This window comes from Micromonospora sp. CNZ322 (assembly GCF_007827755.1).
This window is the reverse complement of sequence record NZ_VITD01000002.1, coordinates 447697-504301: the sequence shown is the minus strand read 5'-3', so window position 1 is coordinate 504301 and position 56605 is coordinate 447697. Positions and strand designations below refer to the sequence as shown.

At 72.6% G+C, this 56605-nt stretch carries 52 protein-coding genes (2 of these 52 running past the window's edge); 33 read left to right on the top strand and 19 right to left on the bottom strand.

Annotated elements, in window-relative coordinates:
• Positions 1-3175, bottom strand: partial view of a BTAD domain-containing putative transcriptional regulator gene (locus tag FB453_RS07380; protein ID WP_222431326.1) — the 5' portion only. The gene continues 110 nt to the left of window position 1, outside the view; the window shows 3175 of its 3285 coding nt (coding positions 1-3175); its start codon is at positions 3173-3175; its stop codon lies off the left edge, out of view.
• 230 nt (positions 3176-3405) lie between these two features.
• On the opposite strand from FB453_RS07380, the gene FB453_RS07375 reads away from it, so the two are divergent.
• Entirely contained in the window at positions 3406-3951 is a 546-nt protein-coding gene (locus FB453_RS07375) for a YciI family protein (RefSeq protein WP_145788556.1), read from the top strand.
• 64 nt (positions 3952-4015) lie between these two features.
• On the opposite strand, the gene FB453_RS07370 is transcribed toward FB453_RS07375, so the two are convergent.
• Positions 4016-6259 (bottom strand): AAA family ATPase, encoded by a 2244-nt coding sequence (locus FB453_RS07370; RefSeq protein WP_145788555.1) that lies wholly within the window; start codon positions 6257-6259, stop codon positions 4016-4018.
• 194 nt (positions 6260-6453) lie between these two features.
• On the opposite strand from FB453_RS07370, the gene FB453_RS07365 reads away from it, so the two are divergent.
• The 5 genes from FB453_RS07365 (at position 6454) to FB453_RS07345 (ending at position 14905) form a co-directional block, all read left to right on the top strand.
• A complete protein-coding gene (locus FB453_RS07365; RefSeq protein ID WP_112601062.1) occupies positions 6454-9351 on the top strand; it encodes a helix-turn-helix transcriptional regulator in 2898 nt (965 codons plus the stop codon).
• Between the two features lie 145 nt (positions 9352-9496).
• Entirely contained in the window at positions 9497-10267 is a 771-nt protein-coding gene (locus FB453_RS07360; RefSeq protein ID WP_091398349.1) for a DUF5995 family protein, read from the top strand.
• A gap of 375 nt (positions 10268-10642) precedes the next feature.
• Positions 10643-11044 (top strand): hypothetical protein, encoded by a 402-nt coding sequence (locus FB453_RS07355; RefSeq protein WP_145788553.1) that lies wholly within the window; start codon positions 10643-10645, stop codon positions 11042-11044.
• Between the two features lie 87 nt (positions 11045-11131).
• On the top strand, positions 11132-13228 hold the full coding sequence (locus FB453_RS07350; protein WP_222431325.1) for an amino acid transporter: 2097 nt from the start codon (positions 11132-11134) through the stop codon (positions 13226-13228).
• Between the two features lie 174 nt (positions 13229-13402).
• Positions 13403-14905, top strand: coding sequence for a hypothetical protein (locus FB453_RS07345; protein WP_145788552.1), 1503 nt, complete (start codon positions 13403-13405; stop codon positions 14903-14905).
• Positions 14906-15070: 165 nt separating this feature from the next.
• On the opposite strand, the gene FB453_RS07340 is transcribed toward FB453_RS07345, so the two are convergent.
• Together FB453_RS07340 and FB453_RS07335 are read right to left on the bottom strand one after the other, a co-directional pair.
• The gene (locus FB453_RS07340) at positions 15071-16030 is read right to left on the bottom strand and encodes a TIGR03557 family F420-dependent LLM class oxidoreductase (protein ID WP_112734519.1); all 960 of its coding nucleotides are present in this window, start codon (positions 16028-16030) and stop codon (positions 15071-15073) included.
• Between the two features lie 278 nt (positions 16031-16308).
• Positions 16309-16515: a hypothetical protein gene (locus FB453_RS07335; protein WP_007460667.1), complete on the bottom strand. Its 207-nt coding sequence runs from the start codon at positions 16513-16515 to the stop codon at positions 16309-16311.
• Between the two features lie 253 nt (positions 16516-16768).
• Here FB453_RS07335 and FB453_RS07330 point away from each other — a divergent pair, with 253 nt between their 5' ends.
• Complete coding sequence (locus tag FB453_RS07330) at positions 16769-17596, top strand: hypothetical protein (protein WP_145788550.1); 828 nt, start codon at positions 16769-16771, stop codon at positions 17594-17596.
• The gene (locus FB453_RS07325; protein WP_145788549.1) at positions 17593-18351 is read left to right on the top strand and encodes an aspartate racemase/maleate isomerase family protein; all 759 of its coding nucleotides are present in this window, start codon (positions 17593-17595) and stop codon (positions 18349-18351) included. The genes FB453_RS07330 and FB453_RS07325 overlap by 4 nt, the downstream gene beginning before the upstream one ends.
• 14 nt (positions 18352-18365) lie before the next feature.
• Here the strand turns inward: FB453_RS07325 and FB453_RS07320 are convergent, their stop codons facing one another.
• From FB453_RS07320 to FB453_RS07310, 3 genes are all read right to left on the bottom strand, one after another.
• Positions 18366-19523 (bottom strand): low temperature requirement protein A, encoded by a 1158-nt coding sequence (locus FB453_RS07320; RefSeq protein WP_486480192.1) that lies wholly within the window; start codon positions 19521-19523, stop codon positions 18366-18368.
• A 180-nt stretch (positions 19524-19703) separates the two neighbouring features.
• Positions 19704-20660 carry a 5'-3' exonuclease gene (locus tag FB453_RS07315; RefSeq protein ID WP_145788544.1) on the bottom strand — a complete coding sequence of 319 codons (957 nt, stop codon included), beginning with the start codon at positions 20658-20660 and terminating at the stop codon, positions 19704-19706.
• 58 nt (positions 20661-20718) lie between these two features.
• Positions 20719-20946: a hypothetical protein gene (locus tag FB453_RS07310; RefSeq protein WP_145788542.1), complete on the bottom strand. Its 228-nt coding sequence runs from the start codon at positions 20944-20946 to the stop codon at positions 20719-20721.
• A 166-nt stretch (positions 20947-21112) separates the two neighbouring features.
• Here FB453_RS07310 and FB453_RS07305 point away from each other — a divergent pair, with 166 nt between their 5' ends.
• The gene (locus FB453_RS07305; RefSeq protein ID WP_145788539.1) at positions 21113-22000 is read left to right on the top strand and encodes a winged helix-turn-helix transcriptional regulator; all 888 of its coding nucleotides are present in this window, start codon (positions 21113-21115) and stop codon (positions 21998-22000) included.
• 62 nt (positions 22001-22062) lie between these two features.
• On the opposite strand, the gene FB453_RS07300 is transcribed toward FB453_RS07305, so the two are convergent.
• Positions 22063-23430, bottom strand: a complete 1368-nt coding sequence (locus FB453_RS07300) for a glycosyl hydrolase family 18 protein (RefSeq protein ID WP_145788537.1) — start codon at positions 23428-23430, stop codon at positions 22063-22065.
• 203 nt (positions 23431-23633) lie between these two features.
• On the opposite strand from FB453_RS07300, the gene FB453_RS07295 reads away from it, so the two are divergent.
• The 3 genes from FB453_RS07295 (at position 23634) to FB453_RS07285 (ending at position 26499) form a co-directional block, all read left to right on the top strand.
• Positions 23634-24749, top strand: a complete 1116-nt coding sequence (locus FB453_RS07295; protein ID WP_145788536.1) for a M24 family metallopeptidase — start codon at positions 23634-23636, stop codon at positions 24747-24749.
• Positions 24746-25888, top strand: coding sequence for an acyl-CoA dehydrogenase family protein (locus FB453_RS07290; protein ID WP_145788533.1), 1143 nt, complete (start codon positions 24746-24748; stop codon positions 25886-25888). Before FB453_RS07295 ends, FB453_RS07290 begins: the two co-directional genes overlap by 4 nt.
• Positions 25889-25992: 104 nt before the next feature.
• Entirely contained in the window at positions 25993-26499 is a 507-nt protein-coding gene (locus tag FB453_RS07285) for an Lrp/AsnC family transcriptional regulator (RefSeq protein WP_091398289.1), read from the top strand.
• On the opposite strand, the gene FB453_RS07280 is transcribed toward FB453_RS07285, so the two are convergent.
• Positions 26429-27040, bottom strand: a complete 612-nt coding sequence (locus tag FB453_RS07280; RefSeq protein WP_145788530.1) for a histidine phosphatase family protein — start codon at positions 27038-27040, stop codon at positions 26429-26431. The two genes, FB453_RS07285 and FB453_RS07280, sit on opposite strands and share 71 nt — an antisense overlap.
• 157 nt (positions 27041-27197) lie before the next feature.
• Here FB453_RS07280 and FB453_RS07275 point away from each other — a divergent pair, with 157 nt between their 5' ends.
• On the top strand, positions 27198-27392 hold the full coding sequence (locus FB453_RS07275) for a CsbD family protein (protein WP_112588007.1): 195 nt from the start codon (positions 27198-27200) through the stop codon (positions 27390-27392).
• Positions 27393-28035: 643 nt separating this feature from the next.
• On the top strand, positions 28036-28698 hold the full coding sequence (locus FB453_RS07270; RefSeq protein WP_145788528.1) for a polysaccharide deacetylase family protein: 663 nt from the start codon (positions 28036-28038) through the stop codon (positions 28696-28698).
• A 3-nt stretch (positions 28699-28701) separates the two neighbouring features.
• On the opposite strand, the gene FB453_RS07265 is transcribed toward FB453_RS07270, so the two are convergent.
• Positions 28702-29646: an NADP-dependent oxidoreductase gene (locus tag FB453_RS07265; protein WP_145788526.1), complete on the bottom strand. Its 945-nt coding sequence runs from the start codon at positions 29644-29646 to the stop codon at positions 28702-28704.
• Between the two features lie 112 nt (positions 29647-29758).
• On the opposite strand from FB453_RS07265, the gene FB453_RS07260 reads away from it, so the two are divergent.
• Genes FB453_RS07260 through FB453_RS07250 form a run of 3 tightly spaced genes read left to right on the top strand, consistent with a single transcriptional unit; the run spans position 29759 to position 31976 of the window.
• The gene (locus FB453_RS07260) at positions 29759-30307 is read left to right on the top strand and encodes a TetR/AcrR family transcriptional regulator (RefSeq protein ID WP_145788524.1); all 549 of its coding nucleotides are present in this window, start codon (positions 29759-29761) and stop codon (positions 30305-30307) included.
• Positions 30308-30354: 47 nt separating this feature from the next.
• Positions 30355-30918 carry an RNA polymerase sigma factor gene (locus tag FB453_RS07255; RefSeq protein WP_091398272.1) on the top strand — a complete coding sequence of 188 codons (564 nt, stop codon included), beginning with the start codon at positions 30355-30357 and terminating at the stop codon, positions 30916-30918.
• On the top strand, positions 30918-31976 hold the full coding sequence (locus FB453_RS07250) for a hypothetical protein (protein WP_145788522.1): 1059 nt from the start codon (positions 30918-30920) through the stop codon (positions 31974-31976). Before FB453_RS07255 ends, FB453_RS07250 begins: the two co-directional genes overlap by 1 nt.
• 58 nt (positions 31977-32034) lie before the next feature.
• On the opposite strand, the gene FB453_RS07245 is transcribed toward FB453_RS07250, so the two are convergent.
• The gene (locus tag FB453_RS07245) at positions 32035-33441 is read right to left on the bottom strand and encodes a lysine 2,3-aminomutase (RefSeq protein ID WP_145788520.1); all 1407 of its coding nucleotides are present in this window, start codon (positions 33439-33441) and stop codon (positions 32035-32037) included.
• Positions 33442-33582: 141 nt separating this feature from the next.
• Between FB453_RS07245 and kdd the strand changes: the two genes are divergently transcribed.
• The 9 genes from kdd to FB453_RS07200 all read left to right on the top strand — a co-directional run bounded on the left by kdd (position 33583) and on the right by FB453_RS07200 (position 43918).
• Complete coding sequence (gene kdd, locus FB453_RS07240) at positions 33583-34644, top strand: L-erythro-3,5-diaminohexanoate dehydrogenase (RefSeq protein ID WP_145788517.1); 1062 nt, start codon at positions 33583-33585, stop codon at positions 34642-34644.
• A 4-nt stretch (positions 34645-34648) separates the two neighbouring features.
• On the top strand, positions 34649-36214 hold the full coding sequence (locus FB453_RS07235) for an amidohydrolase (RefSeq protein ID WP_145788516.1): 1566 nt from the start codon (positions 34649-34651) through the stop codon (positions 36212-36214).
• Positions 36211-37770, top strand: coding sequence for a lysine 5,6-aminomutase subunit alpha (kamD, locus tag FB453_RS07230; RefSeq protein WP_145788514.1), 1560 nt, complete (start codon positions 36211-36213; stop codon positions 37768-37770). Before FB453_RS07235 ends, kamD begins: the two co-directional genes overlap by 4 nt.
• Positions 37767-38522, top strand: coding sequence for a lysine 5,6-aminomutase subunit beta (gene kamE, locus FB453_RS07225; protein WP_112587992.1), 756 nt, complete (start codon positions 37767-37769; stop codon positions 38520-38522). Before kamD ends, kamE begins: the two co-directional genes overlap by 4 nt.
• Positions 38519-38926 (top strand): 3-aminobutyryl-CoA ammonia lyase, encoded by a 408-nt coding sequence (gene kal, locus FB453_RS07220; protein ID WP_145788513.1) that lies wholly within the window; start codon positions 38519-38521, stop codon positions 38924-38926. The genes kamE and kal overlap by 4 nt, the downstream gene beginning before the upstream one ends.
• Before the next feature lie 40 nt (positions 38927-38966).
• On the top strand, positions 38967-40304 hold the full coding sequence (locus FB453_RS07215; protein WP_145788511.1) for a glutamate mutase L: 1338 nt from the start codon (positions 38967-38969) through the stop codon (positions 40302-40304).
• A gap of 479 nt (positions 40305-40783) precedes the next feature.
• Positions 40784-42487 (top strand): apolipoprotein N-acyltransferase, encoded by a 1704-nt coding sequence (gene lnt / locus FB453_RS07210; protein ID WP_145788509.1) that lies wholly within the window; start codon positions 40784-40786, stop codon positions 42485-42487.
• 34 nt (positions 42488-42521) lie between these two features.
• Positions 42522-43331 (top strand): polyprenol monophosphomannose synthase, encoded by an 810-nt coding sequence (locus FB453_RS07205; RefSeq protein ID WP_486480191.1) that lies wholly within the window; start codon positions 42522-42524, stop codon positions 43329-43331.
• Between the two features lie 68 nt (positions 43332-43399).
• Positions 43400-43918: an FxsA family protein gene (locus FB453_RS07200; RefSeq protein ID WP_112700646.1), complete on the top strand. Its 519-nt coding sequence runs from the start codon at positions 43400-43402 to the stop codon at positions 43916-43918.
• Positions 43919-44006: 88 nt separating this feature from the next.
• Here the strand turns inward: FB453_RS07200 and FB453_RS07195 are convergent, their stop codons facing one another.
• The 3 genes from FB453_RS07195 to FB453_RS07185 all read right to left on the bottom strand — a co-directional run bounded on the left by FB453_RS07195 (position 44007) and on the right by FB453_RS07185 (position 47119).
• Positions 44007-44348: an RNA polymerase-binding protein RbpA gene (locus tag FB453_RS07195; protein ID WP_091398247.1), complete on the bottom strand. Its 342-nt coding sequence runs from the start codon at positions 44346-44348 to the stop codon at positions 44007-44009.
• A 231-nt stretch (positions 44349-44579) separates the two neighbouring features.
• On the bottom strand, positions 44580-45734 hold the full coding sequence (locus FB453_RS07190) for a coiled-coil domain-containing protein (protein WP_145788506.1): 1155 nt from the start codon (positions 45732-45734) through the stop codon (positions 44580-44582).
• Between the two features lie 26 nt (positions 45735-45760).
• Positions 45761-47119: an MFS transporter gene (locus FB453_RS07185; RefSeq protein WP_145788504.1), complete on the bottom strand. Its 1359-nt coding sequence runs from the start codon at positions 47117-47119 to the stop codon at positions 45761-45763.
• A 57-nt stretch (positions 47120-47176) separates the two neighbouring features.
• Here FB453_RS07185 and FB453_RS07180 point away from each other — a divergent pair, with 57 nt between their 5' ends.
• From FB453_RS07180 to FB453_RS07170, 3 genes are read left to right on the top strand one after another with little or no spacing between them, the layout of a single operon-like run.
• A complete protein-coding gene (locus tag FB453_RS07180) occupies positions 47177-47824 on the top strand; it encodes a TetR/AcrR family transcriptional regulator (RefSeq protein WP_486480190.1) in 648 nt (215 codons plus the stop codon).
• 55 nt (positions 47825-47879) lie between these two features.
• Positions 47880-49220, top strand: a complete 1341-nt coding sequence (locus FB453_RS07175; protein WP_145788502.1) for an NAD(P)-binding domain-containing protein — start codon at positions 47880-47882, stop codon at positions 49218-49220.
• Positions 49217-50041: an SDR family NAD(P)-dependent oxidoreductase gene (locus tag FB453_RS07170; protein WP_145788501.1), complete on the top strand. Its 825-nt coding sequence runs from the start codon at positions 49217-49219 to the stop codon at positions 50039-50041. Before FB453_RS07175 ends, FB453_RS07170 begins: the two co-directional genes overlap by 4 nt.
• A 9-nt stretch (positions 50042-50050) precedes the next feature.
• Here FB453_RS07170 and FB453_RS07165 read toward each other — a convergent pair whose 3' ends face one another.
• Entirely contained in the window at positions 50051-50701 is a 651-nt protein-coding gene (locus tag FB453_RS07165; RefSeq protein ID WP_145788499.1) for a LysE family translocator, read from the bottom strand.
• Between the two features lie 230 nt (positions 50702-50931).
• Between FB453_RS07165 and FB453_RS07160 the strand changes: the two genes are divergently transcribed.
• On the top strand, positions 50932-51420 hold the full coding sequence (locus FB453_RS07160) for a DnaJ family domain-containing protein (RefSeq protein ID WP_145788498.1): 489 nt from the start codon (positions 50932-50934) through the stop codon (positions 51418-51420).
• A 32-nt stretch (positions 51421-51452) separates the two neighbouring features.
• Complete coding sequence (locus FB453_RS07155) at positions 51453-51995, top strand: GNAT family N-acetyltransferase (RefSeq protein WP_145788496.1); 543 nt, start codon at positions 51453-51455, stop codon at positions 51993-51995.
• A 59-nt stretch (positions 51996-52054) separates the two neighbouring features.
• On the opposite strand, the gene FB453_RS07150 is transcribed toward FB453_RS07155, so the two are convergent.
• The gene (locus tag FB453_RS07150) at positions 52055-52630 is read right to left on the bottom strand and encodes a maleylpyruvate isomerase N-terminal domain-containing protein (RefSeq protein ID WP_186718101.1); all 576 of its coding nucleotides are present in this window, start codon (positions 52628-52630) and stop codon (positions 52055-52057) included.
• Positions 52631-52733: 103 nt separating this feature from the next.
• Here FB453_RS07150 and FB453_RS34080 point away from each other — a divergent pair, with 103 nt between their 5' ends.
• Positions 52734-52925: a hypothetical protein gene (locus FB453_RS34080; RefSeq protein WP_186718099.1), complete on the top strand. Its 192-nt coding sequence runs from the start codon at positions 52734-52736 to the stop codon at positions 52923-52925.
• Between the two features lie 137 nt (positions 52926-53062).
• Positions 53063-53647: a helix-turn-helix domain-containing protein gene (locus tag FB453_RS34075; RefSeq protein WP_186718097.1), complete on the top strand. Its 585-nt coding sequence runs from the start codon at positions 53063-53065 to the stop codon at positions 53645-53647.
• A gap of 16 nt (positions 53648-53663) precedes the next feature.
• Here the strand turns inward: FB453_RS34075 and FB453_RS07140 are convergent, their stop codons facing one another.
• From FB453_RS07140 to FB453_RS07130, 3 genes are all read right to left on the bottom strand, one after another.
• A complete protein-coding gene (locus FB453_RS07140; protein ID WP_145788493.1) occupies positions 53664-54140 on the bottom strand; it encodes a hypothetical protein in 477 nt (158 codons plus the stop codon).
• Between the two features lie 61 nt (positions 54141-54201).
• Positions 54202-56001, bottom strand: coding sequence for a serine hydrolase (locus FB453_RS07135; protein WP_145788491.1), 1800 nt, complete (start codon positions 55999-56001; stop codon positions 54202-54204).
• An 11-nt stretch (positions 56002-56012) separates the two neighbouring features.
• Positions 56013-56605: the final stretch of a DUF1343 domain-containing protein gene (locus tag FB453_RS07130; RefSeq protein WP_145788489.1), read on the bottom strand. The gene runs 697 nt beyond the window's last position; the window shows 593 of its 1290 coding nt (coding positions 698-1290); its start codon lies off the right edge, out of view; its stop codon occupies positions 56013-56015.

Here is a 56605-nt window from a genome sequence, read left to right as displayed (position 1 = left end):
GCAGCCGGAACAGCTCACCGAGCGTCAGCGCGACCGGCCGCACCACGGCCGCGGTGGTGGAGAAACCGGCCAGTTGGTCGCGTACCGGGAGCAGCGCGTCGATCACGGGTTGGGCCAGGTCCCGTCGACCCAGCGCCACGACGACCATTCCCCGTACGCTGAGCAGCGCCGACTCGAAGTAGTCCGGGCGGTAGGTGTGCCGCCCGATCGGCATGGCCCGCGCCTCGTCCAGGCGCCCGGTCCCGATCAGCGCCAGCGCCAGCAGGTCGTCCACGATCGGGCCCAACGACCCCCGTATCCGCCGGGTCGCCTCCAGGTGCTCACCGAACCGCCCCTGGCTGATCAGCAGGGTGCCGGTGGAGAAGTAGTGGAAGGCCTCGGCGTGCAGCGAACCCTGCCGCCGCATCTGCACGGCGACCTGGTCGTAGTGCCGCCGTGCGGCCGCGAAGTCGCCGGCGACGTGCGCGAGGGCGCCCAGCGAGCACAGGTTGATCGTCTGCGCCTCGTTCAGCTGGTACGCCTCGGCCAGCCACCCCTGCCGGGCAACGCTGAGGCGCAGTTCGTCCGGCTCGTTGAGCGCGGCAGCGCAGTGGCCCAGCGCCTGCTCGGCGACCGAACGGTAGGTCACCAGCGCGTGCTCGTCGGCGAGGTCACGCAGCTCAAGGGCGAAGGTCCGACGGTCGGGCGCCTCCCGCTCGTAGCTCATGGTGCGCAACCGTGCGGCCAGCCCGAGGGCGCGCAGCTCGGGGTCGTCCAGCCGCTGCGAGAGGGCCAGCGCCTCCCGTCCGGCCGCCACGCCTCGCGGATCGGACTCGCCGTCCAACTCCGTGGCCAGCGCCTCCAGCAGCCGGCAGCGGGCGACCGGGTCCAGGTCGTCGGCGCGCAGCAGCCGGGTGAGCAGCTCGACGACCCGGTGGTCCACCACGCCGTACTCGTGGGTCAGCCACGGGGTGGGGACGGTCCACGCGGTGAACGCCGCGACCAGCAGGTCGTCGCGGCCGGACGCCGCGGCGACGTCGATCGCCCGAGCGCGGGTCTGCCGGGCGGCCGCCACCGCCCCGGCCCGCGCCTGCGCGCGCAGCAGCCGCCCGAGCAGGTCGACCCGGAGCGCGTCGCGGTCCCCGACGACCGTGGCAGCGGCCTCGACAGCATTGCTGAGCAGCTCGATAGCGGCGTCGTACGCGTACCGCCGCTCGGCCAGCTCGGCGGCCCGGATGGCGTAGTCGACGGCGAGCGGCGCGGTGTCGGCCGACGCGGCGCGGGCGTACTGGTGGGCCAGGGCGGGGTAGTCGTCGGGCCGCAGCCGGCGGGTGGCGTCGGCGATCCGCGCGTGCAGGCGGGTGCGGCGCAGCTGCGGCAGGTCGGTGTAGATGGTGTCGCAGACCAGGCCGTGCACGAACCGCACCCGCCCGGGTGCAGGTTCGGTGAGCAGCCCGGCGGTCAGCCCGGCCTCCAGTGCCCGCAGGACGGTGCCCTCGTCGGTGCCGGCGGCGTCGACGAGTGTTCGCACCTCGGCCTCCCGCCCCACGGCCGAGGCGAGACGCAGCACCGAGACGGCTGTCGACGGGAGGCGGGAGAGTCGTCGGCGCAGCACGTCGCGTACGCCCTCGGGCACGTCGGAGGTGGCCACGAGCGTGCCCTCCGCGGCGAGCAGTTGCGCCGACTCCCGGACGTAGAACGGGTTGCCGCCGGTCCGCTCGGCCAACGCGGCGACCGTGTCCGGGTCGACGGTGGTCCGGGCCAGCGCGCCGAGCAGCCGTTCGACCTCGGACGTGGTCAGACCGCCCAGCGGGATCCGCTGCGGTGACCGGCGGGCCAGGACGGCCATCGTGTCGGCGAGCCGCTCGGTGTTGTCGGCGGGCCGCAGCGCCGCGACGAACAGGACGGTGCCGGTGGTCATCTCGGTGACGCTCTGCAACAGCAGCAACGTCTCGGCGTCGGCGGCGTGCAGGTCGTCGAGGATCACGGTGACCGGTCTGCGGGCCGCAGCGGCGTCCAACCAGGCGCCGACGGCGCGGTGCAGCCGGAACCGGCCCGCGGTGACGTCGCCGCCGGGGTCGCCGTCGCCCCCACCGAGCAGCGGGGCGAGCGCCGGTGCGAGGTCACCCGGGGGTGCCTGCTCGGCGAGTTGCCGCAGCGCCTCGACCCAGGCCCAGGCCGGCGGGGCGCCCTCGACCTCGGGGCAGCGGCCGACGGCGACCAGCCAGCCCTGAGCGGTGAGCTCGTCCCGAAAGCGGGTGAGCAGGCTCGTCTTGCCGGCCCCGGCCTCACCGCTGAGCAGAGCGACTCGCGGCCCGCTCGCCACCGCCTCGGCGGCCGCCTGCCGAAGCGCCTCCAGCTCCGCCTCCCGACCGACGAAGACCTCCTCCGACACCTGTCGCTGGCCGCGTACCGCTGTCGCCGCCACCGGTGGCAGCAGGTCGAGCCGCTGGCCCAGGATGGCGGACTCCACCTCGACCAGCGCCGGGCCCGGATCCAGTCCGAGCTGGTCGGCCAGGGTCGCCCGGGCCCGGCGCAGCGCGGCGAGCGCATCGCCCTGCCGACCGGTACGCCACAACGCCAGCGCCAGCAGCCGCCAGCTCTCCTCCCGCAGCGGCGCCTGCCGGGTCAACAGCTCCGCCTCCGGCACCGCCTCGGCCGCGTCGCCGCAGCGCACTGTCACGTCGAGCAGCAGCTCGCGGGCGCCGAGCCGCAGTTCCTCCAGCCGCAGCACCTCCGGCTGCGCCCACGGCTCACCGGCGAATTCGGCGTACGCCCGACCGCGCCACAGATCGAGCCCGACGCTCAGCAACCGACGTGCCCGGCCCGGGTCGGCGGGGCCGACCGCACGCGCCTCGGCGAGCAGCGTCTCGAACCGACCGGCGTCGACGGCGTCGGCGGGCAGCCGCAGCGCGTAGCCCGGTGGCGCGGTGACCAGGACCCGGGCCGGCGCCCGGCGCTCGCGGGCCGGCTCCAGAAGGCGGCGCAGATGCGAGACGTACGCCTGGAGGGAGGCGATCGCCCGCGGCGGCGCGTCACCCCGCCACAGATCCTCGATCATCTGCCCGACGGAGACGACCTCGCCGCGGGCGGCGAGCAGCAGCGCGAGCACGGCGCGTTGGCGGGGGCCGCCGAGGTCGACCGGCCCGCCTGTGTCGACCTCGACCTCAAGCGGCCCGAGCACCCGTAGCAGCATGACGGACCAATCCTAGTCACGCTGGTGAGCGGCTCACCCCCTCCCACGGGACACCGGGCAGCCAGCTCACGGCAGACGCGGGCGGCTGCCCAGCCGCGCGCGGGGCACCAGCGAATGCGCCTCGTTCGATATCGTGACACCACCATCAAGATCCGCCTCGGCGTCCGTGCCGTAGCGGCCACGGCGGCACCCGGCCCGCCTTCGATCCGGGCACCCGGGGAGAATGCGGCGTGGAGTTTCTCTGTTACCACAGTGACCGGCCCGGCTCGGTGGCGTTGCGCGACGAGTTGTTGCCCGAGCACTGGTCCTACATGGACCGGTACGCGGCGGGAATGATCGCCCGTGGCCCGACCTTCGTCGGCGACACGCCCACCGGCAGCCTGCACATCGTCGACGTGCCCGACCCGGCCGCCGCGCGGGCATTCGCGTTCGAGGAACCGAACTACCAGGCCGGCGTGTACCGGGACGTGCTGCTGCGCCGGTGGCGCAACACGCTGGGCCGCACCATGTGGGACTTCCCTGGCGGCCGGACCGGCGGCAACCGCTATCTGGTGCTCGGCCTCGGTACCGGGCAGGCCGCCGACCTGGCCGTGCCACCCGACCCGGACGAACTGATCGCGTACGGGCCGCTGCTGGCCGACGACGGCGTCACCTGGCTCGGCACCGCCGCGCTGCTCCGGGCGCCGAATCCGGAAGCGGCGCGCGCCATCCTGACGGTCGACCGGTACGCCGACATTGAGGTGCACAACTGGCAGTTCGGCGGGCGTCCGTCCTGACCCGCAGTGCTGACCAGTCGTCGAGGGGTCGGTTCGGCTGCCGGGCATCAAGTGATCCTCGGGGTCAGGCGGAGGCGGGCAGGCCCTCCAGTGGGCGGACCAACGGTGGGCGGGGTATTGCCCGCACCACGCCCCGTGGAGTGCCGGCGTCGGCGAGTGTCCAGTGCCCAGTCGAACTCGCTGGCGTGGGGCGGATCGGCGCTGCGGGCCGTTTGAGGTCCCGGAACGGGTTACCGCCCGCACCGAGCGCAGGTCGGGACACCGCTGCGGCCGGCGTCGGCGGTACGTCGCCCGCCGAGGCGACGGCTCGGAGCCGGCGTGGGCCCGCCGTACGGTCGGCGGCGGGACCCGACGCGGCGGGACGGGTGGCCATCGTCGGGCTGGGACTGCCTCGTCTCAGCGCGGTCGGGCCGGTGGCACCGCCCGGCCCTGCCGGGGCCAGCGCCGCGAAGACGGCGTCGAGGCGGCCGGTCCGAGCGCCGACGGTGTCGAGGCGCACGATCTCCGCACTCCTCGCCGCCGAACCGTTGACCGCACCAGCGGCCGGGTCGGTCTCCCGGTGCACGGTGTCGAGGTGCGTCGCGCCGGCAGCGCGGCGCTGGAAGACGGCCCGCAGGGCGCGGGGCAACCGCTCGGCGGCGACCTGGCGCAGCGCCGGAGCGGCGAACGCGTACCCGTCGATGTGGTGGGGGAGCAGCAGCCCGGCGGCGACCAGCTTGCGGAGCGCGGGTGCGGACCGGCCGGGCGTCCAGCCGAGTGCCCGGTCCACGGCCGCCCCGGAGATCAGGCCGCCGAGGGTGCCGGCGGCCATCAGCACCGCCCGCCGCTCACCGTCGAGGTGATCCAGCTCCGCGCCGACGGCCCGCCGTACCGCCTCGGGCAGCGGGAGCGCCGCCGGATCGGCGCCGTCCACCAGCGACGTGACGTACGCCGTCGCGTGCCCGGGGCGGCCTCCCACCAGCGGCAGCAGCCGGTCGACCAGGGCCACCGGCTGCCCGGCCCGGGTGAGCAGGTGGCGCAGCAGCCGTCCGGACTGCACCGTGGCCAGTGGTCCGATCGTCATCTGGCGGGCCGGACCGGGGCGGGTGTCGGCCCACTGCGGCTGGTGCACGGTGAGCAGGGCCAGCGGCAGCCCGCGCTCCGTAGCCGCGCCGAACAGCGCGTGCAGGAAGCGGCTCACCGCGGGCGCGGCCCGGTCCAGGTCGTCGACGGCCACGATCAGCGGCCGGTGGGCGGCCAGCCGCAGCAGGACCTCGCGGCAGATCGCCGCGCCGGCGAGCGCGGCGGCCGAGCCGTCCGGGGTGGTCAGCATCCGCTGGAGCGCCGGGACCGCGGTGGCCACCCGGGTCGGCGGAAACAGCGGCGTCAGGGTGGCGACGAGCCGGTCGTGGACCGCCGCCGGGCCGTCGCTGTGCCGGATCCCGGCGAGGCCCCGTAGTAGGTGCGCGACCGGCGCCAACACCTGATCGGGGTACGGCTGACAGGTCGCCACGCACCAGCGGACCGGCAATCCGTCCACCGTGGTCAGCCCACGGGTCAGCTCGTGCAGCAGCCGGCTTCGGCCACTGCCGGTGGGGCCGACCAGTGAGATCCAGCGTGGCGTCCGGTTTCGGATGGCCGCGCCCAACTGGTCGCGGATGGTGGCCAGTTCGCGGCGTCGACCGATCAAAGGGCCGTCGTGCCGGTCGGCGCCGGGGCGTACCGGACCGACGGCGTGCCAGACCGGCACCGGCGGCACCCGGCCGGCGACCGGCACCGGCGTCAGTTGACGTTGGGTGATCAGGCCGGCGGTGGCGCGCGCTGTGGCCGCGCAGAGCGCGACGGCACCGGGTGCGGCGTACTCCTGCAGGCGGGCCGCGGTGGTGATCACCGCGCCGCTGGCCACGCCGTGCCCACCGGTGACGACGTCGCCCAGGTCGACCACGACCTCGCCGGTGGCGACACCGACCCGGACGCGCAGCTTGATGCCGTCGACCATGGGCCGTCGGTCCAGCGCGGCCTGGATCTCGAGCCCGGCGCGCACTGCCCGGTACGCGTCGAAGCCGTCGGAGTGCCGAGCGCCGAAGAGCGCCATCACGGCGTCGCCGATGTACTTCTCCACCACCCCGTGCCAGCGGTGCAGCACACCTGCGACGGTGTCGAAGTAGGCCCGCTGCAACGCTCGGACGTCCTCGGGGTCGAGCCGGTCCACCAGGGCCGTTGAGCCGACGATGTCCGCGAAGAGGACAGTGACGACGCGCCTCTCCTGGGGTACCGGCCAGAGCGGGGTGACGGTCCGTTGCGTGTCGACGATGATGCTGGTGGTCATGGGTGTCGCACCGGCCTTTCTCCCCGCGGTTGCCTGATCACCTCCGGAGATTGGCACTCCTGGGCCGACGGGGGATCTGCCGAACGACGTATGTCGGCCACCTGCAACCTTTAGTCGCAAAGTCGACGCGAGGAGTACCACAAGCGGTGGGCGGACGTAGAACGGTATGGGGCCCTGTGATTAGGCTGCGTGGCATGGCCAGCGATGTGGACACCGCACCGCTCGTGGGCCGGGCCGAGCTGGTGCAGACGGTTCGGTCCGCGTTGCTCGGTGACGCCGCGCACGGGCAGACCGCTGCGGTCTTCCTCACCGGCGAGAGCGGTGTGGGAAAGACCCGGCTGTTGGGCGAGATCGGCGACCGCCTACGGGAGCGGGGCGCCGTGGTGCTCACCGGCAGCTGCCTGGACATCGGTGACGCCTCCCCGCTGCACCCGCTGTTGCAGGCGCTGCGCCGGTTCGACACCGAGGTGTCCACCTCGCCCGCCCGCACCTCCTCGGCGGTGCGGGGGCTGCTGCAGATGTTCGCCGACGAGACCGCCGGGCCGGACGGCGCGGGCGCGTTGCTGGAGCGCGTCTCCCGTGGCCTGCACCTGATCGCCGAGGGTCGCCCGCTGGTGCTGATCCTGGACGACCTCCAGTGGGTCGACCGCAGCACGCGGCAGCTCCTGCTCTACCTCCTCGCCGGCCTGGGCGATCTTCAGCTGTCGGTGCTGGCGGCGGTGCGTGCCGAGTCGTTGCAGGGCGCGCACCCGTTGCGCCGGGTGCTCACCGAGCTGCGTCGACTCCGCACGGTGCGGGTGCTCGACCTGGCGCCGCTGGGCCGGGCCGACACCGAGACGCTCGCCGCCGCGGTGGTCGGCCGGACGCTGACCGCCGACGCGGCAGAGCAGGTGTGGCAGCGCAGCGGCGGCAACCCGTTCGTCATCGAGGAGCTGGCCCGGGATCTGCGCGACGGCCGCGACGGCCTGTCCGAGACGCTGCGGGAGATCTTCCTCGACCGGGTCGACGCGCTGCCCCAGCACGCGCACGCCGTGGTGCACGCGGTGGCCGCCGGGGTCGAGCCGGTGCAGCACTGGCTGCTGGCCGAGGTGCTGCGGATGCCGGAGGACGAGCTGATCGCCGCGGCCCGGGCGGCGGTGGCGCACCGGCTGTTGGTCGGCGCCGACGAGGGCTACCGGCTGCGGCACCGTCTCGTGGCCGAGGTGCTGGCGCACGAGCTGCTGCCGGCCGAGCGTTCCGGGCTGCACCGCCGCTACGCCGAGGCGCTGACCACGGCGCCCGGTGAGCTGCACCAGGCCCGGCTGGCGCACCACTGGCGGTTGGCCGGCGAGCCGGCGCGCGCCCTGCCGGCGGCGGTGGCCGCCGCCCAGGAGGCCGAGCGGCTGCACGGTTACGCCGAGGCGCACCGGCACTGGTCGGCCGCATTGCAGTTGGCCGCCGAGCCGGGCCCGCTGACGGTGGACCGGGTCGAATTGCTCGAGAACGCCGCCGAGGCGGCTCACCACTGTGGGGAGCACGCCCGCGCGTTGGCCCTGCTGGAGGAATTGGCCACGCTGCGGGGTGGTGAGCCGAGCTGCGCGCTGCACATCCGCCGGGCCCGCTACCTGGCCGCCGCCGGTCGCTCCGCGCTGGCCGAGGAGGAATACCAGCGGGCGCTGAAGGCGGAGGACTGTTCTCCTCGGGACCGGGCCAGCGCCGCCGCCCGCCTGGCCGAGCTGCTGCTGCACCTGGGTCGCTACGCCGATGCCGGTGCGCGGGCCCGTGAGGCGTTGGCGTTGGCCGAGAACGTGGCGGGCTCGGCCACCGAGGTGGTGCTGGCCAGTTCGGCGTTGGGCTTCAGCGACGCCTGTCTGGAAGACCCGGACGCGGGTCTGGCGGTCATGCGCGACGCGCTCGACACCGCCGAGCGTGCCGGCCAGCCCGAGGACGTGGCCTGCGCGTACCTGCACCTGGCGGAGTTGCTGACCGGGCCGCTGAACGTCCTCGAAGAGGGCGTGGTGGTGGCCCGGCGGGGCGCCGAACGGGTGGCCGAGCTGGGGTTGGGCCGCACCTGGGGCACCCGGCTGCTGGCCATCGCCATCAACGGACTGTTCCGGGTGGGCCAGTGGGCCGAGGCGGAGAAGGTGGTGGCCGCCGCCCTGCGGCACCGACCGTCCGGTGCGGACGCCGTGGAGCTGCTGTTGGCCCGGTGCCGGCTGTCGGTGGGCTACGGCGACATCGAGGCCGCCGGTCGGGACCTCGACGCGGTGGCGACCCTGCTCGCCGGCGGCGGGGCGCGACACGTCATTCCGCTGCTCACCCTGCGTTCCGGGCTGGCCATGTGGGAGGGCCGGCACGACGTGGCCCGCCAGGCGGTGCAGCGCGGCCTCACCGAGAGCCGTTCCGACGACGTGATGATCCTCTCCGCGCTGGTCTGGCACGGCCTGCGCGCCGAGGCGGAGGCGCACGCCAGCCGCACGGTGGAGGTGGACCCGACGGCGGTGCGCAGGCTACGGGACGTGGCCGAGCGGGTGGCCCGCAAGAGCGCCGGGGCCGCCCGGCCGGTGCGCTCGGTGGTGGAGGGCTTCCTGGCGCTGTGCGCCGCCGAGGTGAGCCGCCTCGACGGCAGCGATCCGGAGCTGTGGGCCGCGTCGGCGGCCGAGTGGGATCGACGCAATCACCCCTATCCGGCGGCCTACTCGCGGCTGCGGCAGGCCGAGGCGCTGCTGGCTCGGCGCAGCCGGGTGGCCACCGCCGGCAAGCTCCTGCGGGAGGCCTACCGGGTGGCGCAGGGGTTGGGCGCGGTGCCGCTGACCTCGGAGATCCGGGAGCTGGCCGGGCGGGCCCGGGTGTCGCTGGACGAGCGCGACAGCACCACCGGCACGCGCGGCGTCCCGGTCGAGGCGTCCGACGACGAGTTGGCGGCGCTCACCGCCCGGGAGCGGGAAGTGCTCGCCCTGGTCGCCGAGGGGTTGACCAACAGGGAGATCGGGCAGCGGCTGTTCATCAGCGAGCGGACCATCGGGGTGCACGTGTCACACATCTTCGACAAGCTCCAGGTCCGTACCCGCGTGCAGGCCAGCGCGATCCAGTTGCGCAACCAACGAAGCTGACCGACCCGACCACTGAAGTACGTATCCCGGCGCGTGTGCGCGCCGGGATACGTCGTTTTACTGATCCGGTGGCCCGGTGTCGGCTGAGAGGCTGGGCCGCGTCGACGACGGCACGGGGGATGCCGCCGACCACAATGGAGGAGAAATGATCGAACCGGTCTGGGGGCCCGTGCACCGGGACATCGTCGACCTGCTCGCCGATCATCCCGCGGACGTGCCGGCCGTGGTCGATCATCTGACCAAGCTCCAGGACATGCTGGTCCGGTTGCCGCCGTTGGAGGCCAGTTGCCCTCTCGCTGACTTCAACAAGCTCTACCTGACCATCACCAGCAGTGTGCTGGACGGGCTGTACGACGACCGCTTCATCGATCCGGTCTTCCTCTCCCGGCTCGACGTCGAGTTCGCCGCCCGGTACTTCGACGCGATGCGGCTGTGGACCGACTCCAGCCCCGGCACCCCGAAGGCGTGGTCGTGCCTCTTCGAGCGGATGCGGGGGCCGGATGCCCGTCCGCTGCCGTCGGCGGCGGCCGGGGTGAACGCGCACATCAACTTCGATCTGCCGTTCGCCCTGGTGACCACGTTCGACCACCTGGAGTCGGAGCCGGTCGACGGCAGCGACCAGCACCACGACTACCTCGAGATCAACAACATCTTCGCGGACAAGATCCCCGGCCTTCGCCGGGGCTACCTGGAGCGGTGGCAGCTGCTCATCGACATGCTCAACGGCGACATCGACGACTGGTACCAGGGGGAACTGGTCGAGTACACCCGCGATGTCGCCTGGCGTAACGCGCAGAAGATCTGGCGGTGCCGGCACGATCCGGACGCCCGCGAGTGTGAGCGCACACGGTTGGACGACAACGCCGCGGCGCTCGGCCGGTTGCTGCTCTCGCCCCTCGGGGCGTTCCTGCAGTAGCCGGGACGGGGGGCCCCCGCGCTCCGCCCCGTGGGGGGCGGCGGAGCGCGGGGGCGCGTCCCACCAGTTCCACCCCGCGTGGCCGCCCGAGGTCGGGTCGGTCACGCAGGGGACAGCCGGTCGGCCCGGGGGGTGTCGACCGTCTGCCACCGTCGGCCGGCCCGGGGGGTGCCGGCCGGCGGTGGGGGAGCGCCGAACGGGGGGTCACGTCGACGGCGTGCGGATCCGGGGGTGTCGGCGGGCTGGGATCGGGTACGCCCGCGCCATGACCGTCCTGGCCCGGCGCCGGCCCGCCGCCCGCCCCCGGCCCGCGCGGCCCGGCCCCCTGCGGCCGGGCGGCCCGGTGTCGCGACCCACCGCTCGGCCCGGCGCCCGATGACCGGCGTCGTGGCCCGGTTCCCGTTCCGCTTCGACCCGGTGTTCCGCCCGATGCTGGCGCTGCTGGGGGTCCGTCCGACGACCGCCTGGGTCGTCGTCACCGAACGGGACCTGATGATCCGGTACGGCCCGTGGCGACTGCGGACCGACCGGGACAACGTCACCGCCGTCGAACTGAGCGGGCCGTACCGCTGGTGGCGGGCGATCGGCCCGCACCTGTCGCTGGCCGACGGCGGCGCGACCTTCGGCAGCAGTGCGGCCGGCGGGATCTGCCTGCGCTTCGGCGTACCGGTGCCGGCGCTGGTGCCCGGGGGGCGGCCCCGGCACCCGGCGGCCACGGTGACGATCGCCGACCCACCCGCGCTGGCCCGGCTGCTCGCCGTCGCGGACCTGTCCTGAGCAGCCCGAACAGGTGCCCGGTTCCGCCGATCGGGCGCCGGGGCACCGCCTACCGTCAGATCAGGACCTGTGAGGGTGGGACTGGCGATGGCTGACGAGCACCGGGCGAAACCACGGCGCTGGAACGGGCGCCGCCACACGCCGAGCGGGCCGGACCCGGCGCTGCGGGCGGCCCGCGATCCAGCCCGCCCACACCGGGGCGGCCGGCAGGGCATCGTGGTGCCCGAACGCGTGGCCACTCCGGCCCGCTCGGCGCCGCCGGCCAGCCCGCTGCGCCGGTGGCTCTTTCAGCACCAGGTGCAGCCGCCCGGCCCCGAGGCGAGCGAGGGACAGAACCGTCGGCACGCCTGGTGGCAGGTGATGTGCCTGACCGGCGTGGACTACTTCTCCACGCTGTCGTACCTGCCGGGCATCGCGGCGGTGGCGGCCGGGGCGCTCTCCCCGCTGGCGACCCTGTTGATCGTCGTGCTCACCCTGTTGGGCATGCTGCCGATGTACCGGCGGGTGGCCCACGAGAGCCCGCACGGCCAGGGTTCGGTGGCGATGTTGGAGCGGTTGTTGCCGTTCTGGCGGGGCAAGATCTTCGTCCTCGTGCTGCTCGGCTTCGTGGCCACCTCCTGGATCATCACGATCACCCTCTCCTCTGCCGACGCCACAGTGCACCTGCTGGAGAACCCGTACCTGCCGGACGTCCTGCACGGGTCGCTGGTGCCGGTAGTGGTGACTGTGGTGCTGCTGCTCATCCTCGGCGGGGTGTTCCTGCTCGGGTTCCGCGAGGCGGTGGTGGTGGCCATCCCGCTGGTGGCGGTCTTCCTGGTGCTCAACGCGGTGATCGTCGTGGTCGCGGTGGCCCGGATCGTCGAGGACCCGGACATCGTGTCGAACTGGACGGCCGCGGTGACCTCGACCGGTGGCGGCCCGGGCCAGGTGCTGTTCACCGCCGTGCTGGCGTTCCCGCTCCTGGTGCTGGGGCTGTCCGGTTTCGAGACCGGGGTCAGCATGATGCCCCTGGTGGCGGCCGACGGCCCGGACAAGCAGGCCCGGCTCGCCGCCCGGATCCGCAACACACGTCGGCTGCTCACCACCGCCGCGTTGATCATGTCCGTGTACCTGATCTCGACCACCTTCGTGACCACTGCGCTCATTCCGGCGGAGGAGTTCCGGCCGGGCGGTGGTGCGAACGGGCGGGCGCTGGCGTTTTTGGCGCACGCCTACCTGGGGGAGGTGTTCGGCAGCGTCTACGACGTGAGCAGCGTGCTCATCCTCTGGTTCGCCGGCGCCTCGGCGATGGCCGGGCTGATCAACATCGTGCCGCGCTACCTGCCGTCGTACGGCATGGCGCCGGAGTGGGCGCGGGCGGTACGCCCCGTGGTGATCGTCTACACCGTCGTCAGCGTCGCCATCACGATCGCCTTCCGCGCCGACGTCAACGCCCAGGCCGGGGCGTACGCCACCGGGATCCTGGCCATGATGGTCTCCGGGGCGGTGGCGGTGACGATTTCCGCGGCCCGTCATCACCGGCGTGGCTCCGCGATCGGCTTCACCGTGCTGACCCTGGTGCTGCTGTACGCGCTGCTGGAGAACGTCATCGAACAGCCGGACGGCATCACGATCTCCGCGCTGTTCATCCTCGGCATCATCGTGGTCTCGTTGGTCTCCCGGGTCACCCGGACCACCGAGCTGCGCGCCGAGCGGATCGAGTTCGACGAGGCTGCCCGTCGGTTCATCACCGATTCGCTGGCGCACGACGGGCAGCTGCACCTGATCGCGAACAAGCGGCAGAAGGGGTCGGTGAAGGAGTACACGCTCAAGGAGCGGGCGCAGCGCGGGATGAATCCGGTGCCCGGGGCCGCGGACGTGCTGTTCCTGGAGATCGATGTGGTCGATCCGTCGGAGTTCAGTCAGGTGCTGCGCGTGCACGGGATCGAGGTGGGCGGCTTCCGGGTGCTGCGGGCCAACAGCCCGGCGGCGCCGAACGCGATCGCCGCGATCCTGCTGGCCCTGCGCGACGCCACCGGGGTCCGGCCACACGCGCACTTCGAGTGGTCGGAGGGCAGCCCGATCGCGCACCTGGCGCGCTACCTCATCCTGGGCCGGGGGGACACCCCGCCGGTGGTGCGGGAGATCATCCGCCGGACCGAACGGGACCCGCTGCGGCGACCCGGCATCCACGTCGGCGGGTGACCTCGATGCCGCTCTGACAGCTTTGAAGATGAAAGAGGGCACTATTCACGTTCACACCTTCCTGTCCATATTGCGGACCTATCGTGACGTTTGGTAGCCGGCGAACACGTCGAGCCCCCCGCGCCCGAATCGGCGCGCGGCCACGTCACGTACGCAGGAAGGTAGGCACCGTTGATGTCCACGTACCGAGAGGGAGACCGCGCGAACCGACCCAGACGGCGCTCCCGATGGTTCTTAGCCAGCGGCTTGCTGGCGGGGAGCCTCGTCGTGGGAGCGGCCGGAGCGGCCGCCGCCGCCGACCGCGCCCTCACCCTCCCCGGTCTGGCCCGGCTGACCCCGGCAGCCGACGACGACCGCCGCGACGGCGATCGGCGGGGTCCGCAGCCCGGCCAGGACGACGCGGAGCGGGCCCGCCCTACCACCCCGGGCACCGGCAAGCGGGGCGTGGTGTCGGTGCCGTGCGACGCCGCGAAGCTGGTGGCGGCGCTGGTCACTGCCAACGCCGAGGGCGGCGGCGAACTTCGGCTCGCGCCCAAGTGCCGTTACACCCTCACCGAGGCGTTCCACGAGACCGACCAGTACGACGGCGGGATCCGTGACGCCCGGGAGGCCGCCGACGCCGCGGAGACACCCGGCGACGCCGAGGCGCCGCCGCACAACCCGGCCGACGACACCGCTGGCCTGCCGGTGATCTACCAGCCGATCACGATCGACGGCGCGGGCGCCACCATCGCCCGGGCCGCCCAGGCCGCCTCGTTCCGCTTCTTCACCGTCCGCGACGGCGGCGAGCTGACCCTTCGCGACGTGGAACTGCACAACGGCCGCTCGGCCATCGAGGGCGGCAGCGTGCACGTGGTGCACGGCGCCACCGCCGTGGTCGAACGGGTCACCGTCACGCAGAGCACCTCGCTGTCGCCCGAGGGGGGCGGCGGCGGCATCTTCAACGACGGCAACATGGTGGTCACCGACTCCACGTTCGTCGGCAACAGCGCCTCCGGCGCCGCGGGCAAGGGCGGGGGCCTGCTCAACGGCGGCGTGCTGACGCTGAAGCGCTCGGAGTTCCACCGCAACAGCGCCAACGCCTACGGCGGCGGGCTGGGCAACTACCGTGGTGCCGCCGACGTGGAGAGCGTCTCCTTCACCCAGAACAGCGCCGCCCAGGGTGGCGGGCTGGCCAGCTTCTCGGCCCGGACGAAGGTCTCCGACACCGAGCTGCTGAACAACACCGCGCAGGTCGGCGGCGGTGCCGCCAACTCCGACGCGGTGCTGGTTATGCGCACGATGACCATCCGCGGCAACACGTCCACAGTCAACGGCGGCGGCGTCTCGACAGTGAAGGGCCTGACGCCGATCGACGACAGTGTGATCGACGGCAACACCACCCACGGCCTCGGAGCAGGCATCTACGCCGAGAAGGCGAACCTGCTGGTTCGCGGCAGCGACGTGACCCGTAACGAGGCTGTCGGCGCCGCGTCCCAGGGCGGCGGCATCTACGCCAGCGCGGGCTCGGTTGCCATCTACACCAGCAAGGTCACCCACAACGCGTCGACGGTGAAGCCCGGCGGCATCTTCGGCATGCACGCCCAAGTCAAGATCGACGATGAGAGCGTGGTGGTCGAGAACGAGCCGACCAACTGCGAGGGCAGCCAGGTGCCGATCGCACACTGCTTCCGCTGAGCGTCGACCCGCGCACCATCCCGAGCATATTCATCCTGAGTGCACCGCCCGCCCGGACGATCGTCCGGGCGGGCGGTGCTCCGTCGTCACGTGACACCCTCGGCCCCGCGCCGACCGCCGATCCCGGTGGCCACCGACGCTGCCGACCTGCTCCTCAGCACGGCGTCAACCCATGGCGCGCAGCCGGCCGGAGAGGTCGCCGGCGAAGAAGTCGAGGAAGCCGTCCGGGTCGGGGCCGGCGTTCTGCAGGACGATGTGGTCGAAGCCGGCCTCGACGTACGACCGGACCTTGGCGACGTGCGGTTCCGGGTCCGGGCCGATGGCGAAGAGCTGCCGGATGTGCTTCTCCTCGACGTACGCGCTGGCCGCGTCGAAGTTGACCGGGTTCGGCAGTTCGCTCATCACCTTCCAGCCGGTGACCATCCACCGGCTCGTCTGCAACACCGCCTGAACCGCCTGTTGCTCGTCGGTGGCCCAGGCCAGTGGCACCTCGGCGTAGCGCGGGCCCGCACCCTGGGCGCGGCGGTAGTGCTCGACGATCGACGCGTCCGGCTCAGTGGCGAACAGGCCGTCGCCCAACTCGGCGGCGAGCCGCGCCGACGCTTCACCGCTGGCCGCCACCGCGATCACGGGCAGGGTGTCCGGCAGGTCGAAGATCCGGGCGTCCTCCAGTTGCAGGTGCCGGCCCTCGTACGACTGGTAGCCGCCCTGCCAGAGCAGCCGGATGATCTCGAGCGCCTCGCGTAGTCGCTCGTGTCGCCCCCGCACGCTGGGGAAGCCCTGGCCGACCACGTGCTCGTTGAGCCGCTCTCCGGCGCCCACCCCGAGGGTGAACCGGCCGTCGGAGATCAGTGCCATGGTCGCTGCGGCCTGCGCGATGATCGCCGGGTGGTAACGGACGGTCGGGCAGGTGACCCCGGTGGCCAGGCGCAGGGTGGTGGTCTTGGCCGCGATGGCGCCGAGCACGCTCCAGGTGAAGGACGAGTGCCCCTGAGCGTCCAGCCACGGATGGAAGTGGTCGCTCATCTCGACGAAGTCGAAGCCGGCCCGCTCGGCCAGGACGGCCTGCCGGATGATCTCCTGCGGGCCGTACCCCTCCGAGGCCAGCTTGTAGCCGATCTGCATGCCCACACTCCCGATCCCGTTCGCTGACTGAGGCATCGGCGGTTCCCGGCCTCGGCGCGGACAAACGCCGCCGAGCCGCAAACCAGCCTCCTAGGACGCCTTAGGCGGTGTGCCGCCCACGACGGCAGACGGCAGCAGGTCCTCATCAGGACGGAGCTGCCGGCGCGGTGGAGGACGGTCGAGGTGTGTTTCTGAGGCTCACTGGCGGTGCCGCGGACACAGAACGGAACCGGCCCGTACCCCCACTGCGGGGGCACGGGCCGGGGTACGTCTGTCGTCTACTTGGAAGGCTCGGGCAGCTTGCAGTCGACCTTCGGGTTGGCGCCGATGTAGTTCAACGGCCCGGCCACGATGGTGACCAGGATGGTGCCGGCCTCGGCGCAGTTGGTGTCGTCGCCGCTGTAATAACCGCGCTGGCCACCGGCGATGGCGCCGATCACCAACCAGATCACGACGATGACTCCGAGAATCGAGGTGCCGCGCATCGCTGCCTCCTGGGGGTATGTGGTGGATCTGAGGTGCAGCCGTTGTACCCAATCGGGTCGCGCGCCTAACGGTTGCGTGCTACGACCCCCGCCGGATCCCCCATCCGGCCGATGCCGTCCGCCGTTGTGTACCGCCCAGGCATCCGCCGCCCGCACCGGGTAGCGCCTGTCGGCTATCGGATCGGCGACCGACCTCGCCGTCATCCGGGTGAGTGGACGTAGAACTGCCTCACGGCCCCGCCGAGGAGGACTCATGGACGCCCCGACACCGCCCCTGTATATCGACCGCCCCGAGGACGTCGCGGTCGCGGCCCGCGCGCTTGCCGGCGGCGCGATCGTCGCGGCGGCGTTCGCCAACTTCTACGTCATCGTGACGCGTCCCGACGCGGCGACCGTAGGCCGGGTCAACCTGGCCAAGGGCCGACCGGCACACCAGGTTGGCAGCATCACCACCGCGATCGGCCGGATTCCCGGGATGTTCGACTGGACGCGGATCTCGCCGCGGTTGCCGGTCGGTCGGGTGCGGGCGCTGATGGACGCCCTCTACGGGGCCGGGCCCTTCGGCTTCCGCGGGCCCGCGGCGGATCGGCTCCCCGAGCATCTCACCCAGATCGACCAGGGGATGCGGACCACCCAGGTGATCGCGCCGGGGCTGACCTGCCCGTCCAACGCCTTCTTCGAGCGGGCGCTCACCGAGACCGGAACGGATCACCTCTACATCACCTCGGCGAACCGCTCCCGGCATCTCACCGGCGCGGCGGAGGAACCGGCGCACTGGAAGGCGGGCGCCCTCGCCGCCGACTTCGCCCACCTCGACGATCTGGTGATGCTGGTCCACCGGGACGAGGCCGCGGCCCGCGCCGCGTACCCGGGCTACCTCACCACCTCGGTCACCCTGCTCTCGTTCCACGCGCCGGAGGGTGACCTCGAAGAACCGCCGGTGCTCACCGTGGACCGGCACGGATCGCTGCACCTGGACGACGTCCGCCGCGCCGCCGCGCCGCTCGGCCTGCAGGTGCGCCTGGCCGGAGGGGCCCGGGATCGATTGCAGGTCCGGGGGTACGCCGGGGCACTGGTGTGAGCGGCTACCGCATCGGCCTGGTGGTGCCCAGTTCCAACACCACAATGGAAACCGAGATCCCGGAGATGCTGCGCCGACGTGAGGTCGTCGATCCGACGGTCCGCTTCACCACCCACGCCAGCCGGGTACGGCTGCGTCAGGTGACCGCCGACGAGTTGGCCCGGATGAACCGCTCCGCCCTGCGGTGTGCCGCCGAGCTGGCCGACGCCCGCTGCGACGTGCTCGCGTACGCCTGTCTGGTGGCGGTGATGTGCGAGGGCGCCGGCGCGCACGAGCGGGCCGAGCGGCGGTTGGGCCGCGCGGCCGGTCGCGCCGGGCACGACATGCCGGTGGTGACCAGTGCCGGCGCGCTGGTCGCCGGGCTGCGGGCGCTGGGTGCCCGCCGGGTGGCCCTGATCGCGCCGTACCTGCCGCCGCTGACCGCGACCGTCGCGGCCTACCTCGCCGCTTACGGCGTACAGGTGACCGACGCGGTGAGCCTCTGCGAGCCGGACAACGTGGCGGTCGGGCGCATCCCCGCGGCGCGGCTGGTCGAGCTGGCCGATCGGCTGGACGTGACCGACGTGGACGCGGTGGTCCTCTCCGCCTGCGTTCAGCTGCCGTCGTTGGCGGCCGTGCCGCAGGTGGAGGCCAGTCTCGGCCGCCCGGTGCTCACCGCTGCGACGGCGACCGTGCATCAACTGCTCACCGGTCTGGGTGTCGAGCCGTACGTGCCCGACGCCGGCCGGCTGCTGGCCGGCCCGATTCCGCGGTGAATGGCGGGTTTGGTTCAGTGCGGCGGTGACGGGGCCTCCGGCGGCTTGCCGTGGCTACGCCGGAAGTCCGCGTAGGCAACGCCGACCAGCACCAGCAGCCCACCGAGGGAGGCGAACACCGGCGGCAGGTACAGCAGGCCGGGGGCGATGGTCAGCAGCGCCAGCACCCCGCCGGGTCGGGACCACGACACCCGGCTGAACACCTCGTACTCGAACGAGGCCCGGCCGGCCAGGAACAGCGCCGGACCGCCGAGGATCACCGCCAGCCAGGCCGGCGGGATCCGTCCGGTCGGCTCGTGCAGCACCAGGTGGAAGCCGGCCGCCGTGGTGACCACGCCGGAAATCATCAACAGATGGGTGTACGGCGCGCTGAACAGGAACTTGCTGGGCGACTCGGCGGCCTGGATGGCGGTCGGCAGCAGCTCGCCGGACTTGTGCACGTAGATCCGCCAGAGCAGCAGCGTGGTCAGGAACGCCACAGCGAAGGCCCCGATGTTCTCGGCCTCGTTGTGCTCCATGCTGAACATGGTGCCGATCGTCAGGATCGCGTCGCCGAGCGCGATGATGAAGAACTGCTGGTAGCGCTCGGAGAGATGCTCCGCGGTGACGTTGCGCTGCTTCTCGGGCACCACCCCGAGCCCCGGCACCGGGTACGCGAGCCGGAAGCCGAGGTAGTCGATGGCGAGCGCGATGGCCCAGCACACGATCCGGGCGTCCCCGCTGACGAATGCGCCGATGAGCCACGGGATCGCCGACACCGTGAACCAGACGAAGATGCGGGCCGCCCGACGCTGGGTCTGCGGTTCGCGGCGCACCGCCGGCATCAGGAACAGTCCACGCCCCAGGTGGATCGCCACGTAGGTGCCGGCGAAGACGAGCCCTCGATCGTTGAACGCCTCCGGGATCGCCGTGGTCATCAGCAACGCGCCGAACATCACGGCACTGATCAGCAGCTTGATCTCGGTGCGTTCCGGGTTGTACAGGTCGGTGACCAGAGTGGTGATCGCCCAGGTCCACCAGACGGCGGCCAGCATGATCAGTGCCTCGGCGGCCCGGTGCCAGTCGAGTTGGTCGACCATTCCCCGCGAGATGAGGGCCAGTGCGACCACGTACACCAGGTCGAAGAAGAGTTCGAGGAGGGTGACCCGGCGCGGGCCCTCCGGGTCGCGCACCGGGGGACCGCTGGCCCGTGGCGATCCGGGTTCCGGCGCGGCGAGGTGCACGGGATACTCCTGCGGACCGCTCGACTCGATGGGCCTGTCCGGTCCACCTCTACGGACGGTAACGAGCGGGCGAGCCCGGGATCCCGCGTTCGCCCGCTCGTCCCTCAACCGGGTTGTGTCGGGTGGTTGTTACCCCGCTTGTGGGGATGTCGACGGCTTCCCGTTGCCACGGGGGGCGGCGAGGGCGTCGACCAGGCGGCGGGCCGAGCCGGCCAGGTTCCATCGTTGGGCGAGCTCGAGCAGCCGGTCCGGGTCGGCCGGCGCGCTCGGCAGCGCGGTGGGCAGCTCCGGCAGGGGCACGTCCAGGGCGACCCGGACCACCGTCGGTGCCACGCCCAGGTAGTCGCGCGCCGCGACCAGCTTGGCGCGCAGACCCGGTGCGAAGGACGAGTCGGAGTCGTCGAGCGCGGCCAGGATGCCGGCGATGCTGCCGTACCGCTCGATGAGCCGTGCGGCGGTCTTGTCGCCGACGCCGGCCACCCCGGGCAACCCGTCACTCGGGTCGCCGCGCAGTGCGGCGAAGTCGGCGTACCGGTCGGCGGGCACGCCGTAGCGGGCCCGTACGGCGGCGTCGTCGCAGTCGTCGAGCTTGGCGACGCCGCGCCCGACGTAGAGCAGTCGGACCGGTCGGGCGTCGTCGACGAGTTGGAACAGGTCGCGGTCGCCGGAGACCACCTCGACCGGGCCGGGCTGGGTCACCGAGAGGGTGCCGAGCACGTCGTCCGCCTCGTAGCCGGTCGCGCCGACCGCTGTGATGCCCACCGCGGTCAGCACCTCCAGGATCATCGGCACCTGCGGGGAGAGGGTGTCCGGAACGATCTCGCCGCCCTGCGGGGCGACCCGGTGCGCCTTGTACGACGGCAGCAGGTCGACCCGCCACGCCGGGCGCCAGTCGTAGTCCAGTGCGCAGATCATCCGGTCGGCGCCCCGCACCCGGATCAGGGTGGCGAGCATGTCGAGGAAGCCGCGCACCGCGTTGACCGGGGTGCCGTCCTCGGCCTTGGCGGCGGACTCCGGTATGCCGAAGTAGGCCCGGAAGTAGAGGCTGGCTGCGTCGATCAGCAGGATCGGGGGTCGGTGTGCCACGCCGGACAGCCTGGCACAGCCGTCCGACGATCTGGCGTACGCCCGGCCGCTGGTGGTGTCAGCGTCGCTCGTCGGGCCGGTAGAGGGTCTCCCGTCGGGCCAGGCGCTGCACGACGTAGCTGGTCACCAGCAGCAGGATCGCGACCACCACCTCGACCCAGGCCGCGACGCCGTCGGCGACGGTGACGCCGATGACCAGCAGGACCAGGCCGACGAGTGCGAGGACCCCGGCCCACAGTTGGCGGCGACGGCGGGTCGCCGCCCTGCTCGCCTGGTTCGCTGCCACGTCGATCCTCCCGGTCGGGGAGTCCGGGCGGCTCCCCGATTCCAGGCTATGGCTACCGGTGGCGTTCGATCAGGGAAACCGACGCGCGGACCGCTGCCGGTCGTCGATGCAGAGCGTTCCAATCCGGAACGGACTATAGTCGGGACGGGACCAATGGAGGTAGCCGGTGCGGCGAGAGGATCTTGCTGATGCGGACTGCGGCATCGCGCAGGCGCTCGGCGTACTGGGGGACTGGTGGACGTTCCTCATCGTGCGGGACGTCGCCGGCGGGACGACCCGCTTCGACGCGCTCCAACGCGAGCTGGGCGTCAGCCGGCGGGCGCTGACCGAGCGCCTCGGCGCCCTGGTCGAGCACGGTGTGCTGGAGCGCAGACCGTATTCGCGACACCCACCGCGGTACGACTATCTGCTCACAGCGAGGGGTGAGGGGCTGTTGCCGGTGCTGATCGCGCTGCAGGACTGGGGAACGAGGCACCTGATGGGCGACGGTGACGTGACCGCGACGGCCGACGCCGGCTCGGCCGAGGCGCGCCGCGCGCACGACCTGGTCGGCCGACGGTTGCCCGAGGTCGTCCTGCCCGCCGCCGACGGGCAACCGGTGGCGGTGGCCGCGACCGCCGCGTGGACGGTCCTCTACCTGTTTCCCGGGGCGTACGCGCCGGGGACGCACGGCTATCCGCCCGGTTGGGCGGAGATTCCCGGCGCCCGGGGGTGCACCCTGGAGTCGACCACGTACGCCAAGCGTCATCCGGACTTCGTGACCGCCGGGGTCCGGGTGTACGGCATCAGCACGCAGCGGCCCGACCAACTCGCCGACTTCGCCGCGTACGCCGAACTGCCGTTTCCGCTGCTGTCGGACGAGGACGGCCGACTGGGGGCGGGGCTGCTGCTGCCGGTGTTCCGCGCGGGCGGGGTGACCCGGTTCAAGCGGCTGACCCTGCTGGTCGACCCGACGGCGGTGGTGCGGGCCGTGCAGTTCCCGGTCACCGACCCGGCCGCCTCGGTGCAGGAGATGCTCACAGTGGTCGGTGAGCATGCCGGGGCCCCCGGCTGACGCCTTCGCGTCGACCGGGGGCACTACGAGCCAGCTGGTCCGGGGAACCTGTGGGCGCTGCGTCAGGCCGGGAGCGTCCAGCGCTGGTTGGCGCCGGCGAAGCAGTCCCAGATCTGCAACCGGGTGCCGTCGGCGGAGCTGTTGTCGCTGGCGTCGAGGCACTTGTTCGACTGCGGGTTGCGCAGCGTGCCGTTGGACTGTGCCTGCCAGACCTGCGCGCCGCTGCCGTTGCAGTCCCAGAGTTGGACCTTCGCGCCGTTGGCGGTGGAGCCGCTGGTGATGTCGGCGCACTTGCCGAGGGCGCGCAGCGTGCTGTCGCTGGCCACGGTCCAGGTCTGCGCGTTGGTGCCGTTGCAGCTCCAGAGCTGGATGGCGGCGCCGTTGGCGGTGCTCGCCGAGGCCACGTCGACGCACTTGCCGGCGATCCCGGTGATCTGACCGGTGCGACCGGTCGGCGGCGGGGTGGTGCCGCCCATGATGGTGTCGTACATGGCGCTGAGCAGCGAGGTCGAGCCGCTGGTGTCCTGCGACAGTTCCCAGTTCATCACGCCGCCGGCGTTGGCCAGCGCCCACTGCGTCTTGCGCTTGACGGTCGGAATGCCGTTCCAGCACTGCTGGCTGCCGCCGATGGTGGCGCAGTCCCGGTTGGCGTTCGCCGGGTCGAGTCCGACCAGGTACGAGTAGTTGTAGTAGACGGGGCGGCTGTAGAACGGGATGCCGAGGAGGGCCTTGCTGGCCGGCAGGCCGCGGGCCTTCCACAGGTTGATGCTGTTGATCGACCAGTCGTAGTTGGCGTGTGGGCTGCCGCCGTCGTACGCCATGATGTTGAGCCAGTCGACCTGGTTGAACACGGCCGTCTGGACGCCTTGGACGCTGCCGCCCTCGCTGACCACGGCGGCGGTGAGCAGCTTGCCGCGACTGTGCAGGGCGCTGCTGAGCTGCGTCATGAGCGCCGTGTAGTTGTTGGCCGAGGCGCCCGCGTCGGGGTACTCCCAGTCCATGTCGACGCCGTCGAGGTTGTACTGGTTGACGAAGTTGACCAGGTTGTTGACGAAGTTGGTGCGGCTGGTGGCGTTGGCGGCGAGCGTCTCGAAGGCCGAGTCGTTGCCGTCGTTCCAGCCGCCGACGGCGATGGAGACCTTGACGTTGTTGGCGTGCCCCTGCGAGACCAGCGAGGAGAGCCGGGCCCCGTCCACCCCTTGCAGGGTGCCGTTGCTGTTGGGCAGGACGAAGGCGTAGTTGATGTGGGTGAGCTTGTTGTACTGGATGGTGTTGATGTTGCCGGCCCAGGAGGGCATGTAGCCGACGCTCTTGAAGTTGTTCGGCAGCACGACGGCCTGCGCGGGGGCGCTGGTGACGGTGAGGGTGGCGCCGGCCGTGGCCAGCGCGAGCAGGCCGGCGGCGAGGGCGCGGCGCAGTGGTGAGGACATCGGGGGCCTTCCCGTGGGCGGGGGACGACACCCGCCCGCGCAGGGTTGTCGCGGGCGGGGGTGCGGGCGGACGCAGGGACGGGTGGGCCTCGAGGCAGCCAAATCTTAAAGAGTGTTAACTGTCCGCGTCAATCAACGTCGATGGATTTTCCGACGATCGGTGTCGATATGGGGTTTGCCCAAACGACCGTTAAGCTGACGGGGTGGGAATCGACGAGCTGTATCCACCGGACCGGTTGATCGCTGCGCAGCGCGCGACGGCCGCAGCCGGCTTGGACGCCCTGCTGCTCACGCCCGGCTCCGACCTGCGGTATCTGACCGGGTACGACGCCCACGCGGGGGAGCGGCTGACCTGCCTGGTGCTGCCCGCCGAGGGTGAGCCGACCCTCGTCGTGCCCCGGCTCGAACGCCCGGCCGCCGAGGCGTCCCCCGCGCCGGCGACCGGAGTGCGCATCGTCGACCACGTCGACGGCACAGACCCGTACCCCCTGGTCGTCGCCGCCCTCGACGGCCCGGTCGCGGCGGTCGGGCTCGCCGACCGGATGTGGGCCGAGCAGGTCCTCGGCCTGCGCGCGGCGCTGCCCGACGCCGCGCAACGGCTCGCCGGGGAGGTGCTGCGCGAGTTGCGGATCCGCAAGTCCCCGGCAGAGGTCGCGGCGCTCGCCGAGGCCGGCGCGGCGATCGACGAGGTGCACCTGCGGATGGGCGAGTGGCTGCGCCCCGGTCGCACCGAGGCCGAGGTCGCCACCGACATCGCCGCGGCGATCCGCGCCGTCGGGCACGTCACAGTCGACTTCGTCATCGTGGCGGCCGGGCCCAACGGAGCCAGTCCGCACCACGGCACCTCGGACCGGCCGATCGGCGTCGGCGAGCCGGTGGTGGTCGACATCGGCGGCACGATGGCGTCGGGCTACCGCTCGGACTGCACCCGCACCTACCTGGCGGGCGGGTCGGCGCCGGCCGACTTCCTGGACTACTACACGGTGCTGTGCGACGCCCAGCGCGCCGCCGTCGCGGCGGTGCGGCCCGGGATCACCGGCGCGGCGGCCGACGACACCGCCCGGGCGCCGATCGCCGCCGCCGGCTACGGTGCCGCGTTCCTGCACCGCACCGGCCATGGCATCGGTCTGGACGGGCACGAGGAGCCGTACCTGGTGGCCGGCAACGACCGACCCCTCGAGGCCGGCATGGCGTTCTCCATCGAACCGGGCATCTACCTGTCGGGCCGGCACGGCGCCCGCATCGAGGACATCGTCGTCTGCACAACGGACGGCGTGCAACGGCTCAACACCACCCCCACGGAGCTCATCGCGCTATGACTGTCGACCGGATCCTCCCCACCGACGAGGCCCACGACCTGCTGGGTCTCGCCACCGAGCTCGCCGACGGCGAGCTCGCGCCGAAGGCCGCCGCCTTCGAGGAACGCGCCGAGTTCCCCCGTGAGGTGCTGCGCACGCTGGGCCGCGCCGGCCTGCTCGGCCTGCCCTACCCCGAGGAGTACGGCGGCGCGGCGCAGCCGTACGAGGTGTACCTGCAGGTGCTGGAGATCCTGGCCAGCCGCTGGCTCGCGGTCGCCGAGGCGGTCAGCGTGCACACCCTGTCCTGCTACCCGGTGGCGGCGTTCGGCAGCGACGAGCAGCGCAAGCTGCTGCCGGACATGCTCGGTGGCGAGTTGCTGGGCGCGTACTGCCTCTCCGAGCCGCAGGGTGGCTCGGACGCGGCGGCGCTGACCACCCGGGCGGATCGCGACGGCGACGCGTACGTGGTCTCCGGCACCAAGGCATGGATCACCCACGCCCGCACTGCCGACTTCTACAACGTCTTCTGCCGCACCGGGGGGCCCGGCCCGAAGGGGATCTCCTGCCTGCTCGCCGACGCGGGCACGACCGGCATCACCCCGCAGGCAGCCGAGCGGACGATGGGGCTGCGCGCCTCCCCGGTGGCGCAGATCGCCTTCGACGAGGCGCGGGTGCCGGCCGACCGGTTGATCGGCGGCGAGGGGATGGGCTTCACCATCGCGATGTCCGCGCTGGACTCCGGCCGGCTGGGCATCGCGGCGTGCGCGGTCGGGCTGGCCCAGGCCGCCCTGGACTACGCGGTCTCCTACGCCCGGGAGCGCCAGCAGTTCGGGCGCTCCATCATCGACTTCCAGGGGCTGGGGTTCCTCCTCGCCGACGCGGCCACCCAGATCTCCGCCGCCCGCGCGCTGACCCTTGCGGCGGCCCGGCTGCGCGACGCCGGACGCCCGTACTCGATCGAGGCGGCCAAGGCGAAGCTGTTCGCCACCGACATGGCGATGCGGGTGACCACCGACGCGGTGCAGGTGCTCGGCGGCGCGGGTTACGTGGCCGACCACCCGGTGGAGCGGTACATGCGTGAGGCGAAGGTGTTGCAGATCGTGGAGGGCACCAACCAGATCCAGCGGATGGTGATCTCCCGGGCTCTGGCCAAGGGCTGACGACGGTACGTGGTGGGGCTGCGGTGGGTGCGTGGAGGCCCACCGCGGTCCGCCACTCGGGTACCTCGTCGCCGTGCGACGGTTTTCCCGGTAGGTTGCACGCCGTGGAGGAGATCGACCGCGCTATCGTCGCCGCGCTGACCGCCGACGGCCGTCTGTCGTACACCGACCTGGCCGAGCGGGTGGGGCTGTCGGTGTCCGCCGTGCACCAGCGGGTCCGTCGGCTGGAGCAGCGCGGGGTGATCAAGGGGTACGCCGCCCGGGTGTCGTTCGAGGCGCTGGACCTGCCGCTCACCGCTTTCGTGGCGATCCGGCCGTTCGACCCGTCGCAGCCGGACGACGCTCCGGAGCGGTTGGCCCACCTGCCGGAGATCGACTCCTGCTATTCGGTGGCGGGGGAGGACTTCTACCTGCTGCTGGTGCGGGTGGCCAGCCCCACGGACCTGGAGCGGGTGCTCCAGGAGATCCGCACCTCGGCGAACGTCACGACCCGGACGACGGTGGTGTTGTCCACGCCGTACGAGAACCGGCCGCCGAAGATCAGCTCTGCGGCACCGAGTCGGTCGCGGTCCCGGGCGCCGGAGGAGCCGGCTGGTTCCACCGCAGGATGACCTGCCGGCCGTGTTCGTGACCGAGCGCGCTGACCGTGGCGGTCTCCAGGCGTAGCCGCCCGCCGGCGGACGGGGGCAGACCGATCCAGCGGGCACCGAGCACCCGCAGGCTGTGCGCGTGCCCGACCAGCGCGACGGTGCCTCGGTCGAGCAGCGGGGTGACGCGGGCCAGCACCCGGTCGAGCCGTTCGCCCACCTGCGCGGGGGACTCCCCGCCGGGGCAGCCGTCGGTCCAGATGTTCCAGTGCGGATCGTCGTCGTGGATGTCGACGGTGGTGCGGCCCTCGTACTCGCCGTAGTTCCACTCGCTGAGGTCCTCGTCGACGCCGTCGACGGTGAGCCCGGCGAGCTGCGCGGTGCGCAGCGCCCGGGAGCGGGGGCTGCTCAGCACGGTGACGAAGCGCCGGCCGGCCAGGAACGCGGCCAGGGTGCGGGCCTGTCGCTCGCCGTCGGGGGTCAGCTCCAGGTCGGTGTACGAGGTGTGCCGCAGGCTGGCGCTCCAGGTGGTCTCGCCGTGCCGGATCAGCAGGAGCTCTCCCATGCGGTCAGTTAACCATCGTGCGGCGTGGCCGACAGGCGACCCTCCCACTACCTATCTTCCTAGGATGCCTTAGCGGGTGTGCCGACCGGCACCACCGGTTTCGGCACCCGGAGACCGGGCAAGCGAGCCGGGACAACCGCCAGACCGAGGAGGCGCGATGAGCTTCACCGAGAAGGCAAAGAACAAGGTTGAGCAGATGGCCGGCGCCGCGAGGGAGCGCGTCGGCGACATGACCGACAACGAGCGGATGCGTGGCGAGGGCGCCAGCCAGGAGAGCGACGCGCGCGCCAAGCAGGCCGGTCAAAACGTCAAGGACGCTGGTCGCAACGTGAAGGACTCCTTCACGAAGTGACCTGAGCGGTCCACGGGTCCCCGGGCGCACCGTCGCCCGGGGACCCGTCGTGCTGCATTAGCTGGTGCTTGGCCCTTTTCCTGCTCGGCGTGGCGGTCACCATGTACGCCCCGCACGGCCCTGCGTGACCAACCTGCGGTGGCGGCCTCGGCACCCTCTCGGGCGGGAGAACCCTTGGTGAGCCATATACCTGGGAGTCATATTTATGGGTCTGAGGTATATCGCTTACCGGAGCGGCACCGCCCCGACGCTCGACGGGCGCAACCCGCATTGCCAGGGGCCACTGCCTGCTCGGGATGACGTGGACGAGGTGCGTTCGCCGGCGTTCGAGACGGTGCGCGCGGGACAGTGAGGCGCTTTCGCGTCTGCGATGATCTGCGGCGTGATCCGACCCCGCCTTCGCCCATTGTGGTGTGGCGTACTGGTTGCGGCGGCCGTTGTCGGCAGTGTCGCGTGCACGGCGTCCCGGGTGCCACCGCCGGAGGGGCCGGTCTTCGTCGGCTCGTCCGCCTCTGCGGCCGCGCCGCCGGCCAGCACATCGCAGGCCGTTCCGACGCCAACGGCTCCCGTCACCCCACAGAGTGTCCCGACGCCGACGGTTCCGGCTGTTCCGGGGGCGACGCGGGTGGGGAGCAGGGCGCCGGTGGTGGATCACGGGCCGCGCACCGGCGCCACTGTCGCGCTGACCTTCGACGCGGACATGACGGACGGGATGTTGGCCAGCCTGCGGGCCGGGCGGGTGAAGTCGTACGCGAACCTGCGCATCCTCGACCTGCTGGAGCGGGAGCAGGTGCCCGCGACGTTCTTCCTGACCGGCAAGTGGGTCAAGCGGTATCCGGACGTGACCCGGCGGATCGCCGGCAATCCGCGCTTCGAGTTGGCCAACCACACCTACGGGCACGCGGCGTTCACCGCCGACTGTTACGACCTGCCCCGGCTGCCTGTCGACGAGCTGGCCGGCGATGTGGCGAAGACGTTCGAGGTGATCGCGCCGTACGGCGGTCGGCAGACCCGGTACTTCCGGTTTCCCGGGTTGTGCCACGACGCGGCGGCGTTGGACGCGTTGGCGCCGCTGGGTGTGACGGTGGTCGACGGGGACGTGGTCAGCGGCGACCCGTTCGCGACGGCGTGGAAGCCGTTGGTGCGGGCGGTGTTGGACCACGTTCGCCCCGGGTCGGTGGTGATCATGCATGTGACCGAGGCGAACGCGGCGATGACGGATGAGGCGTTGCCACACATCCTGGCCGGGTTGCGGGAGCGAGGGCTGGTGCCCGCGCCGTTGTCCGAGGTGCTGGCCGAGGGCTGAGGCTCAGCCCTCCTGCACGTCGTCGACGGTCAGGACGATCTTTCCGCGGCGGGATCCGTGCTCGGCCGTCTGGTGCGCGTCGGCCGCCTTCTCAAGCGGGAAGGTGGCTTCGATGGGCACCCTGAACCGGCCCTCGGTGAACAGTTCGGCTGCGGCGGGCAGGCCGTGGCGGCCGTCGGGTTCGCCGGCCAGTTGCCCCATGGACAGTCGGACGCCGTGGGTGGGGGCGGTGAAGTCGGCCAGGGTGAGCACCGCTGTCGGGTTGCCGGTGAGGTGGAGCAGTTCGGGCAGGGACCCGGCGCCGGCGACGTCGAGGGCGCGGTCGATCCGGGTCACGCCGAGGGCGTCGAGGCGGCCTGTGAGGTCGGGGCCGTAGGTGACCGGTGTCGTCCCGAGTTGGCGGAGGAGGTCGTGGTTGTCGGCGCGGGCGGTGCCGATGACGTGGACGCCGCGGGCGGCTGCGAGTTGGACGGCGATGCTGCCGACGCCACCGGCGGCGCCGTCGACGAGGAGCGTCATGCCGGGCCGTAGGTCCAGCAGGTCGAGGGCCCGGGTGGCGGTCTCGATGCTGGTGCCCGCCGCGCCCGCCTGGGCCCACGGCATGGCTGTGGGCTTGTGCGCCCAGAGCTGTAGTACCGCGAACTGTGCGCTCGCGCCGCCGAGTCTGGCCAGCTCGACGATGCCGAAGACATGGTCGCCGAGGGTGACTCCGTCGACGTCGTCGCCGATCTCGTCGACGATGCCGGCGGCGTCGACGCCGGGGATGTGTGGCAACGGCAGTTGGGCGCTCATCGGGGTGCGGCCGGAGCGGAGGCCGACGTCGACGGGGGAGACGCCGGCGGCCTGGACGCGGATGCGGATCTGGCCGGCCCGGGGCTGTGGCGCGTCGGTGCTGCCGAGGTGGAGTACCTCGGGACCGCCGAACCGGTCGTACTGCACGGCGAACATCAGTGGCTTCTCTTCCTGGTTGACGGGGTGGTAGTCGTACCGTAGGCCGGAAACGGAGCAGGCGTTCCGCTGTGGGGTCAAGTGAGAGGGTGGTCGGTCGGGGATGTCTCAGATGCAGCGTGCCGATGCCCGGTTCAACCGTGATCGGGTGGTGGCGGCGGCACGGGAGGCGTTCGCGTCGGCGGGGCTCGAGGTGCCCATGCGGGAGGTGGCGCGACGGGCGGGGGTGGGTGTGGCGACCCTGTACCGGCACTTTCCGACGCGTACGGAGTTGGTGGCGGCGGTCCTGGCCGAGCGGGTGGAGGACTGCGGTGTGCAGGTGCGCCGGGCGCTCGATGACCCGGACCCGTGGCGGGCGCTGTCGGGGGTGGTGCGCGAGTTCGCCGAGCGGCAGATCCATGATCGGGCGCTGAATGAGGCGTTGTTGGGGCCGGGTGAGGTGAGTGCGGCGTTTCAGCGGGAGCGGCGGGAGCACGCGCAGGCGTTGAACGTGCTGGTCGGGCGGGCCCGGGCGGCGGGTGTGCTGCGCGACGGCGTCGACGCGGACGACGTGCGGGCCGGTCTGTTGGCCATCGCGTCGCTTCGACGGTTGCCGGCAGCGACGAGCGCCCGGGTGATCGGTCGGGTCGCCGATCTGGTGCTCGCCGGTATCCGCGCCTGACCGGTGCGGGCTGTCACGGTTGTCGTCGCACCGGACATGGACTGGACGTGAGCTCAGGGACAGAGCATGACGAGGACCGCTTCCGGCGGGTCTACGCCGAGGACTTCGAGTCGTTGTTGGCGTACGCGTTGCGTCGTGTCGCGCATCCGGAGGATGCGGCCGATGTCGTCGCCGAGACCTTCCTGGTGGCGTGGCGTCGCCGGCAGGACATTCCGGTCGGCGGTGAGGCTCGGCTGTGGCTGTACGGGGTGGCCCGGCGGGTGTTGGCCAACCAGCACCGCGGTGGCGTTCGCCGGCAACGCCTCGGTGAGCGGTTACGACAGCAGCTCGTCGTTTCGGTCGCCGATCCGGGGAGTGAGGTGCCGGAGCGGCTTGCCGTTCGGGCGGCGTTGGCGGGCCTGGCCGAGGTGGACCGGGAGGTGCTGATGCTCACCGTGTGGGAGGGTCTGCGGCCGCACGAGGTGGCCGCGGTACTGGGGGCGACTCCTGCCGCGGTGCGGACCCGGCTGTCGCGGGCACGGGCGAGGTTGCGGGGGCTCGTCGGTGACGACCCGGGGCCGCCCGGACATGTGCTCGACGTGCTGACCGCATCCACCGGGAAGGAGGACTGATGAGCGTCGAGGAGCAGTTTGACCGGCTGGTTCGGGATGCCGACCCGGGTCGGCTCGGTGTGCTGGGAGACATCGGCGGGGTGAAACAGGACCTGCTGGAGGAAATCCTGTCCGAGTCGAAGCTCGATCGTGTCATCGAGATGCCGCAGCGGCGGTTGCGGGTGCGTGGTTTCGCCGGCGTCGTCGCGGCGGCAGCCGTCCTCGTCAGTGTCGTGCCCGTGTCCATCGTGGTGCGTGGCCAGTCCGAGGGCCGAGGGGTCTCGCCGATAGCCACTGTCGGTCCGGGTGTGGTCTTTTCGCCGTTGGTGATGGCGGCGGCGGAGCGGAACCCGCGGCTGCTGATCGATCGGTCTGGCTGGAAGGTGACTGATCTGTCGGGGTTCACCGAGGAGCTGGGCATGATCCGTTTTCGCCGGGGTGGGCAAGAGTTGGAGATGAACTGGTATCCGGCGTCCGGTTATGCGGGTCGTTATGCCGATCGACTCCAGGTGAATCGGCCGAAGTCGGTGCGGGTCGATGGCTGGCCGGGTGACCTGTTCGAGTATTCCGGCAGTGATTTTGCGGTGCTGACGCGTCCCCGCGAGGACGTGTTCGTGGAGATGAGGACCTCCGGGGACTGGTCGCGTAAGGAATTCGCTCGGGTTCTCGCGGACATCGTCCGGGTGGACGCGCGGACCTGGTTGGCCGTTCTTCCTGCGGAGATGGTCATGCCGGTGCGGGAGCGGGCGGCGAAGGTGCTCGCCGACGTGCCGCTGCCGCCCGGGTTCGACGTCACGGCGCTGGAGGACATTGGCGTGAGTGACTCGTACCATTTCGGTGTGGGTGTGACGTCCCGGGTCGGTTGCGGGTGGATCGCTGAGTGGCAGCGCGCGAGGGCGAGCGGGGATGAGGCCGGGGTGCGGCGGGCCGCCGAGGCGCTGCGGAGCAGCCACGGGTGGCGGGTGTTGCGGGACATGAACAAGGCCGGCGACTGGCCGGAGGTGTTCTGGGAGTACGCCGACGAGATCGCGGCCGGGACGTTGCGGGCCAGCTATTCGCAGGGTCTGGGCTGCGCCTGACCACGGAGTGCGCGACACCCCCGGGAGTGGTCTCCCCGGGGGTGTCGTCGTCGGTGGGTCAGTCGTTGCGGTGGTCGTTCCACCACTGCTGGCCGTTGGCGGGCAGGGTGTCGATCGGGTCGTAGTAGGCGTAGCGCTTGTTGAGCGCCTCCAGGTCGGCCGATTCGATGGAGGTGCGGTAGTTCTTCGTCCAGTAGGAGATGCCGCGCTCACGGTCGTAATCGGTGAGCATGTGCACCCAGCGCTTACCGACGAAGGGGACGTCGCAGACGATGCGGGGGGTGGCGTAGCCGGGAAGGTAGCCCATGATGTCGTGCTGGAGTTGCTGGGCGTGCCAGACCGGGACCCGCCAGTGTTCGGCGTTGGGGATCATGTCGCACATGTAGAAGTAGTACGGCAGGATCCCGGCTTCGCCCTGGAGGGCGAAGCAGAGGTCGAGCAGTTCCGGGGTGGTGGCGTTGACGCCGCGCATGAGGACGCCCTGGTTGCGGACGTCGCGGACGCCGACGTCGAGGGCGGTCTGGGCGGCCTTGGCGACCAGTGGGGTGAGCGACTGGGCGTGGTTGACGTGGGTGTGGATGGCGAGGTTCACGCCGCGGCGGGCGGCGGTGCGGGCCACCCGCTCCAGGCCCTCGACGACGTCGGGCTGCAGCCAGTGTTGGGGCAGGCCCATGAGGGCCTTGGTGGCGAGCCGGATGTCGCGGACCGTCTCCAGTTCCAGCAGGCGCATGAGGTACGACTCAAGGTTGCGCCAGGGGACGTTGGCCACGTCGCCGCCGGAGACGACCACGTCGCGGACGCCGGGGTGGGCCTTGAGGTAGGCGATGTGGGCGTCGTAGCGGTCGACGGGCTTGAGGGTGAGCTTGAGTTTGTCGACGGCGGGGGTGGAGTTGCCGACGAGGTCCATGCGGGTGCAGTGCCCGCAGTACTGGGGGCAGGTGGAGAGCAGCTCGGCGAGGACCTTGGTGGGGTAGCGGTGGGTGAGCCCTTCCGCGACCCACATGTCGTGCTCGTGGAGGCTGTCGCGGCTGGCGTAGGGGTGTGAGGGCCAGTCGGTGCGTCGGTCGGAGGCGACCGGGATCATGTAGCGGCGGATGGGGTCGGCGAGCAGCGCCTCGGTGGTGAGGGTCGCGAACGGCACCATCGTGTTGATCATTTGTGGAGGCACCAGCATGGACATGGTGGCCATGGCCAACTGGTCGGCCTCGAGGTCGGCGTAGAAGGTTTCGTCGATCAGGTCACCGAAGACGGCGCGCAGCTGCTTGATGTTCTTGACGCAGTTGACGCGCTGCCACTGGGCGGATTCCCACTGGTCGCGGGTGACGTGGCGCCAGCCGGGGAAACGGGTCCAGTCGGGTTCGACCAGGGGGCGGCGGTGGTATTCGTAGGGCTGCCCGGCGGTCGGTACGGCGACCGGGGCGTGACGGGGTTGAGGGATGGTCTCAACCGGTTGGGTCTGGGTCACGGCCCCTCCTCGGTGTTGCGGCTGATCATCGAAGCCCGAAGGCTACTGGAAAATATTCGGTACAGAAACTAGTCTGCCGTAAGTTTTCCCGTTACGCGAGCCTTGACCGGGGCTTCGAACGGCTGGCAGGGGGAGGTTGGCGTGACGTCACCGGTGGGACTGCACCGCGTCGTGCAACCGGCGGGGGTGCTGCCGCAGGCGGCCTGGCGCCTGGACACGTCGGCGGCGATCGCACCGAACGAGGTGCGGATCCGGGTGCAGCGACTCAACCTGGACGCGGCGAGCTTCCGGCAGTTGTCGGAGAAGCACGGCGGGGACGGTGACGCGGTCCGCGCCGAGGTGCTGGAGATCATCTCCACGCGGGGGAAGATGCAGAACCCGGTGACCGGGTCGGGCGGGATGCTGATCGGCACGGTCGAGGAGGCCGGTCGGCGGTCCCCGCTGGGGCTCAGGGCGGGGGAGCGGGTCGCCACCCTGGTGTCGTTGACGTTGACGCCCCTGGTGATCACCGATGGGTTGGCCCGCTGGGACGGGCGCAGCGAGCAGGTGCCCTGTGACGGGTGGGCGATCCTGTTCGCGCGTTCCATCGCCGCGGTGCTGCCCGACGACGAGGACCCCCAGTTGTCCCTCGCCGTGCTGGACGTGTGCGGGGCGCCCGCGCTGACGGCCCGGGTGGTGTCGCGCTACGTCGAGGATCGTCGGCGTACCGGTGATCCGACGCCGGTGCGGGTCGCGGTGATCGGTGGGGCGGGTAAGAGCGGGTCGCTGTCTCTCGCGGCGGCGCGACGGGCGGGCGCCGCGCGTACCGTCGGGGTGGTGCCGGTGGCGGCGGAGCGCGACGCGCTGACGGCCGCCGGTCTGGCGTCGGTGGTGGCGTTGGCCGACGCGCGCGACCCGGTGGGGTTGTCCACGGCGGTGACCACCGCGCTGGGGGTGCCGGCGGACGTGACGGTGGTCTGCGTGGACGTGCCGGGGTGTGAGCACGGGGCGGTGCTGGCCACCGCGGACGGCGGCACGGTGATCTTCTTCTCGATGGCGACGAGCTTCTCCGCTGCCGCGCTGGGCGCGGAGGGGTTGGCGGCGGACGTGACGATGCTGGTGGGCAACGGGTACGTGCCGGGGCACGCGGAGTTGGCGCTGGGGCTGCTGCGGGCCGAGCCGGGGGTGCGTCAGCTGTTCGCGGCGCGGGTCGCGGCAGACTGAGGTCATGACGAACCCCTCGACGTTGTATCGCGGCGGCGTGCTGCACTGCCCCGCCGACCCGAGCGCCACCGCGCTGCTGGTGTCCGGTGGGCGGATTGCCTGGTTGGGGACCGACGGTGACGCGCCGCCGGCCGACCGGGTGGTGGACCTGGGCGGGGCGTTGGTGACGCCTGCGTTCGTCGACGCGCACGTGCACGCCACCGACACCGGGTTGGCGTTGTCCGGTTTGGCGTTGTCCGGGGTGCGCTCGGCGGGGCAACTGCTCGACGCGGTGGCGGGGTTCGCGGCGGGTCTGCCGGCGGACGCGGTGGTGCTGGGGCACGGCTGGGACGAGTCGGGTTGGTCGGATCCGACGTTGCCGGACGCCGCGGCGCTGGACCGGGCGGCCGGTGGTCGGCGGGTGTACCTGTCGCAGGCGTCGATCCATTCGGCGTTGGTGTCGTCGGCGTTGCTGGCGGCGTGCCCGCAGGCGGCGCAGGCGACCGGGTACGACGCGTCGGGCTGGTTGCGGCGCGACGCGCACCACGTGGTGCGGGCGGCCGCGCAGGCGTCGGTGAGTCGAGCCCAGCGGGTCGCTGCGCAGCGGGTGGCCCTGACCCACGCGGCGTCGTTGGGGATCGCGGCGGTGCACGAGTGTGGCGGCCCGGAGATCTCCGACGAGGAGGACTTCACCGGTCTGCTGGGCATCTCCGGCGCGGGGTTGCCGGAGGTGTACGGGTACTGGGGTGAGTTGGGTGGCGCGGCGCGGGCCCGGGAGTTGGGCGCGGTCGGCGCCGGTGGGGACCTGTTCGCCGACGGGGCGTTGGGTTCGCGCACGGCGCACGTGTCGCAGCCGTACGGCGACGGTGACGGCTGCGGGCACGGGTACCTGTCGGTCGAGCAGGTGCGCGATCACCTGTTGGACTGCGCGGCGCACGGCATGCAGGGCGGTTTCCACGCCATCGGTGACGCGGCCATCGGGACGGTCCTCGACGGGTTCGCGGCGGCGGCGCGGACGGTGGGGGTGGAGCGGTTGCGCGCGGCCCGGCACCGCATCGAACACGCGGAGATCATGAGCAAGGCGTTGATCGCGCGGTTCGTGGAGTACGGGGTGGTGGCGAGCATGCAGCCGGCGTTCGACCGGTTGTGGGGTGGCGCGGGCCGGATGTACGAGACGCGGTTGGGGTTGGACCGGTCGTTGGAGTCGAACCCGATGGGTGCGATGCACTCGGTGGGGGTGGCGTTGGCGTTCGGGTCGGATTCGCCGGTGACGCCGCTGGACCCGTGGGGGTCGGTGCGGGCGGCGGTGGCGCACCACAACCCGGCGCAGCGGATGAGTGTGCGTTCGGCGTTCGCGGCGCACACCCGGGGCGGGTGGCGGGCGGTGCACCTGGACGTCGAGGGGGTCCTGGCGTTGGGTGCGCCGGCGACGTTCGCGGTGTGGTCGACGTCGGCGGGGGTGGAGCGGGGTCTGCCGGTGTTGCAGGCCGAGGACCCGGAGGCGCGGGGTCCAGACGACCCGACGCCGCTGCCGGTGTGTCGGCGTCTGGTGCTGCGCGGTGAGGTCATCTATGAGGAAGGGTCATCATGACCGGGAAGCTTGATCTTGATCCGGTGCTGGTGGCGCGGGCGCGGGAGTTGGCGCGTCGGGCCGGGCAGCCGGTGGTGGACCTGGCGCGCAGCCACACCACGGTGTCGGTGGAGCGGGCGGTGCTGCGGTTGGCCGGGGTGACCGGCGCCGACCCGGACGGCATTCCGTGGGTGAACCGGCTCGTCGACGCGGTCGCCGCGGACGTGGGGTTGGGTCACGGGGTGGCGGTGCCGGTGTTCGACGCCCTGGTGCGTGAGGGCAGCACCGACGTGACGTTGCTGGCGCAGAAGGCCGCGGCCGGGTCGGTGCGGTTCACTCAGCCCACCGGGCGGGGGGCCACGGCGGCCCGGTCGGCGGCGCGCAAGGCCGTCGGCGCGGGCATTCGGCGCATCGACCGGCGGCGCGCCGAGCGGGACCGGCTGGTGAAGCGCCACGGCGACCCGGCGCAGCGGCCGTGGATCTACCTGATCGTCGCCACCGGCGACATCTACGAGGACATTCCGCAGGCGCAGGCGGCGGCGCGCGCGGGCGCGGACGTGATCGCGGTGATCCGCTCCACCGGGCAGTCGTTGCTGGACTACGTGCCCGAGGGCGCGACCCGGGAGGGCTTCGCCGGCACGTACGCCACCCAGGAGAACTTCCGGTTGATGCGCGCGGCGTTGGACGAGTCGTCGAAGGAGGTGGGCCGCTACGTGCGGTTGACCAACTACGCCTCCGGGCTGTGCATGCCGGAGATGGCGACACTGGCCGGGCTGGAACGCCTCGACATGATGTTGAACGACTCGATGTACGGGATCCTGTTCCGCGACATCAACCCGGTGCGCACGTTCGTCGACCAGCGGTTCTCCCGGCAGGTGCACGCCCGCGCCGGGATCATCATCAACACCGGTGAGGACAACTACCTGACCACCGCCGACGCGGTCGACGAGGCGCACACGGTGACGGTGTCGCAGCTGCTCAACGAGTTCTTCGCGCACGAGGCGGGGTTGGCGGACTGGCAGTTGGGGTTGGGGCACGCGTTCGAGATCAACCCGGAGGTGCCGGAGTCGTTCCGGTTGGAGTTGGCGCACGCGTTGCTGGCCCGGGAGTTGTTCCCCGACGCGCCGTTGAAGTGGATGCCGCCGACGAAGCACATGACCGGTGACGTGTTCCGGGGCAACCTGCTCGACGGGTTCTTCAACCTGGCCGGCGCGCTGACCGGTCAGGGCATCCTGCTGGTGGGGATGATGACCGAGGCGGTGGTGACGCCGTGGTTGTCCGACCGGGACATCGCCCTGCAGAACGTGCGTTACGTCCTCGGCGCGGCCGGTGGGCTGCACGAGGACTTCGTGCCGGCGCCGGGCGGGTTCATCCGCCGCCGCGCCAACCAGGTCCTCGGTGAGGCACTGGACCTGCTGGAGCGCATCGGGGAACAGACGCTGCTCACGGCGATCGCCGAGGGCACCTTCGGGATCATGAAGCGGCCCGCGGACCGCGGCAAGGGCCTGTCCGGGGTCGCCGCGCACGAGGCCGACTACTGCAACCCGGCCACCGACATCCTGGAGGCGACCGCGTGAGCGGGGAGAAGCAGATCGTGCGCCCGTACGGGGACACCACCGGTGACGGCATGGTGCAGGTGTCGTTCACCCTGCCGGTGGCCCACGACAAGCGCGCCGAGGGCGCGGCGGTGCAGTTGGCCAACAAGATGGGCATCGACCCGGCGATGGTGGTGCACGCCAAGCCGATGGGCGACGGGTTCACGTTCTTCGTCGTCTACGGACGGGTCAACCACCTGGTCGACCTGGGCGCCGTGCAGGTGGTGGAACGGGACTTCGCGCTGCTGTCGGCGAAGGACGTCAACACGGTGATCAAGCAGCGGTTGCGACGCAAGCTGTCAGTGGTCGGGGCGTGCATCGGCACCGACGCGCACACAGTGGGCATCGACGCGATCCTCAACGTCAAGGGCATCGCGGGGGAGAAGGGCCTGGAGTACTACCGGGAGTTGAAGGTCACCAACATGGGCGCGCAGGTCAGCGTGCCGGAGCTGGTGGAGACCGCCCGGGCGGAGAAGGCCGACGCGGTGCTCGTGTCGCAGGTGGTCACCCAACGCGACGCGCACCTGCACAACACCCGGGAGATGTCCGCCGCGTTCCGGGAGGCGATGCCGGCGGGACGGCGGCCGCTGCTGATCGTCGGTGGGCCCCGCTTCGACGAGACGATGACCGACGAGTTGGGCGTGGACCGGATCTTCGGTCGGGGCACCACGCCCGGCGAGGTGGCCAGCTACCTCGTGCACGCCCTGATCACGCAACGGAAGGCGATGGCATGACCGACGCACGGCTCGGGTTGACGGTGACGCACCGGCGGTATGTGCCGTACTCGCACTCCCACTACGCCGGCAACCTCGTCGACGGGGCGTACGCGCTCGGGTTGTTCGGCGACGTCGCCACGGAGGTGTGCATCCGCACCGACGGCGACGAGGGCCTGTTCGCTGGGTACGCCGACGTGCGCTTCCACGCGCCCGTCCACGCCGGGGACGTGGTCGAGGTCACCGCGCGGGTGGCGCGGGTGGGTACCCGCAGCCGCACCCTGGAGTTGAGCTGCGCGGTGGTGTGCCGGGGTCGCCCGGACCGCTCCGCGTCCGCCGCCGAGGTCCTCGACCCGCCGATCGTGGCGGTCACCGCGACCGGCACCGTGGTCGTCCCCGCCGCCAGCGTGAGTCGCGAGGAGTGAGCCGGGGTTGCGAGCCCCGCAGTCGCGAACAGGGAAACTCGTGACCCTGGCGGTCTGCGCCGACGTCGGCTCCACGTACACGAAGGTGGCGGTGGTGGACCTGGCCGCCGGTGTCCTGGCCGGCGCGGCGTCGGCGCCCACCACGGTGGACACCGACGTGCTGCACGGCCTGGACGCCGCGGTCGCGGCGGCCACCGCCGGGCTCGGCGTGCGCGACGTTCCCTGGTACGTGTGCTCGTCGGCCGGTGGTGGGCTGCGGCTGGCCGTGATCGGCTACGAGCCGCTGGTCACCGCGCAGGCCGGCCGGCGGGTCGGGTTGTCCGCCGGCGCGCACGTGGTGCACGTCGCGGCCGGACGGCTCGGCGCCGCCGACCTGACAGCGTTGCGGGCGGCCCGCCCGGACGTGGTGCTGCTCGTGGGCGGCACCGACGGCGGCGACGCCGACACGATCACCCACAACGCCACCCGCCTGGCCCGGGCCCGGTGGCGCCGGCCCGTGGTGTACGCGGGCAACGCCAACGTGCGCGAGGAGTTGACCGGGCTGCTGCGCCACGCGGGTGTGCCGGTCACCGACGCCGACAACGTCCTGCCGCGCATCGGGGTGCTCGCCCCGGCGTCGGCGCGGGCGGCGATCCGCGCGGTGTTCCTGCGCCACGTCATCGGCGGTAAACGACTGTCGCGGGGCACCCGGTTCGCGCGGTTGGTGCGGGCGGCCACCCCCGACGCGGTGCTCACCGGTGTGGAGGTGCTCGCCGACACCCTCGGCGGTGACCTGGCCGTGGTCGACGTGGGTGGGGCCACCACCGACGTGTACTCGGTGCTCACGCCCGACGAGCGGGCCACCGGGCCGGGCCGGGAGGTCGCCGGCAGCCTGTGGCGGGCCCGCACCGTGGAGGGCGATCTGGGCATGCGGTGGAGCGCCCCCGGGGTGGTGCGGGCGGCCGTGGAGGAGCGGCTGCTCGCCGCCGGCGAAGCCGCCGATCTGGCCGCCGCGGCGGCGCGACGGGCGGCCGACCCGGCGTTCCTGGCCGTCGACGACGTCGAGCGGGACGTGGACCGGCGTATCGCCACCCTCGCCGCGACGGTGGCGCTGCGCCGGCACGCCCGGGGCGCCGCCACCGGTGAGCGGGCCGGGCGGGACCTGCGCGACGTGCGGATGCTGGTGGGCTCCGGTGGGGTGCTGCGGCACTCGCCGGCGGACGTGTCCGGGCAGGTGCTGACGGCGGTCCTGGCCGACCACGCCGGCGGGTGGGCGCTGCCGCGCGCCGCCGCCGCGGTGGTCGACGCCGACTACGTGTTGGCCGCCGGAGGGCTGCTCGCCGAGGAGCACCGGGCGGCCGCGCAGTCGCTGCTGCGTCAGCATCTGCGTACGCATTGAGACTCGCCGACCCGACACGCCGTGTCGCAACACACGACAGGCCGGCTGCGGGTTGACAACCGACGGGGGTCGGCACGTACCGTCTTTGAGTCCTACCACGGGAAGCGGCTGTTGTTCGCTTCGTCCCTTCGTCCGCTGGCCGAGCGACATGTTTGAGCGTCATCGTCGCGGCGGCCAGGTCCAGCGGGCGGGGGTCGGCGGGGCGGCGCGAACCGGCCGCGGTTACCGGTGTACGGGCAGGGTGAGGTGCACGGCCAGTAGACAACGGCCCGGCGGGGGCAGCCAGTCCACGTCCGGTCGGTCCGAAGGTCGTCGTGCCCCATCCTCGCCACACCGGCCGGGAAGGGCCTGGGAGCATCGGGGCGCGGCGCGAGCCGCGCCCCGATTTCATGTCCCCCGGGCGGTTCGTGCCCGACGGCCCGACGCGGTCGGTTCACCCGCCAGCCAGGTAACCTTCGCCCCGTGATCGAGGTGAAGCGGTGACGACCCTGGACCGGGATGAGACGCACACGCCGGCGGCGCTGCCCCGGCCGGTCATTGCCGGTCGGCCGCTGCCACTGCGGGTCGCCGTACCCCTGGCCGTGGCCGCTGGGCTGGCCCTGCTGGTGGCGTTCCCCCCGTACGGGGTGTGGCCGCTCGCGCCGGTCGGGGTGGCGTTGCTGGCCGCCGCCGCGCACCGGCGGCGGTTGCGCGCCGGTGCCGGCCTGGGCTTCCTGACCGGGGTGGCGTTCTTCGCCCCGCTGCTGGACTGGACGAACCTGCACACCGGCTACCTGCCGTGGGTGCTGCTGTCGCTGCTGCAGGCCGGCTACCTGGCGCTGCTGGGCGCGGCCACCGCCTGGGTGTCGCCGCTGGTCGACCGCGCCCGCTGGGCGTGGCCGGCGCTGACCGGGCTGCTCTGGGTCGGGCAGGAGGCGCTGCGCGACCGCACCCCGTTCGGCGGGTTCCCGTGGGGGCGGTTGGCGTTCAGTCAGGACAGCTCACCGCTGCTGCGGCTGGCCGCGCTGGGCGGCGCCCCGTTGGTCACCTTCGTCGTGGCTCTCATCGGCGGGTTGCTGGTCACCGCCGTCTGGCGGGGCTGGGTCACCGCCCAGCGCCACGCAGCTGAGCCCACCACCACGCCGAGCGACGCCGCGCCGGGCTCTGACGGCCCGCTGGACGGCCCGCCACGCGCCGGGGGTGCCGTGGCGCGGCGGTGGACGCCTGTGGTCGTACCGGCCGTCGTGGCCGTCGCGCTGACCGCCGGGGGTCTGCTGGTGCCGGTCGCCACCGCCGGGTCCGGCGACACCGTCACCGTGGCGATCGTGCAGGGCAACGTGCCACGGCTGGGCCTGGACTTCAACGCCCAACGGCAGGCGGTGCTCAACAACCACGTCGACGCCACCATCGAACTGGCCGAGCGGGTCGCCGACGGGCAGCAGCGGCGACCCGACCTGGTGGTGTGGCCGGAGAACTCCAGCGACATCGACCCGCTGCGCAACCCCACCGCCGGTGCGCGCATCTCCCAGGCCGCCGACACCGTCGGCGCGCCGATCCTGGTCGGCGCGGTCCTGCTGGGCCCCGACGCCGGGCAGGTCCGCAACGCGGGCATCCTGTGGCGCCCCGGCACCGGCGCGGACCTCGAGCAGCTGTACACGAAACGCCACCCGGTGCCGTTCGCCGAGTACGTGCCGCTGCGCGACGTGGCCCGGATGGTCAGCAAGCAGGTCGACCTGATCCGCAACGACTTCGTGCCCGGAAGCACCCCGGGCGTGGTACGCGCCGGTCCGACTGTGCTCGGTGACGTGATCTGCTTCGAGGTCGCCTACGACGAGGTGGTCCGCGACACCGTCACCGGCGGCGCGCAACTGCTGGTGGTGCAGACCAACAACGCCACCTTCAACGTGGCGGAGGCCCGCCAGCAGATGGCCATGGTGCGGCTGCGGGCGGTGGAGCACGGACGTCCGGCGTTGATGGCCTCCACGGTCGGGGTGTCCGGGTTCGTCGCACCCGACGGGCGGGTAAGCGATGCCACCGGGTTCAACACCCGGGAGGTCGTGGTGCGGCAGTTGCGGCTCGACGACGGACGCACCCTCGCCACCCGCCTCGGCTGGTGGCCCGAGGTGGCGCTCGCCGCGCTGGCCGCGGCGGCCCTGGTCGGCGCGGCGGTGCTGCGTCGGCGGCAGCGGGTCAGGCCCGGATAGCAACAGCCGGTACGCCGGCGGGAGCGGAGGAACCGTGATCCAGGCGACCGATACGATCCGACGCGCGGACGAGGTGCCCGGGGTGGGCCAGGTGCTGGTGGTGATCCCCACCTACAACGAGGCCGACAACATCGCGGTGATCGTGGGCCGGGTCCGGCGGGCCGCCCCGGCGGTGCAGATCCTCATCGCCGACGACAACAGCCCCGACGGCACCGGCGCGATCGCCGACGCCCTCGCCGACGGCGACGCGCATGTGCAGGTGCTGCACCGCCAGGGCAAGCAGGGCCTCGGCGCGGCGTACCTGGCCGGGTTCGGGTGGGCGCGCGAGCGTGGCTACCAGGCGGTCGTGGAGATGGACGCGGACGGCTCGCACGCCCCGGAGGACCTGCCGGCGTTGCTGGACGCCGCCCGCGACGCCGACGTGGTGATCGGCTCCCGGTGGACCAGGGGCGCGCGGGTGCTCAACTGGCCGCTGCGGCGGCTGTTGCTGTCGCGCGGCGGCAACCTGTACGCGCGCCTGGCGCTGGGCATGCCCGTCTCGGACGCCACCGGCGGTTACCGGGTGTACCGAATCAGCGCGTTGGACGCCATCGACCTGGAGTCGGTGACCTCGCAGGGCTACTCGTTCCAGGTGGAGCTGTCGCGGCTGGCGCACCGGGCCGGTGTGCGGATCGTGGAGGTGCCGATCACCTTCGCCGAGCGGGAACGCGGCGACAGCAAGATGAGCCCGAAGATCGTGGCCGAGGCGCTGTGGCGGATCACCGCCTGGGGGGTGCGCGACCGGCGCCAGGCGGTGCGTCGGGGCCTGCACGGCACTGCCACCGGCCAGGCACGGTGGCCGTGAGCGCGGCCGTGTCATGCTGGATGAGCGGAACACGTCCGTGGTGTCCGCAGGAATGGCGATGAGGTGAGATGCGCCGAGGACTGAGGTTCGTACCGTTGGCCCTGTTGCTGGCGGTGGTGCTGGAGCTGGCGGTGTTCGTCGGCGTGGGACGGGCGCTGGGGTTCGGCGTGGCGGTGTTGCTGGTGTTCGCCGCGTCCCTGCTGGGGTTGGTGCTGCTGCGCCGCGAGGGGATGCGCGCCTGGCGTGGTTTCCGCGCCGCGGCGGCGGCCGGGCAGCCCCCGGGTGGTCAGGTGACCGACGGGCTCGTCGGTCTGGCCGGTGCGCTGTTGCTGGCCGTGCCCGGCCTGGTCAGCGGGGTGGTCGGGTTGCTGCTGCTGGTGCCGCCGGTGCGTCGACTGGCCCGCGCCGGGGTGCGCCGCGCCACCGAGCGGCGGGTGTCGTCGATGGTCGCCGGTGACCTGTTCGGGCCCCGCACGGTGCGGGTGCGCCAAGGTGCCCCGCAACCGGCCCCGCAGCCGGAACAGCCGGTGGTGGTCGACGGCGGTCGGGCCATCGAGGGCGAGATCGTCGAGCCCGGCCGGCACTGAGACCAGGCCACCTGCACCGTGCTCAAGGCAGACACGACGGCGCCCCCGGGGAAAACCCCGGGGGCGCCGTCATCGTGCGTCGTGCGGCTCAGGCGCGGCCGCGGCGGGTCCGAACCTCCTGCAGGCGCTCCTCCAGGATGTCCTCCAGCTCGGCGATGGAACGCCGCTCCAGAAGCATGTCCCAGTGGGTACGCGGCGGCTTGGCCTTCTTCTGCTCCGGCTCGTTGCCGTCGACGAGTCGGGCGACGCTGCCGTCGAACTTGCATTCCCAGGTCGTCGGGACCTCGGCGTCGACGGCGAACGGCACCTCGAACTGGTGGCCCTTGGCGCAGAGGTACTCGCGGGTCTGACGCGGCGCGAGCTCCGTGTTGCGGTCGGATTCATAGCTCACCGCGCCAAGGCGGCTTCCGCGCAGCATACGCTCGCCCATGATCGACTTCCCCTCGTTCGTGGTGCTGGTCTTCTGGGTGTAACGGTGCGTCCCCGTCGAGCCATTCCCGCCCGAGGGCGTGAGGCGTCCACGGGTGGGCCGGGACCAAGGGTAACCGGCCGGGACGCTCACCCGGTGAGGTGATCCCCAGGCGGGTCGGAACAACGGTGTGTGTCCGCTGCCACCGGGGAGGTTAACCGCCCGAGCCTACCGAAGGTTGCGCCACGATGATCAGGTGGCGTCGCCGGGAGTGGCGGCGCCGAGGCGGGCCAACGCCAACGCCAGGTCACTGACCTGGTCGCCGAGCTGCGCCACCCGCCGCTGGGCCAGGTCCCGGTCGGTCTCGGCGGCGTCGAGTCGTACCGTCAGGGCGGTGCGGTGACCCTCGGCGGTCGCCGCGGCCTGCCGGGCCACTGTCAGCTCGGCGGTGAGCGTGTCGCGCTGGGCGGCCAGGGCTGCCACCTCCGCGCGCAACCGCGCCGCCAGCTCCGCGGTCTCCTGCCGGGCGTCGTCGGCCTGCCGGGCGGCGACCTCGGCGCGGTCGCGGGCCCGGTCGGCCTGCTCGCGCGCCCGGGCGGCGTCGGCGGCCTCCGCGCGGGTCCGCGCCGCGTCGGCGCGGGACTGCTCGATTTGGCGCCGGACGTCCTGCACCTCGGCCTGCCACCGCCCGGCCCGCTCGGTCGCCTCGGCGGCGGCCCGGCTGGCCCGTTCGGCCTCGGCGCGCAGCGCGTCGCGTTCCACGCTCAGGTCGGCCACCCGCTGCCGTTCGGCGTCGCGCTGCGTGCGCAGGTCCCGCGCCTCGGCGCGGGCCTGGTCGCGGTCGCGCTCGGCCTGGGCGCGCAGCGCCTCGGCGGCGCTGGCGTCGTGGCGCGCCTGGTCTCGGGCGGCCTCGGCGTGCCGCGCCCGCTCGTCGGCGGCGGCGGCCTGCCGCTGCGCCAGCTCGGCGCGCTGGCGGGCGTCGTCGGCCTCGGCGCGGGCATCGCGGGCCTGCTCGCGGGCGCGCGCCGCGTCGGCCGCCGCGGTCTCGGCGTCGTCGCGGGCCTCGTCGCGTTCGGTCTGCGCCGCCGCGATCTCGGTGGCGGCCTCCGCGCGGACCTGCGCGAGCTGCCGCTGCACACCCACCGGGGACAGCTCGGCGTGCAGGGACTCGGTCAACGTCTCGACGATCTGGTCGAGTCGGTCCACCGCCTCCCAGGTGCGGGCCACCTGCCCGGGCAGACCGGGGGCGTTGCGGTGCCGCATCCGGCTGTTGCGGGAGGCGCGCTGGCAGGCGCCGTCGTTGTCGCGGCAGTAGCGAAACGGTCGACCCGCGCCGACTCGCTGCGGCACCGGCGCTCCACAGTGGGCGCACGGGCGGGTCTCGGTGGTGCTGGGCTGGGCGTCCATCGAGGGCGAAGTCTAGTGCCGGCCAATCAGCTCGCCGCCCGGGCCGTCGCGTCCAGGGTGTAGCGGCGTTGCAGCAGCAGCGCCGCGAGCATCGCCACCGCCGGCAGCAACCCGAAGCCGTAGCGGACCGCCGCGAGCGCGGCGTCCGGCTGCACCGGCGACTCACCGGCCGTCGAGGCCACGAAACCACCCACGGTCAGGCACAGCGCGTACGCGTACGGGCCCAGGGCGGCGCCGGTGGCCTCGGTGGCCGTCCACACCCCGGTGTAGGTGCCGGCCCCGGTGCTGCCGGCGTTGCTGGCGGCGCGGATCACGTCGGGCAGCATCGAGAACGGCAGCAACTGCATGCCGGCGAACGCCACCCCGAGCACCGCCACCGCGGCGACCAGCACCGGCAGGCCGGCCGGTCGACCCACCGCCAACACCAGGGAGCCGATCGCGAACGCGCCCTGCGCCCCGAGCAGCGCCCGCTGCTTGCCGACGCGTCGGGCCACCACCAGCCAGGCAGGGGTGACCAGCAGCGCCGGCGCCACGAACGCGGCCACCAGCACCGTGGTCAGGCCGGGGGCGCGCAGCTCGTACTCGGCGTAGTAGGGCACCCCGGCGAGCACCAGGTGGGTGGTGGTGGACATCGCCAGGTACGCGGCGACCAGCCACCGGAACTGCCTGTCGCGCAGCGCCGTGCGCAACGCCCGCCACCCGCCGTGCCCGGCCCCGGTGCTGGCCGGCGCGGACCCGCGCAGCCGGGCGATGCCGGCGACACCGACCAGCATGGCCACCAGCATCCCGACGGCCAGGACCACGCCCATCCGCTGGTAGCCGCCCCGCGTCGCGGCGTCGCCGCCGGTGAGCAGCGGGGCCAGCAGCCCGGAGACCAGGATGCCCAGGGTCAGCACCACCATCCGGAACGCCATCAGCCGGGTGCGTTCGTGGTAGCCGATGCGCAGGTCGGCCGGGGTGGACAGGTAGGGGACCTGGTAGGCGGCGAAGAGCAGGTTGCCGGCGATGAAGAACACCGCCACCCACGCCGCGGCCGGCGCGCCGGTCAGGCCGCCGGGCACCGCGAAGAGCGCGGCGAACGCGACCGGCAGGGCGCAACCGAGCAGCAGCAGGCGACGACGGTCGCCGCGTCGGGTCTGCTCGACGTCGGCGCGGTGCCCCACCCAGGGGTGCAGCAGCACGTCGGCGATCTTCGGCAGCAGCAGCGCCAGGCCGGCCAGCCACGGCCCGACGGCCAGCACGTCAGTGAGGAAGTAGAGCAGCAGCAGGCCGGGAACGGTCACCCAGACACCCATGCCGAGCGAGCCGGCCGCGAAGCCCGCCAGGGGCCCGCGCGGCAGCGTCGCGTCGGTGGCGGCCGCGGGCCGCCGGTCCAGCCCGGTCATCGCCGCATCCTCTCCGCAATCCAACGGTCGCTGGATTCTAGGGGCACAATGGCGGCCATGACCATGCCCCGCCGCCGCCCGGGTAGGCCCCGCCGCGACGAGACCCGGCCGACCCGCGAGGTGGTGCTCACCGCGGCGACCGCGCTCTTCGCCGAGCGGGGCTTCGACGCCGTCGGGCTGCGGGAGGTCGCCGCCGCCGCCGGGGTCGACGTCGCCACTGTCGCGCACCACACGGGTACGAAGGCAGCGCTCTACGACGCGTGCTTCGCCCGGGTGTTCGCCGCCGAACGGGAGGTGCTGACCGAGGCCGCCGAGCAGGCGCGCGCCGCTCTCGACGCCGGTCCGGACGCGGCGCGACGGGCCCTGCACGAGCTGGTCGACGTCTTCGTCGACTTCCTGGAGGACCGCCCCGAGACCACCGCGCTGTGGCTGCGCCGCTGGCTGGAACCGCGGCGGCACGCCGAACTCGATCAGCGCTACTCCGACCCGTTGTACCGGCTGGTCGCGGAGCTGCTCACCGCCGCCGCGGAGACCGGCGCGCTCGCCGAGCCGACCCCGCACATCACCGTGCGGAGTCTGGTGTGGGCGACGCACGGGCACGTGGTGGCGCTGGCCGCGGGCGCGCCCGGCGCCCGGGAGCGGCGCGAGTTCCGGGCGTTCGTGCACCGCCTGCTCGACGGGCTGTACGGATCACCGACCCCTTGACGGGCCGCCGCCGCGCGACGATTATCCATCGGACGTTGGATTAATGGGGGCGGCAATGGGCGTACCACAGCGGGTGGCGGTGATCGGGGCCGGCGCCGCCGGGCTCGCCGCGGTCAAGGCACTACGCGACGCCGACGTGCCGACGGTGGGCTTCGAGGCCGCCGAGCAGGTCGGTGGCCTCTGGGTGTACGGCGCACCCGACTCGCCCGCGTACCGCACGCTGCACCTCAACACCAGCCGTGGTCGCACCCAGTTCGCCGACCACCCGATGCCGACCGACTGGCCCGACTACCCCGACCACCGTCGTGTCGCCGGCTACCTCGGCGACTACGCCGCGCGCTTCGGTCTGGCCGACACCATCCGGCTGCGCCACACCGTGGAGCGGGTCACCCAGCATCCCAACGGCACCTGGACGGTGGCCGCCAGTGGCCCGACCGGGCCGGTCGAGGTCACCGTCGACGCCGTGGTCGTCGCCAACGGGCACAACCGGGTGCCCCGGCTGCCCGACCCCGGCTACCCCGGCACCTGCACCGCGGAGCAGATCCACAGCCACGACTACCGGGGTCCGGAGCAGTTGGCCGGCCGGCGGGTCCTGGTCGTCGGCGGCGGCAACTCCGCGATGGACATCGCCGTCGACGCGTCGTACGCCGCCAGCCGTACCCTGCTGTCGCTGCGCCGGGGCGTCTGGGTGGTGCCGAAGTACCTGCTGGGGCGCCCCTCGGACACCCTCAACGGTGCGTTGGCCCGTCGGCTGCCGTGGCGTCTGCGCCAACGCATCAGCCAGACGATGCTGAGCGCCACCGTCGGCAACCCGGCCCGCTACGGGTTGCCCGCACCGACGCACGGCTTCCTGCAGGACCACCCGACGCTCTCCGACGGGTTGCTGTCGCGGCTGACCCACGGTGACGTCGAGGCCCGACCCGGTGTCGCCGCCCTCGACGGCGACCGGGTGGAGTTCACCGACGGCCGCAGCGACAGCGTCGACCTGATCATCTGGTGCACCGGCTACCGGGTGGACGTCCCGTTCCTCGACGCGGCGCTGCTCGCCGGAGGCGCCGACACCCTGCCGTTGTACCGGCACGTGTTCCACCCCGACGCCCCCGGGCTGAGCTTCGTCGGGTTGATGCAGTCCACCGGCTCCGCGTTCCCCCTGGTCGAGGCGCAGGCCAAGCTGGTCGCGGCGCACCTCGCCGGCCGGTACGCGCTGCCGGATCCGGAGCGACAGCGCGCCGCGTGCCGGGCCGAACTGCGGGCCGCGACCGCCCGCTGGGGTCAGCGCCGCCCGGCGATGCGGGTGGACTTCGACGTCTACCTGGCCGAACTGGCCCGGGAGTTGACCGCCGGGACCCGCCGCGCCCGCTCCGGCACGGCGCCCTCGGTGGGGGCACCCCGATGAGCGGCCGATCCCTGGCCGGTCGGCGGGTGCTGGTCACCGGGGCGAGCGGGACCTTCGGCCGCCACCTCGGTGCCGCGCTGAGCGCGGCCGGCGCCCGGGTGGTGGGGCTCGACCTGCACGCCCGTCCCGACGACGACGTGCCGGTGCTGGGCTGTGACCTGACCGACCCGGACGCCGTACCGGCGGCGGTGCGGGCCGCCGTCGACCGGCTCGGCGGACTCGACCTGCTGATCAACAACGCCGGGGTCGGTGGTCCCGCGCCGGCCGAGTTGCCACCCGACGAGGTGGTCCGGCGGCAACTGGAGGTCAACCTGCTCGCCGCCTGGCGCACCACCGCCGCCGCGCTGCCCCCGCTACTCACCGCGCGCGGACGGGTGATCTTCGTGGCCAGCCGGATGGCGGTGCTGCCCCTCCCGCTCGCCGCCGCCTACGGGGTGAGCAAACGGGCCCTGGTCGCCTACGCCGACGCGCTGCGCCACGAGGTGGGCACCCACGTCGGGGTGAGCGTCGTCTACCCGAGCATGGTCGCCTCACCGATCCACGACAGCACCGCCGAGGCCGGGCTGTCCCTGCAAGGGGTGTCGCGCCCCGAGCCCGTCGAAGGGGTGGTCGCGGCGATCGTGCGGACCGCCACCGCCCGGCGGGCGCCCCGGGACGTGGCGACCACCACACGCGGCCGGCTGGAGATGGCCGTCGGCCGGCACGCGCCCGCGCTGGCCGACCGGCTGGTACGCCGTACCCTCGCCGCCCGGCTCGCCGCCGGTGACCTGGACGCCGCGCCGCTGGCCGCCGGGATGCTCGGCCGTCACCGGGGACGCTGACCGCCCGGGTCAGGGCGTGGCGACGGCCGCGCGCGAACGGTCGGCGGCGATGCGCACGGCCAGCGCCGCGAGCGCGGTGCCGGTCACCCAGCGCTGCACCCGCAACCACATTGGCCGACGGGCGAAGAACCCGGCCAGCGAGCCGGCGCTGAGCACGATCAGCGCGTTCACGCTCAGCGCCACGACGATCTGGGTCAGACCGAGCAGCAGGCTCTGCGTGGCCAGATGCCCCCGCGTCGGGTCGATGAACTGCGGTAGCAGCGACACGTAGAGGATCGCGATCTTCGGGTTCAGCAGGTTGGTGACCAGGCCCATGGTGAACAGGCGTCGGGGCGGGTCGGGCGGCAGCGGCGCGGGGCTGAACGGCGAGTGCCCACCCGGACGCAGCGTCCGCCAGGCCAGCCAGAGCAGGTAGCCGGCGCCGGCCAGCTTCACCACCGCGTACAGCGTCGGCACCAGGACGAAGACGGTGGCCAGGCCGGCGACCGCCGCCGCCAGATAGACGCCGAAGCCGGCGGCCACCCCGAGCAGCGAGACCAGCCCGGCCCGGCGGCCCTGCGCCACCGACCGGGACACCAGGTAGACCATGTTCGGGCCGGGCGTGAGCACCAGTCCCAACGCCACCAGCGCGATGCCCAGCAGTGCACCAGTACTCACCACGACGTTTCCCCCCGTCCGATGGATCCCACACCGACCGTAATCGGGATGAACATCCCGACCCAGGGCCACCTGGCAGGCCGTGGCCTGCGATCCGAGGTGATCCACTCGCGTTCGGTGCGACGGCGGCACCGTTGGCGGGAATGCGCACCGTCGCGAGCGTGCTGACCTCTGGCAAGTGCGTGTCGCCGGCCGGAGGCGGCGCGTTACGGTGGCCAGGGAGGTGCCGCACGGTGACCGAGGCGTGGGAAGCGTCAGTGGAGGCGAAGATCCAGGATGCCGTTCAGCGCGGCGAGTTCGACAACCTGCCCGGCATGGGCAAGCCGATCCCCGGTCGGGGGGCGCCGTACGACGAGGCGTGGTGGATCAAGAGCTTCCTGGAACGCGAGGCGCTCCCCAGTGACCTGCTCCTGCCCACGTCGCTGCAACTGCGCCGACGCATCGAGCAGGTCCCCGACGAGGTCCGTGACCTGCCCACCGAACAGTCCGTCCGCGACTTCGTGGGGCAGTTGAACGCGCAGATCGTGGCGTGGCTGCGCTTCCCCGACGACGGCCCCCGGGTCGCGGTGCGCCCGGTGAACACCGAGGACGTGGTCCGCCGGTGGCGCGCCGAGCGGGCCCGGCCCGAGGTCACGACGACCGTCACCGAAGCGGCGGCCGTTCTGCCGCCAGCGCGCCGGCCCCGCCGCAACTGGTGGCGGCGGTGGCGCCGTCGGGGCTGACCGGCGGGCCACGGCCACGGCAGACTGTGCCGATGCTGATCGAATCGCGGTCACCCGACATGCCCTCGATGCCGGGGGTCACGCTGCGTCAGTGGTGCGCCGACGACCTGGATGAGCTGGTGCGGGCGTACCGGGATCCGGTCCTGCGCCGCTGGACGAGAGCTCCGGTGACCACCGCCGCGGAGGCGCGACGATGGCTGGACGGCGCGCTGCGCGACTGGACCGACGGCCGGCGGTACACCTTCGCCGTCGTCGAAGAACAGGCCGACGGCGCTCGGCTGGTGGGCAACGTCGTGCTCAAGGGGGTCACGCCGCAGCGCCCGGCCCCGGAGGTCGGCTACTGGACGGCGTCGTGGGCACGCGGCCGCGGCGTCGCCCCTCGCGCGGTCACCGCGCTGAGCCGCTGGGCGTTCGACCGGTTCCCGGAGGTGGCGCGTCTCGACCTGCTGCACCAGGTGGACAACGTCGCGTCCTGCCGGGTGGCGCAGAAGTGCGACTTCGTGTTCCAGGAGGTGCTGCCGGCCCGGCCGCCCTTCCCGCTCGACGGCCACCGGCACTCGCTGCACGCCGGCTAGCCGGGCTCCAACCGGGTGGTCGCCCGGCAGGCGACCACCCACCCCAACGCTGGTGCGAGTCAGTCGACTGCGGCCCGCCAGACCCAGGAGGTGCGCCTCGCCCGGCCGGGCAGTTCACCGCGGCCGGTCATCCAGAGCAGCACCTCGGGTGCCGCCCCGGGCGGGGCGTCCGGGAAGAGTCGGCGCAGCACCAGCGCGCTCAGCCGCTGCGACGGCTGCCACGGCACACCGAGACCGAGGGTGACGTCGTGGGTGTGCAGCAGGGTCTCGGCCACGCCCATGGCGGCGAAGCCGACCGGATCGCACGGACCGAAGTGCCAGGCCCGCGCGTCCGGCGGGGCGGCGTCGACGGCGGCGGCGAGCAGCCCGGCGCAGGCCCGCACCACGGTGAGCACCTGCGTCGGGCTCGCGTCGGGGGAAACCCGCAGGTCGTACGGCAGATAGCCGTCATCCGGGCGGCCGGTGACCTGGCCCGCGTACGCGAGGAGGTCGTGCGCGACGTGCGCCGCGGTGGTCCAGCAGCTCCAGCTCAGCGAGCCGGCCGGCACCGACCAGTCGCGTTCCCGGTGTGGCAGCAGCACCCGGGTCATCTCGTCGGCTGCCTCCCGCAGGTCGGCGCCGGTCACCGCCGACATTCGCCAACCCGCCGGGCAGCACCGGGCATGGGAATGCGGTCGTGGGTAAAGAAAGTCGAGGCATGCAAGAATTCATCCTCGCATGTGGGGGGAGGCGAACGGAGTGTTGCCCAACCTTGTGGTGGACACGACGGTGTTGCCCCCGGCGGACCGGTTCGCGTTCTGGTACGCCCTGGTCGCCCAGGAGACGGCGCCGGCGCACATCAGCAGCAGCCAACTGGACAACTTCGTGGCCTACGCGCAGGCCATCGATCTCGGCCCGAGGGGGATGTGTATCAACTCGCGCTACCACTGACGGGTCGCAGCACCTTGATCCAGGACCGCACCGAGTCCACGCTGGAAGCCGCGAACCATTTCACGCTCTTGGACACCGCACGGCCACACGTTGCCCGGCATCGCGCGGACGGCCCCGGTCCCGCCACCTCCATCACCGTGCAGATACCGCACGCGGCGCTGCCTCTGGCGCCGGACCGGCTCCGCAGCCTGCTGGCCACGCCGATGCCGTCGCACCTCGGCGTCGGCGGACTGTTGGCCCACCACCTGCGCAGCATCGCGGCGCACCCGGAGCAGTTCGAGCCGGCCCAGGCCGAGATCCTGGGCGGGGTGGCGGTGGACCTGCTCACCGCCGCGCTCGCTCAGTACCTCGACATCGAGGACACCCTGTCACCGGAGGCGCGGCAGACCGTACTGCGGGCCCGGGTCGTCGACTTCATCGACCGCCACCTCGACAGTGACGAGCTGAGCCCTCGCAGCGTCGCCGCCGCCCACCACATCTCGCCGCGGTCGCTGCACCGCCTGTTCGAGACGGAGGCGACAACGGTTGCCGAACTCATCCGCGCCAAGCGCCTGGAGCAGTGCCGGCGCGATCTCGGCAACCCGCTGCTGCGACAACCGATCCAGGCCATCGCCGCCCGCTGGGGTTTCCCGGACAAGGCCCACTTCAGCCGTCTCTTCCGTGCCCACTACGGACTTTCGCCGCAGGAATACCGCACGGGCGTCGCTCGCCGGGACCGGTGACCCGTCCGCCCGACCGCTACCGCCGGCGGTCGGTGGGGTCGTCCTCGACGAAGTCCCGGACACCGGCGCGGATGCTCTCGCCGTACGGGTCGTCCGGTAGCCGCACCAGGTGTTCGCGGGCTCGGGCGAGGTGCTCCCGGGCCAGGCCGACGTTACCCAGGCGCCGGTGGCAGTCGGCCAGGTTGAGGTACAGCGACGGCAGGAACGCCTGGACCTGGAGCGAGGACAGATACCGCTGGGCGCGTTCGTCGGTCAGGTCGGACACGGCGGCCAGGGCACGTTCGTCCCAGGCCAGCTCCGCCTCGGTGGTTTCCTGAAGGTCCGCGAGGTAGTGCGCCAGGGTGCAGCGGTGCAGGGCGTCACCGGTGGGGCCGAGTTCGTCCCACAGCGCGGTGAGCAGTTCACGGGCGCGGGCAGGTGCGCCGCTCTGGCCGAGCTGCACGGCCTCGATGATGCGGGCCATGGTCGGGTCGACGGTCGCTTGGTCGGTCATGTCGCCGATGGTCGGGCCTCAACCCGGTCGAGGGTCAAATTGCTCTCGGGCCCGTACAGTTTCAGCTCCGCGCCGGTGACCACCCGTCGGCGACGAACCGGGAGGCGTCGGCACCCTCGCCGGAGAAGAGCATGCCGTGCCGGTCCGCCGCTACGAGCCGGTCGACGTAGACGCCACGCCCCTGGCCGGAGCCGTCGGTGCTGCTGCTGAACCGCAGGTGGGTGGCCTGATCGGGCAGCGCCACCGTGACCTGCCACCACACCCGACCGCCGTAGCCGGTGACCGTGCCGTCGGCGCTCCACCGGCGGGCGGCGTCGCGGAGCTGCATCGTCGCTGGCGCCCAGGTCTGACCACCGTCGGTGGAGACCTCGAATCGCGCGCTGTCGAAGCGGGGCTCGGTGTCGTACCAGAGCAGGAAGCTCGCCGTCCCGCCACGGCCGGGCCGACGCAGCGGCGCCGTGAGCCTGCTCGTCGCGGAGTCGCGTGGGTCGGCCCGCCAGGCGCTGGCCGAGCGCGGCCGTACCGGCATCGCCTCCGCGAGGTCACGCGCGACGGACCGTCGGGCGACGTTGTTGCTGCCCCAGCCCCGGTCCGGGTGCACCCGGTTGCTGAGCATGACGACGAACGAGTGGGAGAGCGGGTCGATGACGATCGACGTTCCGGTGAAGCCGGTGTGCCCGAAGGCCACCGGAGAGGAGAGCCCCATCATGTACCAGTGCTTGTTCAGCTCGAAGCCGAGCCCGCGGTCGCTCTCCGGGTAGGCCGACTCGAGCGGCGCGTTGTGATTGACCAGCATCGCGCGCACCGTTTCCGAGCGCAGGATCCGCCGGCCGCGGTATTCGCCGCCGTTGAGCAGTGACTGGCAGAGCACGGCCAGGTCCGCGGCCGTGGAGAAGACCCCGGCGTGCCCGGCCACCCCGCCGAGCGACCACGCGTTCTCGTCGTGCACCTCACCCCACACCATGCCGCGTCCGGCGTACGGCTGGTATTCGGTCGCGGCGATCCGCGACCGCCGCTCCGGGCCCGGGTTGTAGCCCGTGTCGGTCATGCCCAGCGGCCCGGTCACACCGTCGCGGACCAGGTCGGCCAATGGCCGACCGGTTACCCGCTCCAGCAGGACGCCCAGCGCGATCAGCCCCAGGTCGGAGTAGACGTACTGGCTACCGGGCGTTGCCCCGCTGGTGAGCGGCGTGGCGAGTGCGGCGGCGAACCGCTCGGCCGGTGTCGGGTACCTGCTCCACAGTGGTGTGAACGCGGGCAAACCCGATGTGTGGGTGAGCAGCATCCGCACGGTGACCGCCGTCTTGCCGCCGGCGGCGAACTCCGGCACGTACCGGGCGACCGGCGTGTCCAGCTCCACCCGTCCCCGCTCCACCTGCTGCATGGCGACGATCGTGGTGAACAGTTTCGACACTGACGCCAGGTCGTAGATGGTGTCGGGACGGGTCGCGATCTGCTGGTCGGCGGGGAGTTCCACACCGACCAGGCCGGGTGGTGGCCCAACCGCGGAGTACTTCACCGCGCTGCCCACGGCGGCGTGCTCAACGATCACACCGTCCTTGGCGGCCAGGACCACCGCGCCGGCGTACGCCGGGTAGCCGGGGTGCTCCGGGGTCGGCTGGAGATACGCCGCCAGGTCGGCGGGCAGGCGACCGACCTGGTCGGGGAGCAGTCCGACCTGGCGGGCGCTGCCACGCCGCAACGTGTCGTGGCGGAACTGGATGTCGGCGGGGGTGACGGTCGGCGGACCGGACGTGGGTGTCGCGGCGACCGCCCCGGTGGTGGGCAGTGCCGTGCCCAGGATCACCAGAGCGAGGCCGAGCGCGAGTGAGCGGAGCGGACGACGGGTCGACCTGGTCATGACCGCACTCCTCAGTAGAGCAGGTAGGGCCGGCGACGCCGGTTGAAGGTGGCCAGCTCCTCGGCCCAGGCGCCGACGACGTCGTCCACGTCAGCTCCGGCGTCGATCTGGGTCCGCAGTCGCGGCGACCCGGTGAGCTTGTCGATCCAGTACGGACGCACGGTGTCCCACGAGTCACGTCGCCAGGCGAACGCCGGGTACCTGTGCGCCTCCACGAGCATGGCCACGCCGGTGCGGATCGGGTCGTACACGGCCCGGTCGACGACCTTGACCTCGACGCCGGCGCAGAGCTTGTTGAGCAGGTCCGGCTTCTGCCCGGCCGAGGTCGGCGAGAAGTACGCCTCACGGAACTCGACCCCGGGCAGGTTCCGGGCGTTGAGCCGGTCACCCCAGTGGTGGTCGAAGTCCGTCGCCAGGCCGCCGATCAGCTCGAACGGGCGACACGTGCCGCGCCCCTCGGTGATCGAGGCGACACCCTCGAACAGCCCGGTGCCCGGGTAGACCAGAGCGGTGTCCGGGGTGGGCATGTTGGGGCTGGGCATCACCCAGGGCACGCCGGTGTCGGCGGCGAGGGCGTCGCGCTTCCAGTGCCGGCACCGCATTA

Coding starts and splice junctions, on each gene's coding strand:
- FB453_RS07370 (WP_145788555.1), bottom strand. CDS start 6,259: ATGACCACCAGCATCATCGTCGACACGCAACGGACCGTCACCCCGCTC.
- FB453_RS07365 (WP_112601062.1), top strand. CDS start 6,454: ATGGCCAGCGATGTGGACACCGCACCGCTCGTGGGCCGGGCCGAGCTG.
- FB453_RS07360 (WP_091398349.1), top strand. CDS start 9,497: ATGATCGAACCGGTCTGGGGGCCCGTGCACCGGGACATCGTCGACCTG.
- FB453_RS07355 (WP_145788553.1), top strand. CDS start 10,643: ATGACCGGCGTCGTGGCCCGGTTCCCGTTCCGCTTCGACCCGGTGTTC.
- FB453_RS07350 (WP_222431325.1), top strand. CDS start 11,132: ATGGCTGACGAGCACCGGGCGAAACCACGGCGCTGGAACGGGCGCCGC.
- FB453_RS07345 (WP_145788552.1), top strand. CDS start 13,403: ATGTCCACGTACCGAGAGGGAGACCGCGCGAACCGACCCAGACGGCGC.
- FB453_RS07340 (WP_112734519.1), bottom strand. CDS start 16,030: ATGCAGATCGGCTACAAGCTGGCCTCGGAGGGGTACGGCCCGCAGGAG.
- FB453_RS07335 (WP_007460667.1), bottom strand. CDS start 16,515: ATGCGCGGCACCTCGATTCTCGGAGTCATCGTCGTGATCTGGTTGGTG.
- FB453_RS07330 (WP_145788550.1), top strand. CDS start 16,769: ATGGACGCCCCGACACCGCCCCTGTATATCGACCGCCCCGAGGACGTC.
- FB453_RS07300 (WP_145788537.1), bottom strand. CDS start 23,430: ATGTCCTCACCACTGCGCCGCGCCCTCGCCGCCGGCCTGCTCGCGCTG.
- FB453_RS07290 (WP_145788533.1), top strand. CDS start 24,746: ATGACTGTCGACCGGATCCTCCCCACCGACGAGGCCCACGACCTGCTG.
- FB453_RS07280 (WP_145788530.1), bottom strand. CDS start 27,040: ATGGGAGAGCTCCTGCTGATCCGGCACGGCGAGACCACCTGGAGCGCC.
- FB453_RS07275 (WP_112588007.1), top strand. CDS start 27,198: ATGAGCTTCACCGAGAAGGCAAAGAACAAGGTTGAGCAGATGGCCGGC.
- FB453_RS07265 (WP_145788526.1), bottom strand. CDS start 29,646: ATGTTCGCCGTGCAGTACGACCGGTTCGGCGGTCCCGAGGTACTCCAC.
- FB453_RS07260 (WP_145788524.1), top strand. CDS start 29,759: ATGCAGCGTGCCGATGCCCGGTTCAACCGTGATCGGGTGGTGGCGGCG.
- FB453_RS07250 (WP_145788522.1), top strand. CDS start 30,918: ATGAGCGTCGAGGAGCAGTTTGACCGGCTGGTTCGGGATGCCGACCCG.
- FB453_RS07235 (WP_145788516.1), top strand. CDS start 34,649: ATGACGAACCCCTCGACGTTGTATCGCGGCGGCGTGCTGCACTGCCCC.
- kamD (WP_145788514.1), top strand. CDS start 36,211: ATGACCGGGAAGCTTGATCTTGATCCGGTGCTGGTGGCGCGGGCGCGG.
- kal (WP_145788513.1), top strand. CDS start 38,519: ATGACCGACGCACGGCTCGGGTTGACGGTGACGCACCGGCGGTATGTG.
- FB453_RS07200 (WP_112700646.1), top strand. CDS start 43,400: ATGCGCCGAGGACTGAGGTTCGTACCGTTGGCCCTGTTGCTGGCGGTG.
- FB453_RS07195 (WP_091398247.1), bottom strand. CDS start 44,348: ATGGGCGAGCGTATGCTGCGCGGAAGCCGCCTTGGCGCGGTGAGCTAT.
- FB453_RS07190 (WP_145788506.1), bottom strand. CDS start 45,734: ATGGACGCCCAGCCCAGCACCACCGAGACCCGCCCGTGCGCCCACTGT.
- FB453_RS07185 (WP_145788504.1), bottom strand. CDS start 47,119: ATGACCGGGCTGGACCGGCGGCCCGCGGCCGCCACCGACGCGACGCTG.
- FB453_RS07180 (WP_486480190.1), top strand. CDS start 47,177: ATGACCATGCCCCGCCGCCGCCCGGGTAGGCCCCGCCGCGACGAGACC.
- FB453_RS07175 (WP_145788502.1), top strand. CDS start 47,880: ATGGGCGTACCACAGCGGGTGGCGGTGATCGGGGCCGGCGCCGCCGGG.
- FB453_RS07170 (WP_145788501.1), top strand. CDS start 49,217: ATGAGCGGCCGATCCCTGGCCGGTCGGCGGGTGCTGGTCACCGGGGCG.
- FB453_RS07155 (WP_145788496.1), top strand. CDS start 51,453: ATGCTGATCGAATCGCGGTCACCCGACATGCCCTCGATGCCGGGGGTC.
- FB453_RS07150 (WP_186718101.1), bottom strand. CDS start 52,630: ATGTCGGCGGTGACCGGCGCCGACCTGCGGGAGGCAGCCGACGAGATG.
- FB453_RS07140 (WP_145788493.1), bottom strand. CDS start 54,140: ATGACCGACCAAGCGACCGTCGACCCGACCATGGCCCGCATCATCGAG.
- FB453_RS07135 (WP_145788491.1), bottom strand. CDS start 56,001: ATGACCAGGTCGACCCGTCGTCCGCTCCGCTCACTCGCGCTCGGCCTC.